The organism is Thermophilibacter provencensis, from assembly GCF_030372065.1.
GTDB lineage: Bacteria > Actinomycetota > Coriobacteriia > Coriobacteriales > Atopobiaceae > Thermophilibacter > Thermophilibacter provencensis_A.
Genome location: NZ_JAUDEA010000010.1, coordinates 1 through 55,416, shown reverse-complemented (window position 1 = coordinate 55,416; position 55,416 = coordinate 1). Strand labels below are relative to the sequence as shown.

The window sequence follows — 55,416 nt, the reverse complement described above, 5'->3', positions numbered from 1 at the left end:
GTAAGATCACGCAGTACACGCGCTATCTTACGATCGGCCTCGCCCTGCTCAACGCCATTGGCTATCTGTTCCTCTTCAGGAGCTACGGCGTGAGCCTCTCCGGTCTTGCCGCTCCCGAGGTCCTTATCGACATCATGGTCGTTTTCACGATGGTCGTGGGCGCCATGGTCATCATGTGGCTCGGCGAGATCATCACGCAGCGCGGCGTGGGCAACGGCATGTCGCTGATCATCTTCTGCAACATCATGTCCGGCCTGCCCACCTCGCTCATCTCCTCGCTCACGGACACCGGCAGCCTGATCATCACCGTGATCACCCTCATCGTGATCATCGCGATCGTGCCGATCATCGTCTTTGTCGAGCGCGGCCAGCGTCGCATCCCCATCCAGTACGCCAAGCGCGTCGTGGGTCGTCGCATGATGGGCGGCCAGACCACCTACCTGCCGATCAAGGTCAACACGGCCGGCGTGGTCCCGATCATCTTTGCGTCCGCGATTCTCTATCTCCCGGCGCAGCTCGCGGTCTTCTTCCCGTCGGTCGACTGGGTCCAGGCTTTTGCCAACGCCCTCTCCACCGGCTGGATCAACTGGGTGCTGTCGGTTGTTCTCATCGTGGCGTTTGCGTACTTCTACTCCTCGATGGTGTTCAACCCCACGGAGACGGCCGATCAGCTTCGCAAGCAGGGCGGCTTCATCCCCGGCGTTCGTCCCGGCTCCGCCACGGCTGCCTACATCAAGAGCGCCATCGACCACATCACGCTTCCGGGCGCGCTCTTCATGGCCGTCCTCGCCGTGGTGCCGTCGATCATCTTCTCGTTCACCCAGAACCCGCTCATCCAGGCTTTTGGCGGAACCTCTGTGCTCATCATGGTGAGCGTTGCCATGGACACGCTCTCCTCCATCGAGAGCCAGCTCAAGATGCACAATTATGACGGGTTCTTCAAGTAGCCCGTCATAGGAAGACATGCGTAGGAGCACGGCAAGAGAAAGGCGGTCGGCATCATGAACATCGTTCTTCTTGGCGCCCCCGGATCCGGCAAGGGCACCCAGGCCCAGAAGCTCGTCGCGGAGTTTGGCTTTGCCCACATCTCCACCGGCGACCTTCTTCGCTCCGCCATCAAGGAGGGCACCAAGCTCGGCAAGAAGGCCAAGGGCTATATGGATGCCGGCCAGCTCGTCCCCGACGACCTCGTCGTGGACCTGGTGAAGGAGCGTCTCGAGGCCGACGATGCCCAGAAGGGCTTCATCCTCGACGGCTTCCCGCGCAACACCGCGCAGGCCGTCACGCTTGACTCCGAGCTCGCCGCCATGGGTCGCACCCTTGACGCCGCGCTGCTCATCGACGTCAAGTCAGAGGTCATCGTCGAGCGCCTGAGCTCCCGTCGCACCTGCCGCGCCTGCGGCTACACTGCCCCGGCAGGCGTGGACACCTGCCCGCGCTGCGGTGGCGAGATGTACCAGCGTGATGACGACAAGCCCGAGACGATTCAGCGCCGCCTTGACGTCTACGAGACGCAGACGTCGCCGCTGATCGAGTACTATCGCGGCCACTCCATTCTCAAGGAGGTCGACGGCGATCGTCCCGTCGATGAGGTCTACGCCGACGTCAAGGAGCGCCTCGCTCTATGATCAATATCAAGTCTCCTATTGATATCGAGCAGATGAAGGCCGCCGGGGCCCTGTCCAAGGCGGCCCTTCGTCGTGCTGGGGCCCTTGTGCGCCCGGGCGTCTCCACCAAGGAGATCGACCAGATCGTCGAGGGCTTCATCCGGCTCCACGGTGCCGTCCCCACCTTCAAGGGCTACGGCGGCTTCCCCGCGAGCATCTGCTCCTCCGTGAACGAGCAGATCGTTCACGGCATCCCCTCCCCGGCCGCCATCCTCCAGGAGGGTGACATCATCTCCATCGACACCGGAGCCACCTACCAGGGCTGGGTGGGCGACAACGCGTGGACGTTCTACGTGGGCGAGCCCTCTGCCGAGTGGAAGGGGCTCTGCGAGTGCACGCGTGACTGCCTCAAGGCCGCCATCGAGCAGGCCGTTCCCGGAAACCACCTCGGCGACATTGGCGCCGCGGTCCAGGAGCTCGCCGAGAAGAACGGCTACGGGGTCGTCCGTGACTACGTCGGCCACGGCGTTGGCCGCGTCATGCACGAGGACCCCGAGGTCAGAAACTACGGCAGGCGCGGTCGTGGCGTGAAGCTCCAGGCCGGCATGGTCATCGCCATCGAGCCGATGATCACGCTCGGCACCTATCGCTGTCACACGCTCGCCAACGGCTGGACCGTGGTCACCGACGACGGCCTGCCCGCCGCCCACTACGAGAACACGGTTGCCGTCACCGAGGACGGCCCCGTCATTCTCACCGAGGACGAGAAGGGCCCGTGGTGCCCGATGTACGGGGGCGCTGAGGAGTAGGCGCCCTGACAGACAAGCTCCAATTGAGTCCATGTTGTGTTGGTCTGATGCAGCATGGACTCAGTTTTGGATTTTCGGTATGATATTTGGTCGCTGTCAGCGTGTTGAGAGGGAAGTATTTTGAGCAAGCAGGACGCCATCGAGCTTGAGGGCAAGGTCATCGAGCCGCTGCCCAACGCCATGTTCAACGTCGAGCTCGAGAACGGTAAGACCATTCTCTGCACCATCTCCGGCAAGATCAGGATGAACTACATCCGCATCCTGCCGGGCGACCGCGTGGTCGTGGAGATCTCTCCCTACGACCTCACGAGGGGGCGTATCACCTACCGCTACAAGTAGGGCCCCATCACAGCCTGGGATATTCACGCCAGCGGCTGGGCGAGGAGATAGTTCGTATCAGCACTACCGGAAGGAAGACGCATGAAGGTACGTCCTTCGGTCAAGAAGATGTGCGACAAGTGCAAGGTCATTCGTCGCCACGGCAAGGTTTACGTTATTTGCGAGAACCCGCGCCACAAGCAGCGTCAGGGCTAAGGAAGGAGCTCCAGTGCCCCGTATTAACGGCGTCGATCTGCCGCGCGAGAAGCGCGTTGAGATCGGACTCACTTACATCTACGGCATCGGTCAGACCCGCGCCACCAAGATCTGCGCGGAGACCGGCGTCAACCCCGATACCCGCGTCAAGGACCTCACCGAGGACGAGGTCACGAAGATCCGTGACTTCATTGACGCCAACTACACCACCGAGGGCGACCTTCGCCGCGAGGTGCGTCAGAACACCGCCCGTCTGATGGAGATCGGCTGCTACCGCGGCCTCCGTCACCGCAAGGGCCTTCCTGTCCACGGTCAGCGCACCCACACCAACGCTCGCACCCGCAAGGGCAAGAAGCGTCAGATCGGTGCCAAGAAGAGGGGCTAGGGAGTAGACAATGCCGCAGAAGAAGAACCAGCGCACCACCCGCGTGCGCCGCTCCGAGCGCAAGAACATCGCCGTGGGCCAGGCCCACATCAAGAGCACGTTCAACAACACGATCGTCTCGATTACCGACCCCCAGGGCAACGTGATCTCCTGGCAGTCCGGTGGCACCGTCGGCTTCAAGGGCTCCCGCAAGTCCACGCCGTTTGCCGCGCAGCTCGCCGCCGAGGCCGCTGCCAAGGCGGCCATGGAGCACGGCCTGCACAAGGTCGCCGTCTTCGTGAAGGGCCCCGGCTCCGGTCGCGAGACCGCCATCCGTTCCCTCCAGGCCGCCGGCCTCGAGGTTTCGGGCATCCAGGACAAGACCCCCATCGCGCACAACGGTTGCCGTCTGAGCAAGCGTCGCCGCGTGTAGCTAGGAGGAATATCAATGGCTATCGATAGGACCCCGGTCCTCAAGAGGTGCCGTCAGCTCGGCATCGACCCCGTCGTGATGGGCATCAACAAGACCTCCAACCGCGAGCCCAGGCGTCGTCGTCGCCAGGAGAGCGAGTACGGCATGCAGCTTCGCGAGAAGCAGAAGGCCAAGTTCATCTACGGCGTTCTCGAGAAGCAGTTCCGTCACTACTACGTCCTCGCCATGAAGCGCGAGGGCATCACCGGCGACAACCTGATGAGCATCCTCGAGTGCCGTCTTGACAACGTCGTCTTCCGTCTCGGCTTTGCCCGCACCCGCAAGGAGGCCCGCCAGACCGTCCGCCACGGCCACATCACCGTGAACGGCAAGCGCGTCGACATCCCCTCCTACCAGGTGAAGTCCGGCGACGTCATTGCCGTGGCCGACAAGGCCAAGGACCTTCTCCCCATCAAGGAGGCCCTCATCTCCTCCGAGCACATGGCCGTTCCCGCCTGGCTCGAGGTGGACATCGAGAAGCTCAAGGGCACCGTCCTCCAGCTCCCCACGCGCGACCAGATTGACCTTGACATTGACGCGCAGCTGATCGTCGAGCTCTACTCCAAGTAAGCCCGACCAGATTTGGAGGTAGCAATGTCCGAATTCATCCGACCCCAGGTGTCGGTCGAGGAGATAAGCGACAACCTCGCCCGCGTGAGCGCCGAGCCGCTCGAGCGTGGCTATGGTGACACGCTGGGCAACTCCCTGCGCCGCGTCCTGCTGTCCTCGCTCTCGGGCGCTGCGGTCGAGGCCATCCAGATCGATGGCGTTCAGCACGAGTTCACCACCGTCGAGGGCGTCTACGAGGACGTCACCGACATCGTGCTCAACGTCAAGGGCCTGGTCTTCCGCTCCATGGGCATCGGCGACGAGGCCGAGGCGTCCATCTCCGTGGACGGCCCCTGCACCGTCACCGGCGGCGACTTCGAGATTCCCGCCGAGTTTGAGCTCGTCAACCCCGAGCACGTCATCTGCACGCTCGGCGCCGGCTCCCACCTCACTATGAGGATGCGCATCGGCGTGGGCCGCGGCTACGTGTCCGGCGAGGACAACGAGCGCGAGAACGACCCCATCGGGATCATTCACGTCGACTCGCTCTACTCGCCCGTGCGCCGCTGCGCCAAGGCCGTCGAGGCCTGCCGCGTTGGCCGTCACACGGACTACGACCGCCTCGTGCTCGAGGTCGAGACCAACGGCTCCATCACCCCGCGTGAGGCCGTCGTCGAGGCCGCCAACATCATCAACCAGCACATGGCTGCGTTCATGAGCCTGACCGACGAGGACGAGCCCGTCGAGGACTCCTCGATTTTTGCCGCGGGCACCGTGGAGGACAACATCGAGCTTGACAAGCAGATCGAGGACCTGGACCTCTCCGTCCGCTCCTACAACTGCCTCAAGCGCGCTGGCATCCACTCCGTGCGCCAGCTCGTCGAGTTCTCCGAGAACGACCTTCTCAACATCAGAAACTTTGGCGTCAAGTCCATCGAGGAAGTCAAGGACAAGCTCGAGTCCATGGGCCTGTCCCTCAAGGCCTAGGCGCGCCGCCGGATTTAGGAGAAGCAAGAAATGCGACACAACAAGAAGAGGGGCATGAAGCTCGGCACCGACGCGAGCCACACCAAGGCCATGAAGAAGAGCCTTGTCCGCGCCCTGTTTGAGAACGACCGCATCAAGACCATCGACGTTCGCGCCAAGGCCATCCGCGGCGACGTTGACAAGGTCATCACCTGGGCCAAGAAGGGCGACATCGCGAGCCGTCGTCTCGCCATCGCCAAGGTTGGCGACAAGGACATCGTCCGCGAGGTCTTTGAGAAGGCCGCTCAGGGCATGTGGGCCGACCGCAACGGCGGTTACACCCGTATCATGAAGCTCGGCCCCCGCAAGGGCGACGCCGCCGAGATCGTGATCATGGAGCTCGTCACCGAGCCCGTGAAGGCCAAGGCCAAGAAGGCCGCCCCCAAGGCCACCGTCACCAAGGTCGAGGAGGCTCCCGTCGAGGAGCCCAAGGCCGAGGAGGAGGCTCCTGCCGAGGAGACCGCCGCTGAGGAGGCCACCGAGGAGAGCGCCGAGTAACATCGGGCCTTTCGTTGACTCTTTGGGCCCCGGCCACGTGCCGGGGCCTTTTTCGTAAGGAGGTGGGACATGATCGAGGTGAGCGACGCGTGCTTCTCGTACGGGGAGGGGGACGTGCTCGACCATGTCTCGCTGAGCGTTGGGGCCGGGGAGCGCGTGGTTCTTCTCGGTGCCAATGGATCGGGCAAGTCCACGCTGTCGCGCCTGCTTAACGGCTCGCTCGAGCCCACCTCGGGCAACGTGCTGGTGGACGGCCGCACCGATGGCCTGGCCCGTCTGGTGGGTTACGTGCGGCAGGACCCGCGCAACCAGATCGTGAGCTCCGTCGTCTTGGACGAGGTGGCCTTTGGCCCGCGCAACCTTGGCCTTTCTCGTGAGGAGGTCCTGCGGCGCGTTGACGAGGCGCTCGACGCCTGTGGCATTGGTGAGCTGCGCAATCGTGCGACCTCAGAGCTCTCCGGCGGTCAGCAGCAGCTTGTGGCGATTGCCGGCGTCCTTGCCATGCGTCCGCGCTACCTTGTGCTCGATGAGGTTGGAGCACATCTGGACGTGGCTGCCCGCGGGCGCGTCAACGAGGTTGTTGAGCGGCTCGTTGGCAGCGGCGTTGGCGTGCTCGAGATAGCGCATGACCCGCTCGCGCTCTTTGGCGCCGCGCGGGCCGTCGTGATGGAGGGCGGCCGCGTTGCGTGGCAGGGCACACCGCGGGAGCTCCTTAAGAGCGACGATGCGCGCGCCCGCGCCGGATTTGGCGAGGATTCCGTTGCGCGCGCCCTCAGCATTGCCGCGCGGCGGGGGCTTTCCCTGGACTTGCGGCCGGAACCGCACGCCGTGGCACGTTATTTGGTCCGTGAGGACGCTTGTGCCTTTGGGCAATCTCACACGAAGGCGCTTTTCCGACCCTTTTTGGCCTCCAAAATGGCCTTCGCGCGAGGTTCGCATTTTAGCCTCAGGGATGTCTCCCTCGATTTGCGTGGCCTTACGCTTGTGCTTGGCCCCTCCGGCTCCGGAAAGACCACGCTTGCGCGCCTGCTGGCGGGTGTGATGAGCCCCGACGCCGGAGACGTCCTGCTCGACGGGCGACCCGTCCGTGCCGGGCGCGTGGGGCTTGCCTTTCAGCGTCCTGGTGACCAGCTCTTCTGCGAGACCGTCTACGACGACATTGCCTACGGCCCCCGCGCGCGGGGTGCCTCCGAGCGCGACGTGGACGCGGCGGTGCGTGCTGCGGCGGCGAGGCTTGGCGTGGGGGAGGAGCTCTTTGACCGCTCCCCGTTTGATCTCTCCGGAGGGCAGATGCGCCGCGTGGCGCTGGCAGGCGTTGTTGCGTGCGAGTCGGGAGCCTACGTCTTTGACGAGCCAACGGCGGGTCTCGATGGCCCCTCGCGCGCTGAGCTTCGCCGCCTGGTGCACGGCCTCGTTGAGGGCGGCGACCCCGTGGTCCTTGTCACCCATGATGCGGGCGAGTGGCTGGAGGAGGCCACGAGCGTCGCGTTTCTGAGAGACGGTGCCGTGGTCCAGCAGGTTGAGGCGCACGTTGCCGCCTCGAGTCCGGAGCTCTTCGTGGCGGTGGGCCTTGAGGCCCCGTTCATGGTGGAGCTTCGCGCGGAGCTCGAGGGGGGAGCGGAGCATGCTTAGGCCGCGCGTCCCGGGCGCCTACGCCCCGGGCAGCACCCCTCTGCACCGCCTTGACCCGCGGGTCAAGCTCATGATGCTCCTCGTGGCCACGGTGGCAACCTTTGCCGCCCCCGCCCCGTTGGGCCTGCTCATGATGACCGTAGGCCTTGCCGCCGCCCTCGTGGCGAGCAGGACCTCCCCGGCAACGGTGCTCATGGGGCTGCGCCCGGCCGCGGTCGTTCTCGCGCTCTCGGTTGCCTCCAACGCGCTCGTGCTCGTGGGCCAGCCGGGCTTCTCGCCCGACGGCCTGGTAAGGGGCGCGCTCGTGGTGTGCCGGATTGCGCTGGTGGTGGGTTTTGCGCTGTCCTTCTCGTCCACGACGCCGCCCCCCGCTATCGCGGACGGCCTGGCGGCCCTCATGGCGCCGCTTCGTCGTGTGGGCGTGCCCGTGGGCGCCATTGCGATGTCCGCCTCCGTGGCGCTGCGGTTCATTCCGCTCACGGTTGAGGAGGTTGACCGGATCCGCTGCGCCCAGCGCGCTCGCGGCGCCCTGCTCGACGAGGGTGGGCCGCTGCGCCGCCTGCGGGGCTGGGGACAGGTCCTGGTGCCGCTTGTGGTGGGCCTCTTCCGCCGGGCGGACGAGCTGGCGAGTGCCATGACGGACCGCTGCTACACCGGCGAGCAGACCGCACTTCTCGGCCCGCTGGCGCGCCGCGAGTTGGTGGTGCTTATCGGCGCGGTGGCATGGGCCGTGGCGGCGGCGCTCCTATAGGGGCGGCTCGCGAACGGTTTGCGCCCCGGAAACGTCCACAACTCGCCCCAACGAGAAGAACGGGCGGCGTGCGGACGGTTTGGAACGGCGAGAAGTGCGGGCGGCGCGCGGACGCGTGTTACCCTAGGGTGCGAAGGAGGAACCCATGTCCGAAAGCGAAGGCGCAACGCTGGTCATACGGCTCGGCTACCGTGGGGCGGACTTTGCCGGCTTTGCGGAGCAGCCGGGCGGCGTGCGCACCGTGGCCGGCGAGCTGCGGCGCGCGCTGGAGACCGCGCTGCGCCGCCCGTGTGAGCTCGCCTGTGCCGGCAGAACGGACGCGGGGGTCCACGCCCTCTCTCAGTACGTGAGCGTGCCCATGGGTGTGGACGAGCTTGAGCTCCCGGGCGCCCGCCTCACGCGCTCGCTCGTGGCGCTCACGCCGGACGACATCTCCATCCGCGGGCTCTACCGCGCCCCCGCGGGCTTCTCGGCGCGCTTTGACGCCCTGAGCCGCAGCTATCGGTATCGAATCGCCACCTCCGAGGCTCGGCCCGTCCTGGCCTGGGACCACGCGTGGTGGTATCGGGGCGCGCTCGACGTTGACGCCATGTCCGCCGCCGCACGCACGCTCGTCGGCGAGCACGACTTCAAGAGCTTCTGCAAGGCCATCTCCGCGGTCGATAAGCCCACCTGCCGCTTTGTGGGAGCGCTCGACGTCCGGCGCGCCGAGGAGGCGGGCGAGGAGCTTGTGGCCATAGACATCACCGGAAACGCCTTCCTCCACAACATGGTGCGCACCATAGCGGGCACGCTCGTGGAGGTGGGCCGCGGCCATCGGGACCCGTCCTGGGTGGCAGAGGTGCTCGCGGCGCGCGACCGCGCCGCCGCCGGCCCCTGCGCGCCCGCGAAAGGACTCACCTTCGTGGGGGTAGAATACCCCGAGAACCTGCTGACGCCCTGGGAGTAGGGCGTCTCACCCTGGAGGCAACAACTTGGACCTTCTGCTGCATGTGCTCGAGCACAGCTTCTTTGACACGCTGGCGCTCGTTCCGTTTCTGTTTCTGACCTACCTCGCCATGGAGGCCATCGAGCACTCCGCCAGCGCCCACGTGCAGGCCGCGGTGGAGCGCTCCGGCAAGGCCGGGCCCGTGGTGGGCTCCCTTCTCGGCGCGCTTCCCCAGTGCGGCTTCTCCGCCATGGCGGCCACCCTCTACGCGGGGCGCGTGGTGACGGCGGGCACGCTCGTGGCGGTGATCCTCTCCACCTCGGACGAGATGGTGCCCGTGTTTCTTGCCCATCAGGAGCCCGTGACGCGCATGCTGGCGATCATGGCCGTCAAGGTGGTCGTGGGCGTTGCGGTCGGCCTGCTCGTTGACGTTGCCCTGCGCGCCTGGCACCGTGCCGGCGACGGCCACCTGCACATCCACGAGCTCTGCGAGCGCGAGCACTGCCACTGTGACGACGACGCCAACGACCACGGCCACGAGCACGGTCACGGCCGCTGGGCCATCGTGCGCTCCGCCCTCGTGCACACCGCCCAGGTGACCTTCTTCATCTTTGTGGTCACCTTCGTCTTTGGCCTGATCATCGAGTACGTGGGTCAGGACGCCCTGGGCGCGCTGCTCGCCAACCACCCCGTGCGCGCAACGTTTCTTGCCGCGCTCATCGGGCTGATTCCCAACTGCGGTGCCAGCGTTGCCGTCACGGAGCTCTACCTCGACGGCGTCCTTGCCACCGGTCCCATGCTCGCGGGGCTTCTCGCCTCGGGCGGGGTGGGCCTGCTCGTGCTGTGGCGCACCAACGCGAGCGCGGGCCAAAACGCGATCATCACCGCCTTTGTCTACGGCGTGGCCGTTGCGGTGGGTCTTTTTGCGGGCGCCTTGGGTATCCTGTTCTAAAGGGCTGCTGAAAGGGGGCGTTCCATGGCAAGGAGGCGCGAGAGGTTCGAGCGGAGCGACGTGCCGCGGCCAAGCGCGCTGAGGAGCGCCGTGGGCGCCGTGGTGTGCGTCGTGGTCCTGGCGGGGGCGGCGGCGATTGGCTACCTTGCCTGGACGCGCGCGACGCTCGAGAGCCACCTGGAGGACTCGTTCCTCGTTGACGCCGTGGCCGACCAGGGCTCCTTCGTGGTCCCCGACGGGGGCTACGCCGCCTCGGCAGACGAGCACGAGTGCGTGCTGCTCCTCACGGCAAGCTCGCTCGACGAGGGCGCGTCGCTCGAGTCCGCCCAGATTCTGGCGATAAACACGACGCAGGGCACGGCGAGTCTCGCAAACGTCCCGCTTGACGCGCGAGTCGGTAGCTCCGAGACGCCCACCACGCTCTCCGAGCTCTTCTCCGCCGAGGGCGCGGCCGCCGTGGTGGAGCCCGTTGCGAGCGCGGCAAACGTGAGCCTCTCGCACGTCATCGTGGCAACGGACAACGTCCTCTCGGAGGTGGCCGCCGCCGCGGGGACAAGCGCGGACGAGCTGCTGAGAAGTGCCGCGGGGCTGCTCTCCGCCATGAGGACGGACTGCAACGCCGAGGATCTTCTCGCCCTTGCCGAGAAGATCGCGTCCGTTGGGGCGGCGGGCCTCTCCGCAACGGACGCGCCCCTCGTTCCCGAGACCACAACCGACGATGAGGGCAACGTCACCGAGACCGGCTACCAGGTGATCGACCGCGCCCAGCTCGGGCTTGCCCTGGGGCTTCTCGCCCCCGCCGCCTAGTGTGCTCATTTTGCCGAGGAGGGCGGCGAGCGCTTTGTGCGCCCCGCGCGCTGATACTCTTGGAACTGTGCTCTGACGCGCGGTTTCTCAAGATGGGATGGTGCGGGCGGTGCCGCATTTCACGCCAACAATGCCGGACGTATCGGTGCTCATGGTTGCCCATGATGCCGAGAAGACCGTGCGGCGCGCCGTCGAGAGCATCCAGAACCAGACCCTCAGAAACCTCGAGCTCATCGTAGTGGACGCCGGGTCCTCGGACTCCACGCTGCGCCAGCTCGAGACCATGTCCGAGCGCGACATCAGGGTCGAGGTGGTCCGCGCCGGCGCGTGCAGCCGCCAGGAGGGGCTCGACCTCGCCCTGGAACGTGCGCGCGGCACGTACCTCGCGGTGATGGACCCCGATGCCGTCATGCGCCCGACGATGCTCTCCGCGATGCTCGCGCTGGCGAGCGACAAGTCCCTCGACCTCGTCATCGGTGGGTTCACCCTCGCCCTCTCGGACCGCGGCACCCCGCTCGGCGAGCGCGCGGTGGCCACGGAGGACGTCTCCTATCCCACCCAGCACGACTTCCGGGCAGACTCCTGGCGGCTGCTCTCCTCGGGGCAGCTCCTCCCCGCAAGCGCCAAGCTCTTCTCGCGCGCGTGGGTGACGTCGTGCGGCGCGCGCTTCTCGGCGGACCCGCAGACCGACCACGCCTTTGTGGCCGGCGTCCTAAGGGACGTGGAGCGCGTCGGCGTGCTCTCGGGGGAGTGCTGCCGCGTTGAGCGGGCGCTCGTTCCCCCGCGCCGCATTGGGGGCGTGCCCAACAGCTACCTGCGCCTGGAGCGCGAGCACAACGTGCTGCTGGGCCTCTACCGGCACTGGGGGCTCGATGGCGACGCCGCGAGCATGGGCACCCTGCAGAACCGCTACGTGGAGCAGCTCGTGGCGTGCGTCGAGGAGGTGTGCGGCTCCCGCGCCGGCTCGAGCGCGGCGGAGCAGAGAAGGGTCGTCTCGGCCATGCTCGGCACCGAGCACGCGCGCCTGGCGGTGAGCGTGGCGCGTCCCATGGGGAGCCACGTGCGCTCGATGCTCGTTCCCATACGCTCGCAAAACGTCGCGCTCGTCTGCGCCCAGGCACGCCTGCTCTCGCTGCTCTGGCACGGTCGCGCCACGGACATGGTGCCGGACCTCTTTGTGTGAGCCGTCCCCCTGCCCTTGCGCCGCCTAGCCGATGCGCCGCTCGCGGCTCCTGGCCGTCTTGAGGGCAAACGAGAGGCCGTTTGTCCTAATGCGATAGAGCGCCTCGCCGGCAAGGTGGAGGAGGTGCCCCGCGCGCCCGCCGCGTGGCTCGGGAAGGCCCCTCACCTGCGCGTAGAGCCGCTTTCCCGCGGGGCTGATGGTGCGGTCCGAGAGGACGAGCTCGGGCTCGAGGCGCTCCATGGAGCTGGTGACGAGCTCGCGCACGCCGGGCGCGTCCATGCCCGCCCCCTCGACGGTGATGAGCGAGTAGTTCACGCCGCGCAGCGCGAGCGCCGCGAGCACCCGACGGTCCTCGACCCCCGCGAGAGCGGCCACGTCCATCATCTCGTTCCAGCGCTCGAGCGGTGTGAGCGGGGAGCGGCCGGCAAAGGACTCCGCCTCGCGCAGGTCGCGCTCCACGTAGTCGTAGACGCACGCGTCCGTGTAGACGATGCGGTCCGTCTGAAAGAGCGAGCTCGCAAGAAACGGGTTGTCCACCCAGCCCGCGCCGGGGACCTCCACAAAGCGGATCTTGCGCTCGTTCAGGTACTCCCTGCGGTAGATGGCGGACCAGATGGCGGGGTGGTGGCGCAGGAGCTCGGCGGCGTCGCCAATGGCGCACGGCTGGCGGCGCGGACGCACGCGCCCACGATACGGGCAGTTCACGCGGCTCGTCTCGGCGCCCGTCTCGTCGAGGAAGATGCGCCAGTACGCGCCCTTTGCCACGTCGACCCCCTCGGCCCCGCCGTACTTCTCGGCGCAGGACAGGAGGTCCGCGTAGGCCGTGGGCTCGAGCGTGTCGTCCGGCTCGACGATGGAGACCCACGTGCCGCGCGCGATGTCTATGCCGCGGTTGCAGGACGCGCCGTAGCCCTCGTTGGGCTTGTCGACAAGGACGATGCGCGTGTCACGGGCGGCATGGTCGCGGATGATCTGGGCGGAGGAGTCGGTGGAGCCGTCGTTGACGCAGATGATCTCGAGGGCGTCGTGCGTCTGGGACTCGATGCTCGCGAGGCAGCGGTCGAGGGTCTTCTCGGCGTTGTAAATGGGTAGTATGACCGAGACCAGGCGTTGCCCGGCGTTTGTAGCGGAAACGTTCATACGCCCTCCCTGCAACGTGGCGCCCGTACGGGCTACCCTATAATACTAGGGGTTGTCCATCTGCCGGTCGCGGAGAGGCTCGAAAGGGGTGAGGCATGCGCCGACCTGCCATCATCATCGTGACGTACAAGCGTCAGCAGCTGCTCGAGCAGGTGCTCGGCTCCATCCTGGAGCTGCGGACCGCCCCGTGGCGCGTCGTGGTGGTGGACAACGAGAACTCCGCGCAGACGCAGGAGATCGTCGCCTCGTTTGGCGAGCGTGCGGACGAGCTCTGGGGGAGGATGGCCCAGGACCCCGACTCCGAGGGCGGGACCTCCCGCGCGGTCTATGATCCCATGCCCGAGAACACCGGCGGCTCCGGTGGCTTCTCCGAGGGCGTGAGGCGCGCCTACGAGCTGGGCGCGGACTGGTTCTGGGTCATGGACGACGACGTCACGGTGCTCCCCGAGGGGCTTGACGTCCTGGAGCGCTGGAGCCACGAGGCCGAGGCCATCATGGGTCAGCGCAGGGACTTTGACGGCGGCCACTTCTACTGGCAGCACCGATTCTCCACGACGCTTGGGATCTATAACCCCTTCTCGCGCGACCGCTGGCGTCCCGGCGAGCGCTTCAAGCTGTGCAACGTGCTGTGCTTTGAGGGCTGCTGCTTCTCAAGGCGCGTGGTCGAGCAGATCGGCCTGCCCGACGCCCGCTTCTTTATCTATCTTGACGACGCGCTCTACGGCTACCTGGCAAGCAAGGTCACCGACGTCATCTACGTGCCCGACTACATCCTCTCGCGCAGCCGCGAGATTCCCAACCAGGGGATCGGCTCGGTGCGTCAGCTCAACTCGACCTCGGACATGACGCGCTACTACATCACGCGCAACCGCGGCTACCTGGCGCGCTACTTCCAGGTGTACGGCGACTACAACCCGGCCGGGTTTGCCCTCGGGACGCTGCTCACGTTTGCCAAGGAGTTCGCGCGGATTCTCATGGTCGACCGTGGCTGCGTGGTCTCCGGGACCAAGCGGCTGTTTGCCGGCTGGCGGGCCGCCCGTCAGATTCAGAGGGACCCCTCCTGGGAGCCGGTTTCCCCACTCGGGTAGGTCTTCTTTCCTGCGCGCTTACGTCGTACAATAAAATATTGTGTTCGCAAGCGGAGAGGACGGTAGACCTGTGGCCGAGAAGAGGGACTTTCTCGATGAGCTCATAGACCTTCAGAGCGACTGGCGCTCGCTCAAGGAGGTTCCCAACTCCATGATGAGCTCGCTCGTTGGCGAGGACGGCGAGCGCAAGGTCTTTAACCCCGCCGACTACAAGGAGAAGCCCTTCGCCAACTCCACGCGCTGCCTGCGCGGGGCGGCGGACCGCGACGACATCTGCTCGCGCTGCCTTGACGTGTGCCCCACGCACGCGATTACCGTCCACAAGAAGTCCGTGACCATCAACGAGGACTGCCGCAGGTGCGGTCTGTGCGTGACGGCGTGCCCCACGGAGGTCTTCTCCACGCGCCGTCACATGCCGCGCCAGGTCTACGATCAGATCGCGCGCGCCGCATCCTCCTACGAGCAGTGCTACGTGACGTGCACCCGCGCGCTCAAGAGGCTCCCCAAGGGCAACGAGGTCGTGCTTGCCTGCGTGGGCGCCATCTCGCGCGACCTGTGGTTCTCGCTGCTCGCTGACTACGACAACATCAACGTCTACCTGCCCGTGGGCATCTGCGACCGCTGTCGAACCACCACCGGTGAGGAGGTCTACGCAGACCAGATTGCCACGGCGGAGGAGTGGGCCGACGCGGGGCTTGGCCTGGTGGCCGACGAGCGGGAGATGACCCACGAGTTCACGCGCGCCTACAAGCGCAGCCAGTTTGTGAGCGGGGCCATCCACTCAGCCGAACGGCTGGTCACGCGCACCAACCCCGCCCTTGCCGGCGCCAAGGCGGTGGCCAAGAAGCTCTCTGACCACACGCAGCGGCTCAACCGCCTCCAGAAGGAGCTTGAGAACGCCGTGGGCGCCAAGACCTCAACCAGCCGCATGCGCACGCTCACGCAGGGCCGCAAGCTCGTGATGGGCGCGCTCCAGCACAACGATGACCTCGCGCGCTTTGTGAAGCTCGAGGTGCCCGTGTGGGACTCCACGCTGTGCACCGCCTGCGGCGACTGCGCGCGGGCCTGCTCGGTCCACGCGCTCGACATCAACAAGGCAGGCGTGGTCACCATCCAGAACCCGTACTGCGTGAACTGCGGCGCATGCGTGATGGTGTGCGAGGAGGGCGCGCTGGTCATGGAGTCGCTCGACGCGAGCGAGCTCGTGATTCCCGACAAGGTGGCCGAGGAGGTGGCGCGCAAGAAGGCCGAGGCCAAGGTGCGCGCCAACGAGTACGTGGAGAAGGGCAAGAAGCAGCTCAACCGCGCGGCGGACGCGCTCGAGAAGCTCGCGGATGACGACGGCGCGGGCGCCCCCAGCTCCCAGAAGAGCGAGAAGTAAGGAGAAGGACGTGCCTCTCTCGATTGGCATCGTGGGCCTGCCCAACGTGGGCAAGTCGACCCTGTTCACCGCGCTTACCAAGAAGGGCGGCCTCGCGGCCAACTACCCCTTTGCCACGATCGACCCCAACGTGGGCATCGTGGACGTGCCGGACGAGCGCCTCGGCAAACTGGCGGAGATCGTGCACCCCGGGCGCATTGTGCCGGCCACGGTTGAGTTTGTGGACATCGCGGGCCTGGTCAAGGGGGCCAACGAGGGCGAGGGCCTGGGCAACCAGTTCCTGGCCAACATCCGCGAGACCGACGCCATCTGCGAGGTGGTGCGCTACTTCACAGACCCCAACGTCATGCGCGAGGTCGGGCGCGTGGGCGAGTTCGTTGACCCCGCGGGTGACGCCGACACCATCATGACCGAGCTTATCCTGGCCGACATCCAGAGCTTGGAGAAGCAGCTCCCGCGCCTGGAGAAGGATGCCAAGCGCGACAAGGAGCTTGCGGTGAAGGCCGACGTAGCGCGCCGCCTGCTCGACTGGCTGAACGAGGGCAACCGCGCCGCCACGATGGAGATGACCGACGAGGAGCGTGCCGAGGCGCGTGGTCTCTTCCTGCTCACGATGAAGCCGATCCTCTACGTGGCCAACGTCGACGAGGACCAGCTGGGGGAGGAGCTTGCCCCCATCGACGGCGTGACGCCGATCCCCATCTGCGCCAAGGTTGAGGCCGAGCTCTCCGAGCTCGAGCCCGAGGAGGCCGCCGAGTACCTGGCGGACCTAGGTCTGGAGAAGAGCGGCCTGGAGACGCTCGCGCAGGCGGCATACAGGCTGCTCGGCCTGCAGAGCTACTTCACCGCGGGCGAGATGGAGGTCAAGGCCTGGACTGTGCGCATTGGTGCCAAGGCCCCCGAGGCCGCCGGCGTCATCCACTCGGACTTTGAGCGCGGCTTCATCAAGGCCGAGGTGGCCAGCTACGGGGACTACGTCGCGCTCGGCGGCGAGGCCGGCTGCAAGAACGCCGGCAAGCTCCGCATCGAGGGCAAGGACTACGTCGTCCAGGACGGCGACGTCATGCACTTTCGCTTCAACGTGTAACCGCACTCCCGCCGCGGGGGCGGCAGCTTGGTGACAAGGGCGACGGGGTAGATTATGACAAAGGTGACAGGGTAGATTGTCACCATGAAGCCCATGGTGACAATCTACCCTGTCACCTTTGTCATAATCTACCCCGTCGCCCTTGTCACCACCCTTGTCACCAAGCGCCTTTGTCGCCTTACCCTGTCGGTGGCTCGTGGCTCGGGTGCTAGTTGGCCTGGTCGGCGCCCAGGACCACGATGACCTCGTAGTCCGAGCTGTAGCCCTCGGTGTTCTCGCTGACGTTGGCCTCGTCGATGCCGAGCGTCTGTGCCACGCCCAGCGCCGCGCCGCGCGCGTCGCCGTTGTAGTAGACCGAGCTTGTGGTGTAGTCGGAGGAGTTGGCGGTCTCGGCGTAGGGGCTAAAGCCGGCGGTCTCAAGAACCGTGGACTTCTCGCCGGCAAGGCCGTTCACGCCCGCGCCGTTGAGCACGAGGACGCTGCCGGAGAACACGGGCTCAGCGGTCTCCTCGCCCGTGCTCGTCTCGCCGCTGTTCTCGCCGCCCTCATCGGAGCTGGAGACGTTCTCGCCAATGACGATGGTCGCGCCGGAGGTGAAGTCCTGGCTGGCGTCGGAGTACGGGGACTCGCCCGCGTCGACGCGCTCCATCATCTCGCGCCAGGCCTCCTCGTCGGGGATCTCGTACCAGAGGTTGTTGATGTACTCCGAGGTGGTGGGGGTCTGGCCCGAGTAGAAGTTGTGGTCAACGTCCAGGTTCTGGAACTGCATCGCCAGGCTCACGATGTCCGTGACGCTCATGGAGGTGGTCACGCTGCCCGCGAGCTCGGAGACCGTGGTCGCCATGGTGAAGGGGTCCTGCTGGAGGATCTTGCGTACGATGGCGGCAATCACGGCGCGCTGGTTGGCGGCGCGGTAGAAGTCGCCGCCACCGTAGGCGTCATAGGCGTGGCGCGAGCGTACGAGAGCGAGCGCCGTGGCGCCGTCGAGCTGGTGGGTTCCCGCGGTGAGGTTGATGCCGGCCCAGGTCTCGTCCACGACGTCGACGGGCAGCGTGACCTCAATGCCGCCGATGGTGTCGACGATGGAGGTGAACTGCTCAAAGTCAATCTCCGCATACTGGGAGATGTCCACGCCGGCAAAGTCGGAGACCACCTCGACCATGTAGGCGGCGCCGCCGTACGAATAGGCGGCGTTGATCTTGTCCTCGCCGTGCTCGCCCATGTCGACCATGGTGTCGCGCGGGATGGAGACGAGCGTGACCTTCTGGGCGGGCGGGTCCACGCGCGCGAGGATGATGGTGTCCGCGCGGAAGTTGGCGGTTGAGCCGCCCCACTCGCCCGAGCGCTCCTCGCTCTTGTCCACGCCCAGGAGCAGCATGTAGAAGGGCTCCTGTGGGTCAACGGCAACGAGCTGCTGGCGAACCTCCTCGGGGAGGTCCTGCGTGAGGCGGTTGTTGATGTTCATGATGTAGGCGGCGCCCGCCACAACAACGCCGACAAACGCCAGGAGCAGCGTGACCGCAACGGCCCTGAGGACGCGGCCACGGGTCTTCTTCCTTCTCTTGGCAGTGTAGGCGTCAATGCCGTCGGAGCGCGAGGCAATGTGGCGCGGCCCGGACGAGCTCGTCCGCAGGGTGGTCCGGGGTTGCTCCGCAGCGCCGCGAGCGTAGGCGCCTGCGGCCTGATCTCGCCTAAAACGGCTGCCCGAGCGATGTGCCTGCTCGGCGCTCGTCATCTGCCTGTGGGTTTTTCTGTCGGCCACAAGGGACCTTTCTGTTCGCTAGAGGCATGATTTTGCCCCGCCGGCTGGATCAGTCAGATTGGTCAATGATACGAGAGTTATATGCAAGCCGCATGAAGGAGGGTAAAAACGCTCCTATTCTTAAGAAAATGCAATAATGGTACGGACTTATGGCGCAAGAGCGCAGGCGAGAAGACCGGAGGATGTATGAGCGAGGCCACCCCCAGGCAGTTTGTTGCGGTTTTGGACTTTGGTGCCCAGTATGGGCAGCTTATCGCGCGTCGCGTGCGCGACCTGCACGTCTACTCGGAGATTGTCCCGTGTGACATCTCGGCGGGTGAGCTGGCCGCCATGGCGCCGTCCGCGCTCATCCTGTCCGGTGGCCCCGCGAGCGTGTACGCCGAGGATGCGCCCAAGATCGACCCGGGCATCCTCGAGCTGGGCGTACCGGTGCTGGGCTTCTGCTACGGCCACCAGATCATGGCCGTGACGCTGGGCGGAGAGGTCGCGCACTCCGAGGTGGGCGAGTACGGCCCGGCCACGATTTCCCGCAGCGGCGAGTCCGAGCTCTTTGCCGGAACGCCCGACGAGCAGACCGTGTGGATGAGCCACCGCGACGCCGTGAGCCGCGTGCCCGAGGGCTTTGTGGTCACCTCCTCCACGGGCGTGTGCCCTGTTGCCTCCATGGAGTGTCCTTCTCGGCGTCTTTACTCGACGCAGTTCCACCCGGAGGTGCGCCACACCGAGCATGGCCGCAAGCTGCTGGAGAACTTCCTCTTTGGCATCTGCGGGCTTGAGGCCACGTGGACCATGGACAACATCATTGACGAGAAGGTCGCGGAGATTCGCGCGCAGGTGGGGGACCGCAAGGTCATCCTGGGCCTCTCCGGCGGCGTGGACTCCTCCGTGGTGGCCGCGCTCGTGCACCGCGCGATTGGCGACCAGCTGACCTGCGTCTTCGTGAACCACGGGATGCTTCGCAAGGGCGAGCCCGAGATGGTCGAGGAGGTCTTCCGCGACCAGTTCCAGATGCCGCTCGTGCACGTGCACGCCGAGCGCCGCTACGAGCGCCTGCTTGCCGACGTGACCGAGCCGGAGGAGAAGCGCCGCCGCATTGGCTCCGAGTTCTGGAAGGTCTTCTTCGACGAGGCGCAGCGTATCGGCGGCGTGGAGATGCTCGCGCAGGGCACCATCTACCCGGACATCATCGAGTCTGGTGCGCGCAAGACCGGCGGCAAGGCGTCCACGATCAAGAGCCACCACAACCTGATTCCGTTCCCCGAGGGCGTGCACTTTGACCTTATCGAGCCGCTCGACCACTTTTTCAAGGATGAGGTGCGCGAGCTGGGCGTGGCGCTCGGCCTGCCGGACCGCATGGTCTACCGTCAGCCGTTCCCGGGCCCGGGCCTGGCCATCCGCATCATCGGCGAGGTAACCTCCGAGAAGCTCGAGATCCTCAAGAACGCCGACGCCATCGTGCGCGAGGAGCTGGACGCCTACAACGAGCGCCTCTTTGAGGAGACGGGCGAGCGCAACTCCGAGCACAGCTGCTGGCAGTACTTTGCCGTGCTGCCGGACATCCGCTCCGTGGGCGTCATGGGCGACGAGCGGACGTATGCGCGCCCGGTGATCGTGCGTGCGGTGGAGAGCTCCGACGCGATGACCGCTGACTGGGCGAAGCTGCCGTACGACGTGCTCGGGCGCATCTCGAGCCGTATTGTGGCCGAGGTGCCGGGCGTGAACCGCGTGGTGTATGACGTGACGCCCAAGCCGCCCGCCACGATCGAGTGGGAGTAAAAACCCAACTAATCGCACTTGTGTTGCTACGGAGCCGCGTGAGTCTCGCGGCTCCGTTTTTTCTTGCCCAGGCCCCTCCCAAATCCACGTTCTTCTCGCCAGAACGTGGTTTTGGGAGGGAGTCGGGTGCCCGTGCCTGCGGATGATCCCCAAGGTGGAATCGATTGCCGTCTACCTCCAGTACTTGGGAGTGTCGCAGGTGAGGGCCTTGTGGAGCCGGTGGTTGGCGGCGAGCCACTGGGGCGTCTTGGACGGCCTGGGCTGGCCGAGCGCGTCGCAGACCTTGTCCATGAACTGCATGCTGCTCACCCAGTTGTCTAGCTCGTCGCAGGTCACCTGCAGGACGCGCACGTCCGGGTGGGCGGCGCGGTCGAAGGGCTGCGCCAGCGAATCGTCAACAATCTCTACGGCAACCTTCTGCTCGGGCCAATACAAGCTCATCGTGGTTCCTCCGTTCGTCGCTTTTGGTGGGCACATGGTAGGACCGAAGAGCTTCCTGTTGTCTTGCGGCTAGCTTTCACGTATCTGACGCCGCAGGTCATCAGGGTTGTTTTTGCCTGTTGGCCGGCGAGCTTCTCGGTGGGCGGACCTCCGTCGCCGGCGAGCGCGGCAATCTGGCGAGAAGGGCGTCGATGCCGCGTCGCAAATCGTCACATTGGGTCCGTTTGCGTGCCGAGGAGGACTCGTGGTGCATCCCGTCGCGCAGGCCGACGCGTTTTGTCCGGTGTGGGGTCTATTGTCTTGCCTGTCCGCCGTATGACGAGGTGGGGAATACGATTGACGTAGAGAGGAACGGAATGTTTAACCTAGATGCTGTTGATGCATACGACATGTGCGCAAACCGGGTCGAGATAATTAGGGAGCTATTGCTTGAGTCGATGAACCGGATAATGCTCCCAAAAGATGAAGAGGGGCGAGAGCAGACGGAGTGGGCAGTTCGCTATCTTGGGGCCTCTCTGGATGTTGCCGAGGCGGCCCTGAGAGAACACGATTCCTTTGTTCAGCAGCGGAGGGCAGCATAGAGACAGTCGGGAGGGGCTACGGCGCCCGCCGCGCCGCGTTGCGCGCCCGGCGGCGCGCGGGTATGCTAGGTGGCTCTTGCACGCACGCAACAATGGGAGCTGCAACCACATGGATCTTATCGCCACGCTCGCAGAAGAGCTCAACCTCAAGCCGGAGGCCGTCGACGCCGCCGTCAAGCTCATCGACGAGGGCAACACCATCCCCTTCATCGCGCGCTACCGCAAGGAGGCCACGGGCGGCATGGACGACGTTGCCCTGCGCGCCCTCGACGAGCGCCTCTCCTACCTGCGCAACCTCGAGCAGCGCAAGGAGGACGTCCTTCTCCTCATCAACGCCCAGGGCAAGCTCACGCCCGAGCTCGAGGCAGAGATCCGCGCCGCCACGCAGCTCCAGCGCGTGGAGGACCTCTACAAGCCCTACCGCAAGAAGCGCATGACCCGCGCCCAGAAGGCGCGCGAGGCCGGCCTGGAGCCGCTTGCCAACATGATCTTCATGCAGGTGGCCGCCAAGGGCTCCGCGCTTGACGAGGCGGCGCGCTTTGTGACGCCGGAGGCGGCTGATGCCGGTTTTGACACGGCCGAGAAGGTCCTCGCCGGTGCGGCGGACATCGTGGCCGAGGTTGTGGCGGAGGATCCCGAGAACGTGGCCGACCTGCGCGCCTTCACGGAGGCAACGGCGGACATCGTCTCCGTGGCGACAAACGCCAACGAGAAGACCCCCTATGAGCCCTACTACGACTTCTCCGAGCCCGCCTCCAAGATCCCCAACCACCGCGTGCTGGCCATCGACCGCGGCGAGCGCGAGGAGAAGCTCCGCGTGCGCGTCCGCGTGGACGAGGCGGCCGCCGTGGCTCGTCTCGCCGCGCGCTGGCCCCGCCGCCAGGGCGTCTTTGCGCCCGTCTTTGACGCCGCCATCGCGGACGGCTACAAGCGCCTGATGGCGCCCTCGCTCGAGCGCGAGGTCCGCGCCAAGCTCACCGTGCGCGCCCAGACGGACGCCATCAAGGTCTTTGCCAAGAACGTTGAGAGCTTGCTCTCGGCCCGCCCGGTGCGCGGCGCGCGCATCATCTCGCTCGACCCGGGCTATCGCACCGGCTGCAAGGTGGCCGTGCTGGACGAGACGGGCAAGCTGCTCGACCACGGCGTGGTCTATCCCACGGTGCCGCGACGCGACGTCGCAGGCACCAAGGGCGAGCTCGCGCGCCTGGTGAGCCGCTATAACATCAACACCATCGTCATCGGCAACGGCACGGCCAGCCGCGAGACCGAGGAGGTGGTCTCCGAGTTCATCGCCGAGTCCGCGCCGGACCTGCGCTACACCATCGTCAACGAGGCGGGCGCCTCGGTCTACTCGGCCTCCGAGCTCGCGAGCCAGGAGTACCCGGACCTCGACGTCACCACGCGCGGCGCCATGAGCCTGGGCCGCCGCCTGCAGGACCCGCTTGCCGAGCTGGTGAAGATTCCGCCCCAGTCCATCGGCGTTGGGCAGTACCAGCATGACCTTGACCAGACGGAGCTCGCGCGCACCCTGGGCTACGTGGTGGAGGACGTGGTCAACCGCGTGGGCGTGGACGCAAACACCGCAAGTGCGAGCCTTCTGGGCTACGTCTCTGGCATCACGTCCGCCGTGGCGCGCAATATCGTGGCGTACCGAGAAGAGCATGGCGCCTTCACCGACCGCCGGCAGCTCATGGACGTCCCCAAGCTCGGGCCCAAGGCCTTTGAGCAGTGCGCGGGGTTCCTCCGCATTGCGGGTGGCGCAAACCCGCTCGACGCCACGGCCGTGCACCCCGAGAGCTACGCGGTGGCCACGGCGCTGCTCGAGCGCGCGGGCGTGGGTGCAGACGAGCTCACGCGCGGCGGCGTGCCCGACATCGAGAAGCGCCTGGGCAGCGTGGCCTCGCTCGCGGGCGAGCTGGACTGCGGCTACCTCACGCTCTTCGACATCATCGCCGAGCTCAAGAAGCCCGGGCGCGACCCGCGCGACGACGCCCCGGAGCCCGTCTTCAGCCGTGCGGCCCTCTCGATCGACGACCTCCAGCCCGGCATGGAGCTCACGGGCACCGTGCGCAACGTGGTGGACTTCGGCGCCTTCGTGGACATTGGCGTGCACCAGGACGGCCTCGTGCACATCTCAAAGATGGCCAAGCGCTTTGTCAAGCATCCGAGCGACGTGGTGGCTGCCGGCGACACGGTAAAGGTCTGGGTTGAGCGCGTTGACCGAGACCGCGGAAAGATTTCCCTCACCATGGTGGAAGACAGCTAGCCGCTTGTTGACAATGGTGATGACAATGGTGTCAGGGTAAATTGTCATCATGAAAGGCCGAGAAATGCGGACTTCTCGCGTGAGAGCACTCCTTGCTGCGCTGCTCCTGTCGGTGGCGCTCGTGGTTGGCTGCGCTTCGGAGCCGCGGGAGGCGGCCTCGCCGACGGGGGACGCCCCGAGCGTCGTCCAGAGCGCTGAGCCGGAGGAGGAGTCGGAACCGGAGGAGGAGCCTGCGCCAGAGCCGGCGGCAGAGCCTGCGCCAGAGCCCGAGCCCGCCGCAGACCCCGTCCCCGCCCCGGAGCCCTTCGATCCCTCCCAGGTCCCCGTGTACTCCGGCAGCCCCTACGTGATTCTCGCCGACGACGCCCCGGAGCTCAGCGCGGCAGACGCCCCCGAGGCCCTGGAGTCGTACTCGGCGCTCGACTCGCTGGGGCGCTGCGGCACCGCCATTGCCCTTGTTGGCCCAGAGACCATGCCCACCGAGGAGCGCGGCTCCATTGGCATGATCAAGCCCTCGGGCTGGCACACCGTCCGCTACGACGACCTCATTGACGGCCGCTACCTCTACAATCGCTGCCATCTCATTGGCTACCAGCTCACGGGCGAGAACGCCAACGAGCTCAACCTCATAACCGGGACGCGCTACCTCAACGTGGAGGGCATGCTGTCCTTTGAGAACGAGGTGGCGGACTACGTTGAGCGCACGGGAAACCACGTGCTGTACCGCGCCACGCCCGTGTTCGTTGGCAACGACCTGGTGGCGCGCGGCGTGCACCTTGAGGCGCTCTCCATGGAGGACAACGGCGCGGGCGTTAAGTTCAACGTCTTCTGCTACAACGTGCAGCCGGGGATAGAGATCGACTACGCAACGGGGGAGAGCGAGCGCATAGAGGAGGCTCCGTCGGCCGAGCAGGAGACCTCGGAGGAGCCGGCCGCTCCGGAGGCGCCCGTTGTCGTGCCGCCCGAGGCCTCTCCGGGGACCACCTACATCCTCAACCTCAACACAAGGAAGTTCCACTATCCCGAGTGCTCGTCCGTCGACCAGATGAGCGAGAAAAACAAGCTGGAGTTCACGGGCACGCGCGACGAGGTCATCGCGCAGGGCTACGACCCCTGCAAGCGCTGCGACCCGTGATGCCTGACGCTAGTGTCAAGTGCCAGGTTAGGAGGCCTGCGGGTCTGAGATGAAGAGCAGCGAGAGCAGGAACAGCGCGCTTATCGCCAGGCAGGCGTACTGACCCACGAGGCCGATGAGGAACTTGCACGCCACGGCGCCCACGCAAAACGAGATGACCAACGCCGCGTAGCGGGCGGAGCGATGCAGCTCGTGACGGTCCTTCTCGAAGATGCCGTCGTAGAGGGTCTCTCCAAAGGAGCGCAGGTTGCCGGTGCAAAAGACGCTCGCGTAGGCGGACTTGGTGCCAAACTGGCGGAAGTTCTCGTAGGAGACGGCAGCGCAAAACGAGATGGCGCTGTTCACCAGGAGGTCGGGCGCGCTCAACGGAATCAGCGCAATGCCCGCAAACGCCACCGCCTCAAAGACGGCCACCCAGCGCTGCATGCGGTGCGTGGCGTGCCCGTGAACGCGCACGAGCACGTGGCGCGAGAGCATGATGCCCAGGACAAAGGCAAGGATCGAGGCGAGGTAGTGCAGGACGCCCAGCCACGCTCCCTCGGCAAGGTTCATGCACAGGAGCACGATGTTGCCCGTCTGCCCCGTGGCAAAGACCTTGCCGTGCAGCAGGTACGAGTACGCGTCCATAAAGCCGCCCGCGCAGATCACGGTGAGGCCCAGCCGAACGGGGACCTTGGTCTTTCTCGCCGTCTGTACCTGTTCCATGCGTCCTCCTGCTCGACTCGCCGTGGGTTGCGTGTCATGCTAGAACAAAGTGGCGACGCCGTGCGAGAGGGGGTGGTGACTTTGACGGAAGCGACTCAAGACGGCGGCGTCGAGCTGCGGCGCGACGACGAGGGCCTCGCCCTTGTGGGGGACGGCATGGTGCTGCGCGCGGACTTCACGCGGCTCTTGCCTCGCCTGCGCCCGGACCGTCTGGGCCGCGAGCTGCTCGTGCGCGCGGCGCGGGTGCGCGGCGTGGAGGCGCCGGTGGCGGTTGACGCAACGGCCGGGCTGGGGGAGGACTCGCTGCTCCTGGCGGCCGCGGGATTCTCGGTAGTCATGTACGAGAAGGACCCGGTGATTGCGGCGCTGCTGCAAGATGCGCTCGGGCGGGCGACGGCCGTGCCGGAGCTGGCGCCGATCGTGGCGCGCATGGAGCTTGTGCAGGGCGATTCCATCGCCGGCCTGCGTGGGCTGGCCGCGAGCGGGCCCGCGCCCGACGTGGTCTTTCTCGACCCCATGTTTCCCGAGCGCACCAAGAGCGCGGCGGTGAAGAAGAAGTTTCAGCTGCTACATCGCCTGGAGCGGCCGTGCGATGACGAGGCGGAGCTTCTGGGGGCGGCGCTGGCCGCGCGCCCGCGCAAGGTGGTGATCAAGCGACCGCCCAAGGGCCCGCTGCTCGCGGGCGCGAGGCCGAGCCACCAGCTTTCCGGCAAGGCCGTTCGCTACGACGTCATCGTTGTGCCGCCGCGCACACGGTAGAATTGTGGGTGGCTGAAAGTCCCCGAACAAAGGAGCTGGCATGGACCTTCCCAACAAGCGCCCAGACAACATGGAGCGCATCACCACCCCCGAGCTCGCGCAGGCCTTCATCGACGAGCAGGTTGATGCTGTCCGCGCGCAGGTTGGCGACAAGAAGGTCCTTCTTGCCCTTTCCGGCGGCGTTGACTCCTCTGTGGTTGCCGCGCTTCTCATCAAGGCCATCGGCAAGCAGCTCATCTGCGTGCACGTGAACCACGGCCTCATGCGCAAGGGCGAGTCCGAGCAGGTCGTTGACGTTTTCAAGAACCAGATGGACGCCAACCTCGTCTACGTTGACGCCACCGACCGCTTCCTCGACCTGCTTGCCGGCGTGGCCGAGCCCGAGCGCAAGCGCAAGATCATCGGCGCCGAGTTCATCCGCGTCTTTGAGGAGGAGGCCCGTAAGGTGGCCGACGACGTGGACTTCCTGGCTCAGGGCACCATCTACCCGGACATCGTTGAGTCCGACGGCGTGAAGGCACACCACAACGTGGGCGGCCTGCCCGACGACCTGCAGTTTGAGCTCGTGGAGCCCGTGCGCCTGCTCTTCAAGGACGAGGTTCGCGTGGTGGGCCGCGCGCTCGGGCTGCCCGAGGGCATGGTCGAGCGGCAGCCGTTCCCGGGCCCGGGCCTGGGCGTGCGCTGCCTCGGCGCCATCACCCGCGACCGCCTGGAGGCGCTGCGCGAGGCCGACGCCATCCTGCGCGAGGAGTTTGCCGAGGCGGGCCTTGCCGGCAAGGTCTGGCAGTACTTCGTCGTGGTGCCCGACATGCGCGCCACCGGCGTTCGCGACGGCAAGCGCGCCTACGACTGGCCTGCCATCATCCGCGCCGTCAACACCGTCGACGCCATGACCGCCACGGTGCCCGAGCTCGACTGGGCGCTGCTCAAGAAGATCACCGACCGCATCCTCGCCGAGGTGCCGGGCATCTGCCGCGTGACGTACGACCTCACTCCAAAGCCCGTCGGAACGATCGAGTGGGAATAAAAAATTTAATCAATTACTTGTGAGCTGGAGCGGAGTCGCGGGGATCCTGCGGCTCCGCTTTTCTCGCGTTCCTCTTTGATCTGTGCTCCAGCGAAAAGCCGTCCAGTTAAGGAGCTCGAACACTATGCTTGACGTTGATGCCCTTCGGGACCTTGCCATTGCTGGTCGTCCGCTCGGGCGAGCCGAGAAGACCCGTCACGCCGCAAAGGGCGCGCACGACCCAACGGCGACGCCGTATTCCGTGCTCGAGGACCTTCTCGGCGGGCTGGATTTTGACGCGGGATCGCACCTGCTTGACGTGGGCTGTGGGGCTGGTCGTGTGCTCGCGTACTTTGTGGGCTCGGGCCTGCCGGGATTCGTCACGGGCGTTGAGCTGGACGCCGACCTCGCTGCGGAGGCGGTCGCGTGGTCCATGCGCTACAAGCAAGCGAACGTGATCTCAGGCAGCGTGCTCGACCTGCCGCTTACCGGATACACGCACATCTACCTCTTCAACCCCTTTGACACACCGGTGCTCGTGGCTTTTCTCGACAAATTGGAGCGCGAGGCCACGGGGCCCACGACGCTCGTGCACATGTCCGACAACGGCGAGTGGGTTGCCTACGCTGGGCGCACGCGCTGGGTCACGCTACGAGAGGGCTTCCTTGAGCTGCCGGGCGAGGAGGGAGACTGCCCGCAGCACTTCACCATCCGCCGATTCCAGCCTTGAGTGGCGAGAATGTAGCGTTGGGCCAGCTTCTTTTACCCTTGCTCCGGAAATTAACGCGGTTTGGGTTCCTGAAGAAATAGCATCAACTGGGCTTTTGTTGATAAGATGACCATTTTCAGGAACCCAAACCGCGTTAATTTCCGGGGGGCTACGTAGGCGGCCGCTTGCGGCGCGAGCCCATGCGTCACGCCTTCAGCTCCAAACCTAGCAGGTAGTGGAAGTTTGACAAAGTAATGAATAAATCAAATTACGCACAAATTTGTCAAACAACCACTACCTGCTAGGTTTCCAATGGAGTGATGGTAAGAAGGATGCGCCTCAAAACCTCCCATTCCTCCCACCTCTCCTACCAATTAATGACTTCTGTAACTGAACCGCCGCGTAAGGAGATAGCGCATATGAGAAGAAGGGGCAATAAACTCGCTGCGTCCGTATTTGCGTGACGCTGCTCTCGCCCGCACCGGTGCCTGCTGAGGGCGCAGTCACGCTGAGCGTCCTTGGCACGGACCCGCTTGTCACGTCTTCTGTGGCCTGAGGCGAGGGAGCTGCCAGCTACGATGCACAGACCAACACACTGACCCTTCAGAACGCTACGATTGACGGCGAAGGCGTAAGCGGCATCCGCTTTCTCATGCGAGCGCGACCCCATGCACACGCCTTGACGCATTACGGCCGCGGCGCAGAGTGCGCTTCTCGCGCTCCCGTCACTGCCGCTGGGCACCATTTCGGCTCTGGCAGAGGATACGGATGATGACAATCTACCCTGTCACTTTTGTCACCCCTGCCGGAAGTTGTCCTCAAAGCCCCCCTCCCGTAAATAAAGTGTTCGAAATCCCGAACGCTTTCCCATTGCATGAGGTTATGCTATGAGAGCTGAGGAGGAGGGCGGGGGTGCAGTTTGGAATTCATGACCGTACGGGATGCGGCCCGTCGCTGGGGCATCTCCGAGCGTCTTGTTCAGAAGCTGTGTGCCCAGAGTCGCATTAGTGGTGCCGAGAAGTTCGGCGGTTCGTGGCGAATTCCGGTCTCTGCCCTCAAGCCGTCTGACCCGCGTCGTGCCTGTCTGACGCAGCATCCCGCACTGCGCCCGCGCCGCATCTCGGGCGACCACGCCAACCTTATGCCTCTCATGAACACCGCCTTTGCGCCTGGCCACTGCCGCGAGTTTGTGGAGTCCCTTGAGGAAGGTCCGCGCCGAGACATCGCGCGTGCCGAGCTTGCCTACTTTGGCGGCCATCCCGAGGAGGCGCTTGCGCTTGCCGAGCAACATCTCGGAAGCGATGACCTTGACACGCGCCTCTCCGCCTGCCTCATCTGTGCCTATGCGAACCTGCCCCTGGGCCGCATTGACCTGGCAAGAAGTTCCCTCGAGGGAGCGCGCGGCGTTCTTGCCGCCGCTTCCGAGGAGAACCCGCAGCTCCGCGTCGCCGAGGCGTTCATCGCCCAAGCGGCAAGCGTGCTCCTGCACCTCCCTGCGCCTGATAACCTGCCTGACGCGCATGAGATGCTCCCGCTCCTTCCGCCGGGGCTGCGTGCCTTTGCGTGCTATGTTCGTGCCCACGCCGTCTACCTCAAGGGTGACTACTCCCTGAGTCTGGGCATTGCCGAGACGTCCCTTATGGTGCAGGATGAGGTCTATCCCATTCCCAGCATCTACCTGCACCTTATTGCCGTGATGGATCTCATGAGCCTGCGCCGCACGGATGACGCCCGCCGTCACCTGCTCGCCGCGTGGGAGCTCGCCCTCCCAGATGACCTCATCGAGGCCTTTGGCGAGCATCACGGCCTTTTGGGCGGCATGCTCGAGGCGGCGATCAAGCCCACCTGGCCCGAGGACTTCAAGCGCATCATCGCGATCACGTATCGCTTCTCCGCGGGCTGGCGGCGCATCCACAACCCCGCAACCGGTGCCGCCGTGGCGGACGACCTCACCACCACGGAGTTTGCCGCGTCCATGTTGGCCGTGCGCGGCTGGACCAACCAGGAGATCGCACAGCATATGGGCGTCTCGGTGAACACCGTGAAGAGCTACATCTCCAGCTCGCTGCAAAAGCTCGGCATCGCGCGCCGTCAGGACCTGAGCCGATTCATGCTTTCATAGGCGGCCCACGCACGCAGCACAATACCCATTTTCCCCACTCAGACGGGTGATGGCAGCGCCTCTCGCTCAAGTGAAAATTGAGGAGACGCTGTCTCATGCCGCACGGGCATTCCAGAAAAGGAGAGTGGGGCGTATGAAGAAGAGATTTGTGGCGTTCGTTGCGTCTGCATGTGTGTTGGCGCTGATGCCTTCCGTGGCATCGGCGGAGAGCGTGACGGAGCTGCGGATACTCGGCACCGACATGCTCTCCGCCCAGGGCTCTCTGACGTGCGGCGAGGGCGCGGCGAGCTACGACGCCACCACTAACACCCTCACGCTCGACAACGCCACCATCGATGCTGGAAGCGGCGACGGAATCCGGTTCACGGGCCCGCTGAACATCGAGCTGACAGGCACCAACAAGATCACCTCCTCGCAGCGCGGCATCTACGGCAACGGCGTGGAGAAGGGCTCCGTGGCCATTGCCGGAGACGAGGGCGCAAGCCTTGTTGTCGAGTCCGGCTCGGACGCCCTGCAGGTGGATGACACCACCGCTCCTGCCGTGCTCTCCATTGACGACGTTGTGCTCAGCCTGACGTCTACCGAGCACTCGGGCATCGTGCTCGAGGGCCTTTCGCTTGAGGTGGGCGGGGGAGCGCAGGTCAGCCTGACCTCCGCGGGCACCTCCGTCAAAACTGACCAGAGCATCTCCCTTTTCGAGGAAAGCTCTCTCACCGCAGACGGATCGGGAGCCTATGGTCTGGTTGCCGAGAAGGACCTCTCGGTGACGGACGCCACGCTCAGTGCCAGCAGCATGTCCGTTGCGGTGAACGTGGACGGCGACATTGACTTCTCGGACGCTACGGTGACCACGGAGTCCAAGCCCAACAGCCTGCGCTCCGGGGGCGGAACCATCTCGGTCACCGGTGACTCCGTCGTCACGGCCCGGGGCGGCGTCTTTGGCGAGAGGGGTGTCTCCATCGAGCCCGTTGCCGGCGAGAAGGTCGACCTGTGGACCGGCGCCTCCGAGGCCGAGGCCACCCACTACGCGAGCGCGGACGGCACCCAGAGGTCCCCGTTTGCCAGCGCCGTCACGCTCAACAGCTACCACGGTCTGAGCAATGCCGCCTACGTGCGCATTCTTCGCCACGTCCACTCCGGTGACCCCGCCACCTGCACCGCACGTGCCGTCTGCGAGTACTGCGGCGAGGAGTATGGCGAGCTCGACCTCTCCAATCACGTGTGGGGAGAGCCCACCTGGCAGTGGTACGAGGGCGGGGGCGTCTGTGCGGCTGCCTTCTCCTGCAAGAACGACGGCACCCACCTCAAGGTCATGTACACCGAGGTGAGCTCAGCCGCCGGCAAGGCGCCCACCTGCACCGAGAAGGGCACGACCGTCTACACCGCCGAGCTGACCTTTGAGGGCACCTCCTACACAACCACCACGGAGCTCGCGGACGTCGACGTGCTCCCGCACACGCCCGAGGTCAAGGGCGCACGTGACGCCACCTGCACCTCCGAGGGCTTTACCGGCGACGAGGTCTGCTCCGTCTGCGGTGCGCTTGTCGAGGAGGGCACGGCCACGCCCAAGCTCGCCCACACTCCCAAGACCATGGGCGCCAAGGATGCCACGTGCAGCTCCGAGGGCTACACGGGCGACGAGGTCTGCTCCGTCTGCGATGCCCTTGTGGAGAAGGGCAAGGCCACGCCCAAGCTCGCCCACACTCCCAAGCTCGTGGGCGCCGAGGAGGCAACCACCAGCTCCGTGGGCTACACCGGAGACGTCGTCTGCTCCGTCTGCGACGAGCTCATCCAGAGGGGCGAGGTCATCCCCGCTCTCCCGGTGGGCGTTGAGGCAATGTATCGACTCTACAACCGCTGGACCGGCGAGCACTTCTACACGGGCAGCGCCGAGGAGCGTGACGTCCTGGTGACCGTCGGCTGGACCCCGGAGGGCATCGGCTGGTATGCGCCGACCGAGGGCGCCGAGGTCTACCGCCTCTACAACCCCTACTCCGAGACGGGCGACCACCACTACACCATGAGCGCGGAGGAGTACGACGCGCTCGGCGGGCTCGGCTGGGAGAAGGAGGGCGTCTGCTGGCGCTCTGCCGACGAGCTCGACGACAACGTCGTTGCCATCCTGCGCCAGTTCAACCCGTACGCGCAGACCGGCACCCACAACTACACCACCAGTCGCGAGGAGAACGACGCCCTGGTCGACCTCGGCTGGCGCCACGAGGGCATCGCCTGGTATGGCGTTGAGGCGCCCGAGGGCAAGTAACCGTTCGACCCAAGACGAGAGAGAAACAAGACAAAGGAGGAAGCAATGCGCAAACGAATCGTGTCCGCTGCGCTGAGCGCGACCCTCGCGCTCTCCTCGCTTCCGTTTGCGGCGGTTCCTGCCCTGGCGGCTGATGGGGGCAATCAGTTTGACACCATCCTTGAGATGGACTCGGTGAAGCCCGCCGGCTTTGACGAGAACAGCGAGGAGAACCCGTACGGACAGCCCAAAGACCAGCCGTTCCTGCTGAACACCGAGAGCGAGCTCATGGTGTACCGCAACAAGGACAACGGCAACGACGTTGACCTCGGCTGGTACGACACGCGGCTGGACAGCGGCCTTTATCTCGAGGTCAATGGCGACACGAACGGTTTTGAGAGCGCGGGGCTCTACGGCAGCAGTGCGCCGAACGTGCTCAAGGAGCTGTTCCACGTCGAGTCGGTGGCCTTTGACCCCACGGGCAGCGGACGCAAAGACCACGTTGCCTACATCGGCCATGACGCAAACGGCGAGGACGATATCGTCATCGTGGTTGTCGATACCACGCGGGACAACGAGAGTGCCACGTACCGCTTTGAGGACAACGCCGGCTGGCTGAGCGGGGTCGAAGCATGGACCGGTGGAAACTACCTTGCCATCACCGCTGGCGACTACGATGGCTCGGGACACGAGACGCTCGTGGCGCACGTGCTGACCAACGACGACACGTATGGTCTGGCGCAGCTCTCCTACGATGCGGGCTCGAACACGATCTCTTGCATGAGCGAGCGGGACAAGTCCCTCCTGCACTGGAAGTACGTGGAGGAGAACCACGGTCAGGATCTCGATGACAACAATGGCTATGAGCAAGACAAGATGTCCGCCGACCTCGCCACCGGAGACTTCAACGGTGACGGCATCGACGACCTCGCCGTCGTGTCCTACCTGAACGGCGGAGCGAGGGGCGTAAGCTGGGACTGCGCCTATTACTTCCCGATGCTGAACGTTGCCTATGGCGCAAGCGATGGCGGCGTGGTCTTCGACAACCAAAAGAGCGGCTTCTGCCAGCTCAGGCGCGAGGATCGTGACGGGCTGAAGTACAAGCTAACCGCACCCGCCGCCCCGGGCATCGCCGCCGGTGACGTTGACGGGGACGGCGTGGACGAGATCGTGGTCGCGGGGACCAAGAATATCATCACGTCCAAGTCGAACTCCTACGACGTGGACGTGGAACACCAATGGGATCTTGATGGCGAGAGCTGGGTCATCATCACGCTGAACGCCCGCGAGGACGGCACGTTCGCAGACCCGGGAGGGGAGGCGGGCACGACCACCCTCTCTGAGGTGGGCTCCAACGCGTGGTTCGCCGGCGGAACGGGAGGCGAGAAGCGCCGTTCCCCGATGGACGTTGAGTGCGTGGCCATGAACGGCGCAGCCGCCGCGGAGTACGTCTTCATGGGCGGTGCGCTCTTCGACCTGAGCACGTCGACGCCGGAGCGCCTGCACACCCCCGGCGTGTTCAACAAGGACGATGACGGGGTGGGCAGTCAGATAGTCGACGAGCACTACGTGCAGTCCGTCGTGGCCGGGAACTTCGACGGCAACGAGTGGGGCTACGAGCAGGTCATGTACGTGATCGTCATGAAGGACCGGAGCAAGAACGACTACTACTACCGCCTCGGCATGATCGGCGGCGCCAACTACGACGGCGAGGGCGGACCCGTGGGAAGCCAGGGCGGCACGGATCAGACGCGCTTCTTCGACGTCACGAGCGATTTCATCATCTCCAACACGGGCGGCGGTCACCGCACCAACCTCGTCATCACGCCCATGGACCGCGACAAGGACGGCGCGATGGCGCGCTACGCGGGCAAGTCCTACGTCTACGCCGACCCGCAGGTGCTCACGGTGCTCCAGATGGCGCCCTACTTCGACGAGATCGACATTGGCAACGACGCCGGCGCCACCACCTACGCCTTCACGCGCACCTACGAGTACACGGAGGGCACCTCCGAGAGCAAGTCCTACAGCATCGGCGGCGCCTTTGGCGTGGAGACCCCCGCCGTCAACGTGGAGGTCGAGGCGGGTTACGCCAACAGCTGGACCCGGAGCTTCGAGAACACGCTCACGCGCTCCGTCACGGACAGCTTCACCGCCAAGGCCTATGACAGCGTGGTGCTCTACCGCACGCCCGTCTTCAACTACAACTATCAGCTCATGAGCGAGGACGGCACGCAGTGGGTCGACCTCGAGGAGGCGGGTCTCACCATCTCGGTGCCCAAGACACCCACCTATGTGCAGATGTCCGTGGACGACTACAACAACTTCGTTGACGTCTACAACGCCATGATGGCGGAGGAGACGGCGGATACGGACGACACGTTCACCGCCATGAAGAAGCTCGACCTCGGCTACCTGGGCCAGGAGGGCAACCCCTGGGGCTACGGGACCCCGCTCGACCAGGTGAGCAACAACACCTACCAGCTCGGCTACAACGGTGGCGAGACGTCGAGCGCGAGCTCGACCGGCCAGGCAACGACCGAGACCATCGAGCAGGAGACGGGCTTCTCGTTTGAGATCTCCGCGACGACGGGCTTCAACATGGGGATGTTCTCCGTGATGGCCGGCGTCAACTACAGCCTCGAGGAGATGAAGGGAAACAGCACCTCAAAGACCACCTCGAGCGAGACCGAGACGAGCGGCACGGTCCAGGACCTCGACTGGAAGTACCTGCTTGAGGAGTACGGCATCCCCGAGAGCGTCACGCGCTCCTACGGCTTTACCTGGAACCTGGGCAAGAAGGAGGTTGATCTGGGCGTTGCGGGCATAAAAGCCCTGGTCATTGGCTACAACGTCTCAAACATCTCAGCGCCCCCGCCAGCGGTGAGCGAGCTCGAGGCGCGCCAGGCGGACGAGACGAGCGTCGATCTCAGCTGGGTCGACCCCTCGGTTGACGGCCGCTCCACCGTTGACGGATACAATGTGTACATGCGCAATGAGGACGGGACGTACCGGAAGCTCAACGGCGATCCGCTGTCCAAGGAGACGTGCGAGTACCGCGTTGAGAACCTGAAGTCCAACACCGACTACGTCTTTGTGGTCACCACGCTGAGCGGAGACAAGGAGAGCGTCTGGTCCAACGAGGCCGCGATTAAGACACCCAAGGGCATGAAGGCGCTCACCCTTGCCTATGATGACGACGAGGTCGAGCTCACGGCCTCTCACCTGGGCAACGTTGACATCCAGAGCGGCGAGAAGGTCCCTGAGGAGACCATCGTCTACGTGAGCGTTGTTCCCAAGGACGGGTACACCATCACGGGCGTGACGCTCACCCAGGAGGGCGAGGAGCCGGAGTCCGTCAACATGACCGACGGACAGTTCAACTTCGTCATGTACGAGGACACGTCCATTGAGGTCACGAGCGAGAAGGTGGTCGACAAGAGCGTCGTGAGCTACGAGGACGAGGTCAAGGACGCAAACGGCAACGTCACCGGAACCGTTGAGGCGCACACCACCTCCGGCAACAAGATCGATGCCTCCGGGGCAGAGGTCTCCGGGGCGGTCGAGTTTGTCGCCACGCCCGCCGACGGGTACGCCCTCAAGGAGTGGCACGTCTCCTCGTCCTTGGGCACGAGCGTGATTGACGCCGTTGGCAACGAGCTCACCTTCTATCCGTATGAGAACGAGCACAAGGTCACGCCAGTCTTTGTGCCGATCACCGACCCGGCGGTCTCGCGCACGGTGACGCTCAGCGTGGGAGACGGCGGCCAGATCGAGGTCAAGAGCGGCGACAGCGTACTTGCCCCCGATGACAGCGGCACCATCACCGTTGCGCGCGGCACCGAGCTGACCTTCACGGCGGTGCCTGACGACTTCTACAACTTCATCGGCTGGACCGAAAGCTTTGAGGACTATGGGGACGACGCAGACAGCGTCACGCTGCGGGTCCTTGACAGTCTCACCGTGGGCGCCACGTTTGAGGCCGATCTGCTCTACACGCTTGAGTTTGACGCAGTGTCCGAGGACGCTGCCGGCAGCGGTACGCTGACCGCAGCGGCCAACGGGGCGCAGCTCACAAGCGGCGATAAGCTCGTGCCCAACACGCAGGTGGACTTTGCCGCCGCTGCCGGCGACGGCAGCCGCCTTACCAAGTGGGGCGTGACCAAGGGCACCGTCACCACGTTTGTTGCGGCGGACGAGGGCCTGGTCACCGAAGACAGCTACGAGCTCACGCTTGTAGCCAACAGCTCCGTTGACGCGTACTTTGGGAAGATCGAGCAGTACGACCTGAGCGTCCCGGCGACCGTGACTAACGGGCGCGTCATCGTCGAGCGCGGCGGGAGCGCTGTCATCCCGGGCAGCGGCGCCCTGAGCTACGGCGACGTCATCACGATCAACGCCGTGCCGAACGAGGGCTACATCCTGGTTGGCCTTACGGTGAACGGCGAGGAGTTTACGCCGGGCGAGACGTACCTGGTGACGGGACCCGTGAGTATTGGGGCCACGATCGTTGAGAACGTGGTTCACTCGCATGAGTGGGGCACGCCCAGCTGGACCTGGGAGACGGACAACTCCGCCGTCACCGCGCACTTTGCATGCGCCTGCGGCGAGAAGAGGGACGTGGAGGCTACGGTCACCACGGCTCCCGAGCCTGATGCCACCTGCACCGACGACGGCCGCATGGTCGTCACGGCTGCCGTGAGCTTTGAGGGCGCGCGCTTTACCGACAAGCGCGACGGGGACGTCATCCCCGCCATTGATCACGAGTGGGGCGAGCCCACGTGGGAGTGGTCCGAGGACGGCTCCTCCGCCACGGCAACGTTTGCGTGCGCGCACGACGCGAGCCACGTCCAGACCGTTGACGCCACGGTGACGTCCAGGACGAGCGAGGACCCCACATGCACCGGCGAGGGCGTTGCCACCTATACGGCGACGGTCGAGCTTGGAGGGAAGTCCTTCTCGGACACCCTTGAGCTTGGCGACATTGCGCCGACGGGTCACACGCCCAAGATGGAGGGAGCACGCAAGGCCACCTGCGCTTCCGAGGGCTATACCGGCGACAAGGTCTGCTCCGTGTGCGGCGCGCTTCTTGGCCGCGGAGAGACCATCGAGAGGGTCGAGCACACACCCGTGACCGTGGGCGCGCGCGAGGCCACCTGCTCCGCTGAGGGCTACACGGGTGACGTGGTCTGCTCCGAGTGCGACGCCCTTCTGGAGAAGGGTGAGACCATCGTCAAGGCTGACCACAGAATCGAGCTCGTGGGCGCCAAGGAGGCAACGACCACATCCAAGGGATACACCGGCGACCAGGTCTGCTCCGTGTGCGAGGAGGTCGTGAAGGAGGGTGAGGTCATTCCCGCGCTGCCCAGGGACTCCGAGGTGATGTACCGGCTCTACAACCGCTGGAGCGGCGAGCACTTCTACACGAGCGACCCCGCCGAGCGAGCCTCTCTCGTGGGCATCGGCTGGACCGACGAGGGCGTGGGCTGGATTGCGCCCAGGGAGGGGGCCGAGGTCTATCGCCTCTACAACCCCTACGCCGAGGGTGGCGACCACCACTACACTATGGATGCCGAGGAGTACGAGGCCCTGGCAAAGCTGGGCTGGGAGCAGGAGGGCGTTGCCTGGCACTCCGCGGGCGAGAAGGACGAGGGCGCGCGACCGCTCTACCGTCTCTTCAACCCCTACGAGCAGACCACGACCCACCACTACACGTCCGACGCTGACGAGCGCGATGCGCTGATGAAGATCGGCTGGCGCGACGAGGGCGTTGCCTGGTACGGGCTCTCCGCGACGTAACCCAACGGGGGCCGCCGGGTGGTAGACCCGGCGGCCCCGTTGTTGGCGGCAGAGGCGATGGCAAGGGCGGCAGGGTAGGTTGACAAAGGTGATGACAAAGGTGACAGGGTAGATTGTCACCATCTTACTGATGGTGACAATCTACCCTGTCACCTTTGTCATCACCTTTGTCAACCTACCCTGCCGCCCTTGCCATCGCCTCTGCCGGGGACCTGTCCCAAAAACTCTGAGAGAAATAACCCGTCCCCTTTTTGCTGCTAGCGGGTCATGAAGAAGAGGAGGATGTTGCTGATCAGCGAGAGAACCGGAGCAATGAAGCACAGCAGCGTGCCCGTGATGGAGCAGAGCATGCCGATGGCCGTGGTGAGGCTCTTGCGATAGTCTGCCTTCTTGGCGCGCTGTGCGAGCACGATGCCCGCGATGCCCGCGCATCCTCCGATGAGCTGCAGCCAGATAAACGGCGCAAATGCCGTGGCGAGCGCGAGCACCCCAAGCACGATGGACACGATGTCCATGGGAACCTCCCGGTAAGTGAGAACGATATCATCAAGTATACGCCGCAGATGTTGCGCCAAGATAGGCGGCTCCTATATGTTTCGGCCGACGAGGCTTGCCAGAAGCTCGGCAAAGAGGGTCGAGGACACAAAGGAGTCGAGATAGCCGCCGCCAGCTGCGGCGTTGTGGGGCAGCACGATGTTTTGGTCCACTAGGTCCCTGAGCGGGTGGCGGTCGGTGAGGCTCACGAGGGTGATATGCGGGCGCATCTCGGGCTTAAGACCGCTCGCGGTGGCAAGAAACCCCCTAAACGAGGGGTTCTTTGCCGAGAAAACCACATACGTGTCCTCGTTGTCCACGCAGTGGAGCGACTCCTCCTCCCAGCCCGTCTCAACAAACGTTGACGGAACGGACCTGAGCGTCAGGCCAAGGGCGAGCGCCCGGGCAGAGATGCTGCTCGCACCCATTCCCAGCAGGTACGTGCGCCTGGATGAGCAGATCCTCCGCACAAGGCGGTCGACCTCCCCGTGGTCCACCGTCTCTTCCAAGAGCGAGCAGAGCCGAAAGATATCGCTCGAGAAGTTGCCCTCGCGCTCCGATGACTGGTCGAGCCCGCGCTGGTAGACGGCTTGGTGCATGGCCATCCTAAAGTCTCCGTACCCCTCAAAGCCCGCGCGCTTGCAAAAGCGGCTCACCGCGCTCTGAGAAAAGCCGTAAGCCTCCGAGAACTGCGTGGCATTGCTGCCCAAAACGGACTCGGGGTTGGCCTTGACGGCCTCGTACACCTCGAGCTCTCGTGCCGTGTAGCTGTCCTTGTGCAGCTCGATGAGGGACAGGGCATCCATGGGGGACCTCGTTCTTCTCGGTTGGTGAATGAATGAGCCGTTCACCGATAACACCAAAATCTGAAAATTCCATTCAGAAACTCTGCTCACACCGCACACCATACAGCAAAACCCACGTTAAAGCATGGTGTTGTACAGACGTTGAGCCAAAGCGTCGGCAGGCGGTTGAATGAATGAAATTACCGTTTACCGATGAATGGATGGATGCTCCATTCATACTTCGTACTATGGCGATGAGGAAAGCTCCACAGCCAAGAGACGTTGGGAGAAGCCATGGTCCACTTTTACACCGAGGCGATTTCGGGACACGTTCGCCGCATCTGCGGAAACGGTGACGTCTGCATGTACCTCGTGGAGGGCTCCGGGCGAGCCCTGCTCATCGACACAGGCTACGGCGTGGGCGACCTGCGCGGCTACGTTGAGGGCCTACTGGGCGAGAAGCCCTATGACGTGGCGCTCACACACGGCCACATCGACCACGCCGCCGGCGCGTCCGAGTTTGAGAGCTGCTTCATGAGCCCGCTCGACAACGACATCTACGAGGAGTTCTGCTCGCTCGAGCGCCGCCACGCAAAGATCGATGCGAGCGCCCACTCGGACTTCAGGGACGTGGTGCCCGAGGACTACGCCCCGGTTGACGTGAGCGTCATGCGCCCCCTGGCGGAGGGCGACGTCTTTGACCTGGGCGACGTTCACGTTGAGATGATCGCGGTCCCGGGTCACACCCCGGGAACGATGGTGCCGCTCGTGGTGGAGGAGGGCATCGCCCTCTTTGGCGACGCCTGCGGCGTGGGCACGCTCATCATGCTGCCGCACTCCACGACCGTCGAGCGCTACCGCGAGAGCCTCCTGCACCTCAAGGGGTACGAGGACCGCTACGCCATCGTGCTGCGCCAGCACGGGACCTGCGTCTCCACCAAGCGCGTCCTCGAGGACAACCTGGAGCTCTGCGACCTCGTGCTCGCCGGCAAGGACGCCGCGGAGCCGACCGAGCACAACGGCGCCCCCTGTCTGCGCGCCGGCAAGACGGACCCCGCAACGGGCCGCCGTGTGGACGGCCGCGAGGGCAACCTGCTCTATCTTCCGGACCGCATTCGCTAGCGGGCATCAGACGGGTACGACGGGTACAAGTGCGTGGCCGGGCGGCCACAAAACAGATAGGAGAGGACATGGGAACCGGAATCATTCACTTTAGGGTCGACGACCGCATGCTCCACGGCATCGTGGCAACTCAATGGGTGCCCACCTCCAAGGCAACGCGTGCCATGGTGGTTGACGGCCCCGCTTCCACCAACGACGTCGTGCGCTCCTCGCTCAAGATGGCGTGCCCTCCGGGCGTTGCGCTCTCCGTCATCGACTGCGAGAAGGCCATCACCAACATCCTCGCGGGCAAGTACGCAAACCAGCGCGTCTTCTGCGTGTTCCGCTACATCCACAGTGCCTACGAGCTCTTCCGGGCGGGCGTTCCCATGCCCCAGCTCAACCTTGGCAACGTGACCCAGAACACCGGTGACGTGACGGTGCTCGACAAGACCGTTCGCGTCTCCGACGAGGAGAGGGAGATGCTGCGCGAGATGAGGGATGGGGGTGTGAAGATCACGGTTCGGTTCCTGCCGGGCGACGCGGAGCAGGACGTGTCGGCGCTGCTCGGCTAGACGGCAGGCGTCGCGCGCAAGGGTAACAAATCCGGAGTGACTACGAATCAAGAAGGGGGTCTGTGATGTTCAACGTGTTCCAGATAGTTGTCATCACGCTGTTCACGGCGCTGATGACGTGGCACAAGTACAACTTGCAGATTCTGTACTACGCGCAGGTCGTGGGCATCGGCGCGTTCTGTGGCCTGGTGATGGGCGACCTCAACACCGGCCTTCTGGTTGGCGGCACGATGTGCCTCATGAGCCTCGGCCTCGCCGGCTACGGCGGGTCCTCGGTTCCCAACTACCAGCTCGGCTGCATCGCCGGCACCGTCTTTGCCATCGGCATGGGCCAGGCTGGCGACGAGGCGCTCTCCACGGCGCTCGCCGTTGGCGTTCCCGTTGCCGCGCTCGGCGTCCAGCTCGACGTCCTCGGCAAGATGAGCGGCTCGTTCTTCATCCACCGCGCCATGGCCTGCTCCGACAACTGCGACTGGAAGGGCATGGCCACCTGGACCTGGGCCTCCCAGATCGCGATGCTCGGCCTCAACGCCCTGCCCATCGCCATCCTCATGACCGCGGGCTCCGGTGCCGTCGAGATGCTCGTCAACAACTTCCCGGCCTGGCTCTCCACCGGCCTCAACGTTGCCGCCGGCATGCTCCCCGCCATGGGCTTTGCCATCCTCCTGCACTACCTGCCCATCAAGAAGTACGGCTACTTCCTGATCCTGGGCTACGTCCTGGCCTCCTACGCGGGGCTCAGCGTTCTCGCGATCGCCCTCATCGGCGCCGTGATCTGCGTCTACGTGTTCCAGGACCTCGAGAAGGATTCCGCGATGCCGGCCGTTGCCGTTGCTGGGGGTGACATGGAAGATGAGTAACGAGACCACGGGCACCCAGACGGTGCAGCAGGGGGTCGAGCGCCTCTCCAAGAAGGACCTCACCCAGGTACTTCTCCGCTATGTGATGAGCGCCCAGATCTGCTTCAACTACGAGACCATGCAGTCCGCGGGCTGGGTCTGGTCGATGCACCCCGCCATGAAGAAGCTCTACCCGGACGATCAGGTCCTGAGCGAGAAGTACAAGTCCTATTACAAGTTCTTCAACTCGCATCCGTGGTTTGGCCGCCTGATTCTCATGGCCGCCCTTGCCATCGAGACCACGCGCGACCCGGACGCCACGCAGACCGCGGTTGACGTTCGTACCGGCCTCATGGGCCCGCTCGCCGGCCTGGGCGACTCCATCGTGTGGGTCCTTCTCCCCACGGTCGTGGGCGCCATCGCGTCCTACTCGGCGCTCGAGGGCTCCCTCGTTGGCTGGGTGATGGCCATTGCCGTGAACATCCTGCTCTGGCTCGTGTTCTGGCGCCTCTCCTACACGGTCTACGACAAGGGCATCTCGTTCATCACCGAGAAGAGCCAGTCGCTGGCCCACCTCACGGACGCCTGCGCCATCCTGGGCATCATCGTCATCGGCGCGCTCACCGTCTCCACGGTTGACGTGCACCTGGCAATCTCCTGGACCGTTGGCGACCTCACCCAGAACCTCGATGAGCTTCTGAACGGGATCCTCCCGAGCTTCATGAACCTCATCACCATGCTGGCCATCTACCTTGGCCTGGACATCAAGGGCATGAGCCCCGGAAAGATGGTCTGGATCGTCATGATCGTCGCCATCGCCCTCGGCGCCTTTGGAATCTGCGCCTAGCGCTTTTGAACCTCGGGCGGGCCGTCTTTGGGCGGCCCGCCCCCGCATTGAGAGGACTGAAGATGAAGCTGCTGCTCGTGAGCCACGGAGACCTCGCCGCCGGAATGGCCAGCGTGCTCTCCAACTTCTTTGGAATGAGCGAGGTCTCCTCCGCCTGCGTCTCCATCGAGCGCGGGGCGCAGGGCCTCGCCGAGGACGTCACGGCGTTCCTTGACGCCTGCGGTGACGAGCAGGTCGTGATCTGCTCGGACCTCATGGGCGGCAGCGCCAACCAGACGGTGATGCCCTGGCTCGGGCGCGAGAACACCATCATCGTGGCCGGCATGAACCTCCCGCTGCTCCTGCAGCTTGCCATGGTGACGGGAGACGTCACCCTCGAGGAGGTCAGGGACATGGTGGAGGAGTCCCGGCAGGGAATCGTCGTCATGAACGACCTCACCTTCGAGATGGGTGATGACGACGAGTAAGTTGGCGGACATGCGAGAGGACGTTCGCGCCCTGCTGGCGGCGGACGGCGTGCATCCGGGAAGGGCCGCGCGGGCCAACATCGCCGGCGCGTGCGAGCTCATCGCCGAGGACGATGCGGTTAAGCTGGTTCTTCTCGGCGAGCTTTCCGTCTTTCACGAGTTTGTGCCCGTTCCCGAGCGGGCAACGGGCGCGCTCGTGGTCGCGGACGGGGGCGTTGCGGCGTTTGGCTCCACATGGGGGACCACGCTCTCGTGCGCGGGTCGCTGGGAGGACGTCGCGGCGCTCAGGGCGCGCGGCGGCTTGGGAGGCCTGAGCGTGGAGGCGGTGGTCTCCGGGACCAAGATCGCGTTTCTTGAGGTGTACGCTGGCAAGCGCACGGACGCGCATCGGCGCCTGCTTGCCGCGATCTGCTCTGAGAAGCTCGGGGGAGATGGCGAGAAGTGAGCTACGGCCTTGTCATCTTTGCCCAGATTGCGCAGATGTTCGTCCTCATGGCGGTGGGCGTGCTGCTGTTCAGGACGGGTCGCATGGGCACCGCCGGCGCCAAGGACCTGGGGTCGCTGCTGCTCTATGTGGTGATTCCCGTGGTCATTGTGCGGAGCCTCTGGACCGAGCGTTCCGAGGAGACCACCGCGGTCATCGTGGAGACGTTCTTCCTCTCGCTCGCGCTGCTCGTGTTGGCCATCGTGGTGTCTCGGCTCGTCTTTAGGCGAGACGGGCTCCTGGCCTTCTCGGCCGCCTTCTCAAACGCGGGGTTTGTGGGGATTCCCCTGGTGCAGGCCGCGCTGGGGGAGGGCGCCGTCATCTACATCGTCTGCATGATCGGGTGGCTGAACGCCCTGCAGGCCAGCGTGGGCGTGCTCATGATCACGGGAGACGGCGCGAGCGTGCGGCCGCGCGCCATTGCCACCAACCCCATCATCATCTCGTTTGCGCTGGGGCTCGCGCTGTATGCCGTTGGGGCGCCGGAGCCCGCCTTTGTGGGCGACGTGCTGGCCACGATTGCGGGGCTCAACACGCCGGCGGCCATGATCGTGTGCGGGTCGTACCTGGCGCAGGCCCGGCTGCGCGACTTTTCCGAGTCCCGCGGGGTGTGGGCGGTCTGCGGCGTGCGCCTGGTGGTTGTGCCGCTGCTGACGCTGCTGCTGCTCGCGGTGCTGCCGTGGGGCCATGGCGTGGTGGGGCTTGCGCTGCTCATTGCCGCGGCGGCGCCCACGGGTGCCAACGTGGCAATCTACGCGGCCCAGTACGATGGCGACTACAAGACCGCCGTGCTCACCGTTTGCACCACGACGATCCTCTCAATCATATCGCTGCCCCTGCTCATCTCCCTGGGCGCTGCTGCCCTGTAATTTGGGGACGCGTTTTTTCTCTCAGAGTTTTTGGGACAGGCCTGCCGAGGCCTTGGAATAACACTCGGCAGGCCTGTCCCAAAAACTCTGAGAGAAAAAACGCGTCCCCAAATTACCACTCGCGGAGCAGGGTGCGCCAGCGCGCACCGTAGCGGCTGCCGCGCTGCCAGATAAGGCTGAGGTCGTGCTCGATGACAAAGTCCGCGGGCGTGACGTCGGCGAGTTCGCCCGCGCTCAGCTCGCCCTCCACTGCAACGCGGTAGAGGAAGCTCACACCCGCCCCGGCAGCCACGCAGGCCTTGATGGCAGGGATGCTCGCGAGCTCGATGACGCCGGCAAAGTTGTCCACGGCAAGGTCGCGCGCCGCAAGGTGGCGCTCGAGGATCTCGCGCGTGCCGGACCCCTTCTCGCGCAGCACCAGGCGCATCCCCAGCAGGTCGGTGATGCGGGCGGGCCGCGCGCCCGTTGCCGCCACCGCCACGAACCGCTCGCGCGAGAACGTTTCGCTCTCAAACAGCGCGCGGTCAAACGACCCCTCCACCAGCGCAAGGTCAATCTCGCCACGGTCGAGAAGGTCCACGAGCTCGGTCGTGTTGCCGGTGCGCAAGAGCAGCCGCTCGTCCGGGTGCCGGCGCAGGTGCCCTGCCAGCACGCGTGGGGCAACGAAGTCGGCCACAGTGCGCGTGCAGCCAAGGCGCAGCGGCGGGCGCGCGCCCCTGTTTCCACTGAGCGCGGCAAGCTCCGAGCGCAGGCGCGCCTCGTCGTTCTCCATCACGCTCAGCTGGCGGTAGAGGAGCTGACCCGCGGGCGTGGGCTCCACCCCGCGGCCCGTCTTGGAAAAGAGCGGAGCGCCGTAGTGGCGCTCGAGCTGCCGTATGTGCTGCGAGACTGCCGGCTGGGTCACGTGGAGCTCCACCGCGGCGCGTGTGAGGCTGCCCGTGCGGCAGACGGTCAGGAACGTGTGCGTGCGATAGTCGAGCATGCGCGTCCTTGTCGACAAATACTTATGGGTCTATAAGCAACTGTGTGCATTTGATTATAACGTCTGGCGGTAGCCTCTTCTGGAACAGAGGGAAGCGAGAAGGGCGGGGCGCATGGAGCTCATCAAGGACTTTGGCAGGCTGTGGAAGGGTGTGCTGTTTGCGCTGGTCATCGCCGTGCCGGCGTGGCTTCTGGGCAAGCAGTTTGAGGTCGTGGGCGGCCCGGTCTTTGCCATCCTCATGGGCATGGCGCTGGCGCTTGCGATCCCTGCCGAGAAGGGCCAACCGCTCGCGGACGGTGTCAGGTTCACGTCCAAGAAGGTGCTCCAGTGGGCCGTCATCCTGCTTGGCTTTGGCCTCAACCTGGCACAGATCGCACAGGTGGGTGCCACGTCGCTGCCCATTATCGTCTCCACGATTGCTACGTCGCTCGTCGTGTCCTTCCTGCTGTGCCGCGCGCTCAAGATCCCCGGCAAGATCTCCACCCTCATCGGCGTGGGGTCCTCCATCTGCGGCGGCTCGGCCATCGCGGCGACGGCGCCCGTCATCGAAGCGGACGACGAGGAGATTGCTCAGGCCATCAGCGTGATCTTCCTCTTCAACGTGGTTGCGGCCCTGGTGTTTCCCACGCTCGGCGGCATGCTCGGCCTCACGAACGAGGGCTTTGGGCTCTTTGCCGGCACTGCGGTGAACGACACCTCCTCCGTCACTGCCGCCGCGGCGGCGTGGGACGGCATGCACCCCGGTGCCAACACGCTCGACTCCGCCACCATCGTGAAGCTCACGCGCACGCTGGCGATCATCCCGATTACGCTGGCGCTCGCGTTCTGGCAGATGCGTCAGGCGCACCGTGCGGGCGGAGAGGCCCAGAGCACCTTCAGCCTCAGGCGCGCATTCCCGACCTTCATCGTGTTCTTCGTGCTGGCGAGCGTTACGACCACGGTCTTCTCGCTGCCCGCGGGCGTGACCGCCCCCATCAAGGAGCTCTCCAAGTTCCTCATCGTCATGGCGATGGCGGCGATCGGCCTTAACACCAACATCGTGCGGCTCGTTCGCACGGGCGGCAAGCCGATCCTCATGGGACTCTGCTGCTGGGTTGCCATTGCCGCGGTCTCGCTTGGCATGCAGCACGTCCTGGGCATCTGGTAGACGTGAATTTGGTGAATTTGGGGACGGGTTTTTCCTCTCAGAGAATTTGGGACAGGCTGCGTAGCACGGCCTGTCCCTTTTTCTCTGAGAGAAAAACCACGTCCCTAATTTCGGTCCCTAATTTCGGTCAGGTCTCCCAGGGCTTGGGGAGGGCGCTCGGGCGCTCGGGGTCCTTGGCGTGCTGGTAGCCGCAGACCCAGTCCCACATTGCGCTCAGGACCGGCCTCAGGCTCAGCCCCAGCGGCGTGAGCGCGTACTCCACGCGCGGGGGCACCTCGGCGTAGACGGTGCGCGACACCAGGCCGCACTCCTCCATCTCGCGCAGGCGAGCAGTCAGCACTTTCTACGAGACGCTCCCGAGCGAGCGCTTGAGCTCCCCGAAGCGCTTGGTGCCGCCGAGAAGGTCGCGCAGGACGAGCACGGTCCACTTGTCGCGGATGAAAGGGTGAGCGTGGTCTCCAACGTCTTCAAGGACGATGACCTTGCCATCTACCGAGACCTGCTGGGCTGACGCGGGCCGCCAGTCCTTGTCGGAGAGAAGCCCGGGCTCGCCATGCGCTGCGCGCATGGTGGCATGTCGAGTCCGTTTGCGCCGTCGCGCCCCCATGGGGCCAGACTGGGGAAGGACACCCAGGACACCCGAGGAACGGAGGCGGGCATGGCAGAGGGACGCGTGCTCGGCAAGAGCGGCATCGAGGTTTCGGCGCTGGGGCTGGGCTGCATGGGCCTCACCCATGCGAGCGGCGACGCAATGGACACGGCGGACGCGGCGCGCGTGATTCGCGCGGCGCTTGAGATGGGCTACACCTTCTTCGACACGGCCGAGTGCTATGTGGGCAAGAGCGCTGCTGGCCAGACCCTCCACAACGAGGATGCGGTGGGCGAGGCGCTGCGCCCCGTGCGCGACCAGGCTGTCATTGCCACCAAGTTTGGCGTGCGCCACAACGCGGACAAGACGCTCACGGTGGACTCGAGCCCCGAGACCATCCGCGCCTCGGTCGACGGCAGCCTGCGCCGCCTGCGCACAGACCACATTGACCCCTACTACCAGCACCGCATTGACTCCAAGGTGGCCCCCGAGGAGGTCGCGGGCGTGATGGCCGAGCTCATCAAGGCCGGCAAGGTCCGCGCCTGGGGCATCTCGGAGGCAACCGAGGGCTACCTGCGGCGCGCAGACGCGGTGCGCCCCGTTGCCGCGGTGCAGAACCGCTACTCCATGCTCGCCCGCTGGCACGAGCCGCTCTTCCCCGTGCTCGAGAAGCTGAACGTGGCGCTCGTGGCGTTCAGCCCGATGGCCAACGGCTTTCTCACGGGCGCGTACTCGCCCTCCACGAAGTTCGAGGGCACCCAGGACTATCGCGACAGCATGCCGCAGTACACCAAGGAGGGCTACGAGAGGAACCGCGCTGTCCTCGGCCTTCTCGGCGACATCGCCCGCGAGAAGGGCGCGACGATGGCGCAGGTCTCGCTCGCGTGGATGCTGTGCAAGAGGCCGTGGATCGTGCCGATCCCCGGCAGCCGCAAGCCGGAGCGCCTGCGCGAGAACCTGGGCGCGGCGGACGTCGCGCTGAGCGCCGAGGAGGTCGCGCGCATCGACCGCGCCCTCGACGGGATGGACCTCGCCGTCTTTGGCGGGCACTCTGTCCAGGGGTAGCTCCCGAGACGTCGGCCTGCTGGCGCCTCTCCGACGAGCGCCTTGACCCCTTCGCCTCCGATTCGCAAGTGCTGGGGCTCGGTATGCGCTGTGTGCATACTGAGCTGCGGAGCCGACATTGTACTTCTCGCCCGAGCGACGCGACCATGAGGTTGTGAAAGCATTCCCAAAGCGAGGAGGAGACCATGGAGTACCTGGAGCTCAACAATGGCGTCAAGATGCCCGTGGAGGGTCTTGGAACCTTCCTGATGAGCCCGGCCGAGGCCGAGACCGCGTCGCTCGCGGCGCTCGAGGCCGGCTACGAGCACATCGACACGGCCAACGCCTACATGACCGAGAAGGCCGTGGGCCGCGCCATCGCCAAGAGCGGCGTGGAGCGCAACAAGCTCTTCGTTTCCACCAAGCTCTGGCCGTCCGTCTACGAGGCAGGTGACGCCGCCGTTGACGGCACGTTGGCGCGCCTCGGCCTCGACTACGTTGACATGCTGATCCTGCACCAGCCGGTGGGCAACTACCTGGCCGCCTGGAGGACCATGGAGAAGGCCTACAAGGAGGGCAAGGTCCGCGCGCTTGGCCTCTCCAACTTCCCACAGGACAAGATCGCCGAGGTCATCGAGCACGCGGAGATCAAGCCGCAGCTCGTGACCGTGGAGTGCCACCCCTACTTCGCCCAGGCAGGGCTGCGCGAGTACCTGAGCACGTACGGCATCGTGATCGAAGCGTGGTACCCGCTCGGCCACGGCGACGCCGCCCTCCAGGCCGAGCCGGTCTTTGTCAAAATCGGCGAGAAGTACGACAAGACGCCCGCCCAGGTCATCCTGCGCTGGCACACCCAGATGGGCACGTCCATCATCCCGGGCTCCAAGAACCCCGCGCACATCGCCGACAACGCCGACATCTTTGACTTCCGCCTGACCGACGAGGAGATGTCCAAGATCGCCAAGCTTGACGGCACCAAGAAGTACTACGAGGCCACTGAGGAGGCCCTCGCCGGCTATGCGGCGATGAAGCCCGACTTCGACGCTCAGGAGTAGCGCCGCCGGGCGCAGGGCCCCGTCAGCCGCGCACGAGCTCCACGATGTCGAGCACGGCGCGCGGGGCGTCGACAAGGGCCACCACGTAGAACGTCGCGTGCGCGTCCGCGTCCCGGATGGGGACGCGCACGCGACGCTCGTCCTCGTGCTGCGCGCCGGTGACGTCCGTGACGAAGCCGAGCAGGTCGGACGAGCGAATCATCTGCGAGAGCACGGTGGAGTCCGTCTGCTCGATGATGCGGGCGCTCGGCATCGCGGCGCGAACGACGTCACCCCAGAAGCCGATCTCGGCGTTCATGAGGAACGTGCGGCCGTCCAGCTCGGCAAAGCTCACGCTCGTGCGCCCCGCGAGCTCGTCGTCGGCAGGGGCGAAGACAGAGAGGTTTTCCACCATCAGCGGCGCGCACACGACGTTCGGCAGCCCCATCGGGCGCCGCGTGATCGCCAGGTCGGCGGAGCGGTCGAAGAGGCGGCGCTCGACCTCGCGCTCGTCGTCGACGAGCTCCGAGGTGAGGATCGTCCCCGGGAGGCGCTCGGTCACGCGCTCGGTCAGGCGCCAGACCGGCGCCGGCGCAACCGAGGCAATCGCGATGGTGCGACTCGTGCGCGTGAGCTCGTCGAAGGCGTCGCGCATGCGCCGCTCCTCCGCGAGGATCGCACGGGCGTGGCGCAGGGCGACGCGTCCGGCCTCGTTGAGCTCCACGTGGTTGCGGGTCCGCTCAAAGAGCTCGCAGCCCAGCTCGCGCTCGAGCGCGCGCATCGAGCGGCTCACGCTCGGCTGCGAGGTGTGCAGGCTCTCGGCGGCGGCAGAGATGGTCCCTGCGCGCGCGATGGCGTCCAGCTGCCTGAGCTGCTCGAGTTCCATGGGCACCTCCGCGTCCGAGCTGGTTGTAACCCCTGGGTTATCACTATACCCCTGTCGCATGCTGGCATCACAAGCCGGCATTGTACGTGCCCCCACCCGCGCGCGACTGGGGGATAATGGGCGGGCGGGGCCGTGCCGTCCCTCCCGCCAGACTCCCGAAGGAGCGCCCATGACCGCCGACCAGCTTGCGCAAGACGTCAACGATCTCGCCGAGTTTCTCGGGCCGCGCGACGTGCCCGCGTTGATGCCCGACGCGCTCGAGGGCGCGGTCGGCACGCGGCGGGCGGACGTGATGGCGCTCTTCGGCGGCAGCATCCTCGCCGGGGGAGATGTGCTCGCCGAGGCCATCCGCGCCCGCGCGGCGCGCACGTACGTGATCGTGGGCGGCACCGGCCACACCACCGAGGCCCTGCGCGCCCGCGTGCGCGAGCTCTGCCCGGACGTCGCCTTCGCCGACGACGCGCCCGAGGCCGACGTCTTTGCCGCCTACCTCGCGCGGCGTCACGGCCTGGAGGCCGACCTGCTTGAGCACGCGTCCACCAACTGCGGCAACAACGTCACCTACCTGCTGGGGCTTCTCGGAGAACGGGGCGTGGCGTGCGAGAGCCTCATCCTCGCGCAGGACGCCACGATGCAGCGGCGCATGGAGGCCGGCGTTCGCCGGGAGGCGCCGGACGTGCGCGTGGTCAACTTCGCCACGTACGTCGCGCGCGTGGCGCCGCGGCCGGGTGCGGCCGCACGTGCCGAGGCGAGCCTCGACGATCTGTGGGTCGTCGACCCGCCCCTCGGCATGTGGGACGTGCCGCGCTACGTGACCCTGCTCATGGGAGAGGTCCCGCGCCTCACCGACGACGAGTGCGGCTACGGCCCGCGCGGCCGCGGCTACATCGCCCACGTCGACGTGCCCGCTCGCGTCCGTGCCGCCTGGGAGCGTCTGCATGAGGCCCTGCCCGGTCTCGTCCGCGAGGCGAACCCCGCGTTTGCGACGCGCGGGTGACCCCCGTGGGGCCCTTGCCAGCGGGCGCTCATTTGCTGGGTACTATTTTGGGGTCGCCTCAAGTACGAGCCCTGCGTCCGTCAGAGAAAGCGCAGCTCAGAGGCCTGTCAAAAGAAGCGATACTTTGTACCTTCTCGAAAAACCACCCAACAAATGAACCGTGCGCTACGCCAGGCGCTTGCCGCTCTCCCAGGCCTGCCCGACCTTCTCGCCCATTGCGTAGTAGCCGCTGCGGAACTGGTCGAAGGCAAAGGCGCCCAGCTTGGCGGGGTCGACCTTGCCGTCCTCGCCGGGCACCGACTCCTCCGCCAGCACGTTCTCGATGCGCCCGAGCACGCGCAGGCCGTAGGGCTGGTTCTGCAGCTCCGCCACGGAGCACTCGAGCGTGAGCGTTCCGCGCACTCGGCGAGAAGCCCCTCGAGCTCGCCCCGCGCGGCGCCCCTCCTCACATCCCCGGGAAGCCGGTCTGGCGCAGCGCCTCGTAGAGCACGACCGCGGCGGCGTTCGAGAGGTTGAGGGCGCTGATGCGCCAGTCCTCCGGGTCGACGAAGTTCCCGCACACATCCTGCTGGCGCAGGGGAGCGTGACTGAGCGGCGCGCCCCTGCGCCATTGCCGTGCGTTGGCGAGCGAGACGGCGTCGGGCAGCATGGGAATGCGCTCGCAGCTCCCCGGACGCTCGGCAAGGAGCCGCTCCGGGAGGCCCACGCTCTCGCAGCCCAGGACAAGGAAGTCGCCGTCTGCGTAGCGCGCCTCCGCGTAGGTGCGCCGCGCCTTCTTGGTGAGGAGGTGCACGCGGCGGTCGCTGGGGTCGGCGAGCCCGTTCTCCTCAACGAAGTCGGCCCAGGTCTCGTAGGTCGTCACGTCGAGGCTCTCCCAGTAGCCAAGACCCGCGCGATGGAGGGACTTCTCGTCCAGCGAGAAGCCGAGCGGCCCCACAAGGTGCAGGCGCGAGCCCGTGACCACGCACGTGCGCCCGATGTTTCCGGTGTTGGCCGGAATCTCCGGTGCCACGAGAACAACGTTGAACATCGGCGTCACCCGCTACTGCACGGGGTAGTTGCCGACGAGGTCGTCGCCAACGGCAACGCGGTCGGTGAGCGAGCAGATCACGATCTCATGCCCGCCAAACCCCACCGAGCCGACGGTGCCCTCGGTGAAGCACGCCACAATGGCGTCGTCGGTGCGGTAGATGAAGGTGCGGTTCTCGAGAAAGAGGTCGTCCACCGCGCGGTCGTAATCGATGTCTGCCCCAAGGTCGCTCGGGGTCACGGCAAAGAACGCCTGGAGCCCCTCCTTGGCGGCGAGCTTGAGCTCGTTCTCGCTCATCCCAAGCGCCTCGGTGGCAGGAACCTCCTCGCCGGAGTCCAGGTTGTAGAAGCGGCCGCTCACATAGCGCGTCCCGTGGGCGCCTCCGTAGTAGGAGTAGCGGTCCAGGCGCACGCTTGCGATCGCGCCGTCAATCGAGGTCGTTGTGTCGTGGCACCAGAGGGTCTGCTCGGGAACGCCCTGGCTGTCTCCGGCGGCCGCCTCCTCGGTCATGGACTCCTGCGTGGCAAGGCGCTCCTCAAAGTCTGCCTTGATGGACTCGTTGAGCGTCTCCAGCTGATTGGGTACGTCTCCGTTAGAGGTCTCAAACTGTGGGTATGACCAGGTGTTTGTTTCTTCCCATGAGCCAGATCCGGCTTGGTAGGCGTTGACGGTGACCTCCTGGCTCACGTCGTGTGCGGCGTAGGTTGTCTCGCCGGTGGCCTCGTCGGTTGCCCCGCCATCGACAGCCTCCTCGAGCAGCGCAATCACGCGCTGCGCCTCCGCGACGGTCTCGGGAACGGTGTGCAGCGTCACGCCCTCGCCCGGCGTTGCGGCGCCGTAGCCCATGAGCGACCAGTAGTCGCTCACCACGGGGCGCTGCATGGCGGCAAGAAAACCGTCGGCGTCGCTCTTCTCGCCGTCAACCGTGAAGTTGTTCACGGATCCGTCGAAGCTGTAGTCCTGAAGGTAGGAGAGGGTCTGGACAAACGAGCCGTCCCTGAGCGCGTACGCGCCGCCGCCGGACTGCTCGCCCAGCTCCGAGGGCCCATAGATGGTGGTGAGCACCACGGGCTCGCCGTCAAGCGTGGCGTCCTCAAAACCGGTGAGCACGTCCTGGCCGTGAGAGAAGGCGTCCGGGTCATCGAGCGCGAGCACGAGCTCACCGTCGCGCACCGCCCAGACCTCGATCACATAGGGGTGCATGTAGTCCGCATCGTCCGCGTTGCGGTGGCCGAGCACGAGCTCCTCAACGCCGTCTTTGTTGTAATCGCGGAGAAGCACCAGGTTGAGGCCGGTGCCGGTCTGCGTCTCATAGTCCGAGCTCGCCGGCCCCTCGTATGAGGGCTCGCCGTAGGCGTCAACGTACTCGCGAACCTTTTCCGCATAGAGGGCGTATGCCTCTGCCTTGGGATCTTTCTGAGGCTCTGGTGCGGCCTCCTGCTGCGACGTGCCCTCGGGAGAATCGGGCGACTGTGGGGGCGTCCCGGTGCAACCAGCCAGGGAGAGTGCTCCCAGAAGTGCGACGGTCACAAACGTCAGGCCAGCTTGATGGCGCATCTCGCATCACCCCTTGTTGGTTGCCCATGCTCCTGAAAGTGTAACCTCTCCGAGCGGAATGTGGCGCGGGCCACTCTCGCTATAATTGCGTGAGCAACACACCCGATCGAAAGGGAACCATATGATCAAGGACCTGGTTCAGGACGAGGCCGTCCTCTCCGTTCCGTGCGAGCCCGCAACCGCCGACGACGCTCCGGTTGCGCAGGACCTCATCGACACGCTCTCCTCCATCGAGGACGCCACCTGCCTTGCCGCCAACCAGATCGGCGTGACCAAGAACCTCTTTGTCTACCGTGACGACAACGGCCAGGACCACGTCATGTACAACGCCAAGATCCTCATGGGCCTCAACGCCGCCAAGACCTACGAGAGCTGCCTCACGCACGACGATCCCGTGATGGTGACGCGCTTTGCCAAGATCAAGGTTGCCTACGACGAGCTCGTTGACGGCCAGCTCAAGAGCCGCCGCCGCGACTTCACCGGCTGGGTTGCCCAGATGATCCAGCACATGGTGGACCACAGCAAGGGCAAGCTGGTCTAGTTGATCTAGCTGGTCTGGCGGCGCCGGTCTCCGGCGCCCCTAGCACCGGTGCGCGCTCGGGCAGATGTCCTCGAGGACGCAACCGTCGCACTTTGGGCCGCGCGCCGTGCAGGTGTCGCGGCCGTGCTTTATCCATTGGTGGTTGACCGGCCCCCAGAGCTCGCGCGGGAGCAGGCGCAGCAGGTCCTGCTCCGTCTTGAGCGGCTCCTTCGCGTGTGTCTTGGGCGAGAGTGCCAGGCGGTGCGCAATGCGGTTGACGTGCGTGTCCACCGCGATGCCCTCCACGATGCCAAACCCCACGTTCATCACGATGTTTGCCGTCTTGCGGCCAACGCCGGGCAGGCGCGTGAGCTCGTCCATCGTGTGCGGCACCTCGCCGCCAAACTCCGAGACGATCATCTGCGCGCACTCCACGCAGTGGCGCGCCTTTGACTTGTAGAAGCCCAGGCTGCGGATGTACTCGGAGACCTCCTCGGGCGTGGCGGCCGCCATGGCCTCCGGAGTGGGAAAGCGCTCAAAGAGCGCGGGCGTGACCTTGTTGACCTGCGCGTCTGTGGTCTGGGCAGAGAGCAGCACGGCGATGGTCAAGCGGAAGGGGTTGGCGTGGTCCAAAAAGCACTCAACGGGACCGTACTTCTCGTCCAGGCGGCGGCACACCTCAACGGCGCGATCAATCTTTGCCTGCTTGGTCTCACGTGGCATGGCTGCTCCTTTGCTGTTCGCACAAGGAGATGATAGGCGAGAAGGACGTTGGGGCGCGTGGTGTTTTTGGTGCGCTGCGGCGCGGCCGCCGGGCGTGTCCTGAAAATCGGGACCGTGGCACAACGAGGCGCTAAAAAGTCCTGAAATTTGGGGGTAGGGCACGGATTGATCGCCTTCGGCGTGCCATACCCCAAAATTTCAGGACTCTGAAAAACAGCGCGCGGCGAAAAGGGGCGCGGGCCGAAAAGGGGCGCGGGCCGAAAAGGGGCGCGGGGGGGGGGGGGGGGGGCGGGGG

The 55,416-nt window shown here is 65.6% G+C and carries 53 protein-coding genes and 1 pseudogene (1 of these 54 only partly in view); 41 read left to right on the top strand and 13 right to left on the bottom strand.

Annotation, left to right across the window (positions count from 1 at the left end; genetic code table 11):
- From secY to QUW25_RS07205, 16 genes are all read left to right on the top strand, one after another.
- Window positions 1-947, top strand: the 3' portion of a protein-coding gene (secY, locus tag QUW25_RS07280; RefSeq protein WP_289511550.1) for a preprotein translocase subunit SecY. 331 nt of this gene lie to the left of the window's left edge; only the last 947 of its 1,278 coding nucleotides appear in the window; its start codon lies off the left edge, out of view; it ends in the stop codon at window positions 945-947.
- A gap of 54 nt (window positions 948-1,001) precedes the next feature.
- Window positions 1,002-1,628: an adenylate kinase gene (locus QUW25_RS07275; protein WP_289511549.1), complete on the top strand. Its 627-nt coding sequence runs from the start codon at window positions 1,002-1,004 to the stop codon at window positions 1,626-1,628.
- On the top strand, window positions 1,625-2,416 hold the full coding sequence (gene map / locus QUW25_RS07270) for a type I methionyl aminopeptidase (protein ID WP_289511548.1): 792 nt from the start codon (window positions 1,625-1,627) through the stop codon (window positions 2,414-2,416). Before QUW25_RS07275 ends, map begins: the two co-directional genes overlap by 4 nt.
- A gap of 120 nt (window positions 2,417-2,536) precedes the next feature.
- Window positions 2,537-2,755: a translation initiation factor IF-1 gene (infA, locus tag QUW25_RS07265; protein WP_127816908.1), complete on the top strand. Its 219-nt coding sequence runs from the start codon at window positions 2,537-2,539 to the stop codon at window positions 2,753-2,755.
- 81 nt (window positions 2,756-2,836) lie between these two features.
- Window positions 2,837-2,950: a 50S ribosomal protein L36 gene (gene rpmJ, locus QUW25_RS07260; protein WP_002563183.1), complete on the top strand. Its 114-nt coding sequence runs from the start codon at window positions 2,837-2,839 to the stop codon at window positions 2,948-2,950.
- A gap of 13 nt (window positions 2,951-2,963) precedes the next feature.
- Window positions 2,964-3,335 carry a 30S ribosomal protein S13 gene (rpsM, locus tag QUW25_RS07255; RefSeq protein WP_289511547.1) on the top strand — a complete coding sequence of 124 codons (372 nt, stop codon included), beginning with the start codon at window positions 2,964-2,966 and terminating at the stop codon, window positions 3,333-3,335.
- A 10-nt stretch (window positions 3,336-3,345) separates the two neighbouring features.
- Window positions 3,346-3,747 carry a 30S ribosomal protein S11 gene (gene rpsK / locus QUW25_RS07250; RefSeq protein WP_075279274.1) on the top strand — a complete coding sequence of 134 codons (402 nt, stop codon included), beginning with the start codon at window positions 3,346-3,348 and terminating at the stop codon, window positions 3,745-3,747.
- 15 nt (window positions 3,748-3,762) lie between these two features.
- Window positions 3,763-4,356: a 30S ribosomal protein S4 gene (rpsD, locus tag QUW25_RS07245; protein ID WP_289511546.1), complete on the top strand. Its 594-nt coding sequence runs from the start codon at window positions 3,763-3,765 to the stop codon at window positions 4,354-4,356.
- Window positions 4,357-4,380: 24 nt separating this feature from the next.
- Window positions 4,381-5,322, top strand: a complete 942-nt coding sequence (locus QUW25_RS07240; protein WP_289511545.1) for a DNA-directed RNA polymerase subunit alpha — start codon at window positions 4,381-4,383, stop codon at window positions 5,320-5,322.
- A gap of 30 nt (window positions 5,323-5,352) precedes the next feature.
- On the top strand, window positions 5,353-5,859 hold the full coding sequence (gene rplQ, locus QUW25_RS07235; protein WP_289511544.1) for a 50S ribosomal protein L17: 507 nt from the start codon (window positions 5,353-5,355) through the stop codon (window positions 5,857-5,859).
- A 69-nt stretch (window positions 5,860-5,928) separates the two neighbouring features.
- Window positions 5,929-7,491, top strand: coding sequence for an ABC transporter ATP-binding protein (locus tag QUW25_RS07230; RefSeq protein ID WP_289511543.1), 1,563 nt, complete (start codon window positions 5,929-5,931; stop codon window positions 7,489-7,491).
- A complete protein-coding gene (locus QUW25_RS07225; protein ID WP_289511542.1) occupies window positions 7,484-8,242 on the top strand; it encodes an energy-coupling factor transporter transmembrane component T family protein in 759 nt (252 codons plus the stop codon). Before QUW25_RS07230 ends, QUW25_RS07225 begins: the two co-directional genes overlap by 8 nt.
- A gap of 145 nt (window positions 8,243-8,387) precedes the next feature.
- Window positions 8,388-9,191 carry a tRNA pseudouridine(38-40) synthase TruA gene (gene truA / locus QUW25_RS07220; protein WP_289511541.1) on the top strand — a complete coding sequence of 268 codons (804 nt, stop codon included), beginning with the start codon at window positions 8,388-8,390 and terminating at the stop codon, window positions 9,189-9,191.
- A gap of 25 nt (window positions 9,192-9,216) precedes the next feature.
- Window positions 9,217-10,122, top strand: a complete 906-nt coding sequence (locus tag QUW25_RS07215; protein ID WP_289511540.1) for a putative manganese transporter — start codon at window positions 9,217-9,219, stop codon at window positions 10,120-10,122.
- A gap of 24 nt (window positions 10,123-10,146) precedes the next feature.
- Complete coding sequence (locus tag QUW25_RS07210) at window positions 10,147-10,929, top strand: hypothetical protein (RefSeq protein ID WP_289511539.1); 783 nt, start codon at window positions 10,147-10,149, stop codon at window positions 10,927-10,929.
- 109 nt (window positions 10,930-11,038) lie between these two features.
- Complete coding sequence (locus QUW25_RS07205) at window positions 11,039-12,112, top strand: glycosyltransferase family 2 protein (RefSeq protein WP_289511538.1); 1,074 nt, start codon at window positions 11,039-11,041, stop codon at window positions 12,110-12,112.
- 24 nt (window positions 12,113-12,136) lie between these two features.
- On the opposite strand, the gene QUW25_RS07200 is transcribed toward QUW25_RS07205, so the two are convergent.
- Window positions 12,137-13,252: a glycosyltransferase gene (locus QUW25_RS07200; protein ID WP_289511537.1), complete on the bottom strand. Its 1,116-nt coding sequence runs from the start codon at window positions 13,250-13,252 to the stop codon at window positions 12,137-12,139.
- A 95-nt stretch (window positions 13,253-13,347) separates the two neighbouring features.
- Between QUW25_RS07200 and QUW25_RS07195 the strand changes: the two genes are divergently transcribed.
- The 3 genes from QUW25_RS07195 to ychF all read left to right on the top strand — a co-directional run bounded on the left by QUW25_RS07195 (window position 13,348) and on the right by ychF (window position 16,808).
- Window positions 13,348-14,340, top strand: a complete 993-nt coding sequence (locus QUW25_RS07195) for a glycosyltransferase (protein WP_289511536.1) — start codon at window positions 13,348-13,350, stop codon at window positions 14,338-14,340.
- Window positions 14,341-14,410: 70 nt separating this feature from the next.
- A complete protein-coding gene (locus QUW25_RS07190; protein WP_289511535.1) occupies window positions 14,411-15,721 on the top strand; it encodes a 4Fe-4S binding protein in 1,311 nt (436 codons plus the stop codon).
- Window positions 15,722-15,731: 10 nt separating this feature from the next.
- The gene (gene ychF, locus QUW25_RS07185; protein ID WP_289511534.1) at window positions 15,732-16,808 is read left to right on the top strand and encodes a redox-regulated ATPase YchF; all 1,077 of its coding nucleotides are present in this window, start codon (window positions 15,732-15,734) and stop codon (window positions 16,806-16,808) included.
- A gap of 208 nt (window positions 16,809-17,016) precedes the next feature.
- Here the strand turns inward: ychF and QUW25_RS07180 are convergent, their stop codons facing one another.
- Window positions 17,017-18,570 (bottom strand): LCP family protein, encoded by a 1,554-nt coding sequence (locus tag QUW25_RS07180; RefSeq protein WP_289511533.1) that lies wholly within the window; start codon window positions 18,568-18,570, stop codon window positions 17,017-17,019.
- A 186-nt stretch (window positions 18,571-18,756) separates the two neighbouring features.
- On the opposite strand from QUW25_RS07180, the gene guaA (QUW25_RS07175) reads away from it, so the two are divergent.
- Entirely contained in the window at window positions 18,757-20,346 is a 1,590-nt protein-coding gene (gene guaA, locus QUW25_RS07175; RefSeq protein WP_289511532.1) for a glutamine-hydrolyzing GMP synthase, read from the top strand.
- 171 nt (window positions 20,347-20,517) lie between these two features.
- Here the strand turns inward: guaA (QUW25_RS07175) and QUW25_RS07170 are convergent, their stop codons facing one another.
- Window positions 20,518-20,787: a hypothetical protein gene (locus QUW25_RS07170; protein WP_289511531.1), complete on the bottom strand. Its 270-nt coding sequence runs from the start codon at window positions 20,785-20,787 to the stop codon at window positions 20,518-20,520.
- 356 nt (window positions 20,788-21,143) lie between these two features.
- Here QUW25_RS07170 and QUW25_RS07165 point away from each other — a divergent pair, with 356 nt between their 5' ends.
- The 3 genes from QUW25_RS07165 to QUW25_RS07155 all read left to right on the top strand — a co-directional run bounded on the left by QUW25_RS07165 (window position 21,144) and on the right by QUW25_RS07155 (window position 24,769).
- On the top strand, window positions 21,144-21,368 hold the full coding sequence (locus tag QUW25_RS07165; RefSeq protein WP_289511530.1) for a hypothetical protein: 225 nt from the start codon (window positions 21,144-21,146) through the stop codon (window positions 21,366-21,368).
- A gap of 109 nt (window positions 21,369-21,477) precedes the next feature.
- Window positions 21,478-23,634: a Tex family protein gene (locus tag QUW25_RS07160; RefSeq protein ID WP_289511529.1), complete on the top strand. Its 2,157-nt coding sequence runs from the start codon at window positions 21,478-21,480 to the stop codon at window positions 23,632-23,634.
- Window positions 23,635-23,713: 79 nt separating this feature from the next.
- On the top strand, window positions 23,714-24,769 hold the full coding sequence (locus QUW25_RS07155) for a DNA/RNA non-specific endonuclease (RefSeq protein WP_289511528.1): 1,056 nt from the start codon (window positions 23,714-23,716) through the stop codon (window positions 24,767-24,769).
- Between the two features lie 27 nt (window positions 24,770-24,796).
- Here the strand turns inward: QUW25_RS07155 and QUW25_RS07150 are convergent, their stop codons facing one another.
- A complete protein-coding gene (locus QUW25_RS07150) occupies window positions 24,797-25,474 on the bottom strand; it encodes a YoaK family protein (protein ID WP_289511527.1) in 678 nt (225 codons plus the stop codon).
- A gap of 81 nt (window positions 25,475-25,555) precedes the next feature.
- Between QUW25_RS07150 and QUW25_RS07145 the strand changes: the two genes are divergently transcribed.
- The 6 genes from QUW25_RS07145 (at window position 25,556) to QUW25_RS07120 (ending at window position 38,111) form a co-directional block, all read left to right on the top strand.
- Window positions 25,556-26,233 (top strand): class I SAM-dependent methyltransferase, encoded by a 678-nt coding sequence (locus QUW25_RS07145; protein ID WP_289511526.1) that lies wholly within the window; start codon window positions 25,556-25,558, stop codon window positions 26,231-26,233.
- Window positions 26,234-26,273: 40 nt separating this feature from the next.
- Window positions 26,274-27,260 (top strand): glutamine-hydrolyzing GMP synthase, encoded by a 987-nt coding sequence (guaA, locus tag QUW25_RS07140; protein WP_289511525.1) that lies wholly within the window; start codon window positions 26,274-26,276, stop codon window positions 27,258-27,260.
- A gap of 124 nt (window positions 27,261-27,384) precedes the next feature.
- A complete protein-coding gene (locus tag QUW25_RS07135; protein ID WP_289511524.1) occupies window positions 27,385-27,969 on the top strand; it encodes a class I SAM-dependent methyltransferase in 585 nt (194 codons plus the stop codon).
- Window positions 27,970-28,876: 907 nt separating this feature from the next.
- A complete protein-coding gene (locus QUW25_RS07130) occupies window positions 28,877-30,070 on the top strand; it encodes a helix-turn-helix domain-containing protein (RefSeq protein ID WP_289511523.1) in 1,194 nt (397 codons plus the stop codon).
- Between the two features lie 133 nt (window positions 30,071-30,203).
- The gene (locus tag QUW25_RS07125; protein ID WP_289511522.1) at window positions 30,204-32,333 is read left to right on the top strand and encodes a hypothetical protein; all 2,130 of its coding nucleotides are present in this window, start codon (window positions 30,204-30,206) and stop codon (window positions 32,331-32,333) included.
- 45 nt (window positions 32,334-32,378) lie between these two features.
- The gene (locus QUW25_RS07120) at window positions 32,379-38,111 is read left to right on the top strand and encodes an InlB B-repeat-containing protein (protein WP_289511521.1); all 5,733 of its coding nucleotides are present in this window, start codon (window positions 32,379-32,381) and stop codon (window positions 38,109-38,111) included.
- Window positions 38,112-38,368: 257 nt separating this feature from the next.
- Here QUW25_RS07120 and QUW25_RS07115 read toward each other — a convergent pair whose 3' ends face one another.
- Both QUW25_RS07115 and QUW25_RS07110 read right to left on the bottom strand, forming a co-directional pair.
- A complete protein-coding gene (locus QUW25_RS07115) occupies window positions 38,369-38,626 on the bottom strand; it encodes a hypothetical protein (protein ID WP_289511520.1) in 258 nt (85 codons plus the stop codon).
- A 72-nt stretch (window positions 38,627-38,698) separates the two neighbouring features.
- Complete coding sequence (locus QUW25_RS07110) at window positions 38,699-39,451, bottom strand: MurR/RpiR family transcriptional regulator (RefSeq protein WP_289511519.1); 753 nt, start codon at window positions 39,449-39,451, stop codon at window positions 38,699-38,701.
- A 273-nt stretch (window positions 39,452-39,724) separates the two neighbouring features.
- Between QUW25_RS07110 and QUW25_RS07105 the strand changes: the two genes are divergently transcribed.
- The 7 genes from QUW25_RS07105 (at window position 39,725) to QUW25_RS07075 (ending at window position 44,612) form a co-directional block, all read left to right on the top strand.
- Window positions 39,725-40,552 (top strand): MBL fold metallo-hydrolase, encoded by an 828-nt coding sequence (locus tag QUW25_RS07105; protein ID WP_289511518.1) that lies wholly within the window; start codon window positions 39,725-39,727, stop codon window positions 40,550-40,552.
- A gap of 68 nt (window positions 40,553-40,620) precedes the next feature.
- Window positions 40,621-41,106 (top strand): PTS system mannose/fructose/N-acetylgalactosamine-transporter subunit IIB, encoded by a 486-nt coding sequence (locus QUW25_RS07100; protein WP_289511517.1) that lies wholly within the window; start codon window positions 40,621-40,623, stop codon window positions 41,104-41,106.
- A gap of 65 nt (window positions 41,107-41,171) precedes the next feature.
- Window positions 41,172-41,966, top strand: a complete 795-nt coding sequence (locus QUW25_RS07095; RefSeq protein ID WP_289511516.1) for a PTS mannose/fructose/sorbose/N-acetylgalactosamine transporter subunit IIC — start codon at window positions 41,172-41,174, stop codon at window positions 41,964-41,966.
- Window positions 41,959-42,792: a PTS system mannose/fructose/sorbose family transporter subunit IID gene (locus QUW25_RS07090; protein WP_289511515.1), complete on the top strand. Its 834-nt coding sequence runs from the start codon at window positions 41,959-41,961 to the stop codon at window positions 42,790-42,792. The genes QUW25_RS07095 and QUW25_RS07090 overlap by 8 nt, the downstream gene beginning before the upstream one ends.
- A 62-nt stretch (window positions 42,793-42,854) precedes the next feature.
- Window positions 42,855-43,259, top strand: a complete 405-nt coding sequence (locus QUW25_RS07085; RefSeq protein WP_289511514.1) for a PTS sugar transporter subunit IIA — start codon at window positions 42,855-42,857, stop codon at window positions 43,257-43,259.
- 1 nt (window position 43,260) lies between these two features.
- Window positions 43,261-43,704: a hypothetical protein gene (locus QUW25_RS07080; RefSeq protein ID WP_289511513.1), complete on the top strand. Its 444-nt coding sequence runs from the start codon at window positions 43,261-43,263 to the stop codon at window positions 43,702-43,704.
- Window positions 43,701-44,612 carry an AEC family transporter gene (locus QUW25_RS07075; protein ID WP_289511512.1) on the top strand — a complete coding sequence of 304 codons (912 nt, stop codon included), beginning with the start codon at window positions 43,701-43,703 and terminating at the stop codon, window positions 44,610-44,612. The genes QUW25_RS07080 and QUW25_RS07075 overlap by 4 nt, the downstream gene beginning before the upstream one ends.
- 112 nt (window positions 44,613-44,724) lie before the next feature.
- On the opposite strand, the gene QUW25_RS07070 is transcribed toward QUW25_RS07075, so the two are convergent.
- Window positions 44,725-45,594, bottom strand: coding sequence for a LysR family transcriptional regulator (locus QUW25_RS07070; protein ID WP_289511511.1), 870 nt, complete (start codon window positions 45,592-45,594; stop codon window positions 44,725-44,727).
- 112 nt (window positions 45,595-45,706) lie between these two features.
- On the opposite strand from QUW25_RS07070, the gene QUW25_RS07065 reads away from it, so the two are divergent.
- Window positions 45,707-46,741 (top strand): YeiH family protein, encoded by a 1,035-nt coding sequence (locus QUW25_RS07065; protein ID WP_289511510.1) that lies wholly within the window; start codon window positions 45,707-45,709, stop codon window positions 46,739-46,741.
- A 127-nt stretch (window positions 46,742-46,868) separates the two neighbouring features.
- Here QUW25_RS07065 and QUW25_RS07060 read toward each other — a convergent pair.
- Window positions 46,869-47,309 (bottom strand): annotated as a pseudogene (locus QUW25_RS07060) (winged helix-turn-helix transcriptional regulator).
- Window positions 47,310-47,399: 90 nt separating this feature from the next.
- Between QUW25_RS07060 and QUW25_RS07055 the strand changes: the two are divergent.
- Window positions 47,400-48,395 (top strand): aldo/keto reductase, encoded by a 996-nt coding sequence (locus tag QUW25_RS07055; protein WP_289511509.1) that lies wholly within the window; start codon window positions 47,400-47,402, stop codon window positions 48,393-48,395.
- A 185-nt stretch (window positions 48,396-48,580) separates the two neighbouring features.
- A complete protein-coding gene (locus QUW25_RS07050; protein ID WP_289511508.1) occupies window positions 48,581-49,429 on the top strand; it encodes an aldo/keto reductase in 849 nt (282 codons plus the stop codon).
- A 22-nt stretch (window positions 49,430-49,451) separates the two neighbouring features.
- Here QUW25_RS07050 and QUW25_RS07045 read toward each other — a convergent pair whose 3' ends face one another.
- Window positions 49,452-50,294 carry a LysR family transcriptional regulator gene (locus QUW25_RS07045; RefSeq protein ID WP_289511507.1) on the bottom strand — a complete coding sequence of 281 codons (843 nt, stop codon included), beginning with the start codon at window positions 50,292-50,294 and terminating at the stop codon, window positions 49,452-49,454.
- A 169-nt stretch (window positions 50,295-50,463) separates the two neighbouring features.
- Here QUW25_RS07045 and QUW25_RS07040 point away from each other — a divergent pair, with 169 nt between their 5' ends.
- A complete protein-coding gene (locus QUW25_RS07040) occupies window positions 50,464-51,291 on the top strand; it encodes an ElyC/SanA/YdcF family protein (protein WP_289511506.1) in 828 nt (275 codons plus the stop codon).
- A gap of 165 nt (window positions 51,292-51,456) precedes the next feature.
- Here the strand turns inward: QUW25_RS07040 and QUW25_RS07035 are convergent, their stop codons facing one another.
- From QUW25_RS07035 to QUW25_RS07025, 3 genes are read right to left on the bottom strand one after another with little or no spacing between them, the layout of a single operon-like run.
- Window positions 51,457-51,693, bottom strand: a complete 237-nt coding sequence (locus QUW25_RS07035) for a hypothetical protein (protein ID WP_289511505.1) — start codon at window positions 51,691-51,693, stop codon at window positions 51,457-51,459.
- A gap of 43 nt (window positions 51,694-51,736) precedes the next feature.
- Window positions 51,737-52,321, bottom strand: a complete 585-nt coding sequence (locus tag QUW25_RS07030; RefSeq protein ID WP_289511504.1) for a tRNA (cytidine(34)-2'-O)-methyltransferase — start codon at window positions 52,319-52,321, stop codon at window positions 51,737-51,739.
- Between the two features lie 12 nt (window positions 52,322-52,333).
- On the bottom strand, window positions 52,334-53,878 hold the full coding sequence (locus tag QUW25_RS07025) for a DUF4163 domain-containing protein (RefSeq protein WP_289511503.1): 1,545 nt from the start codon (window positions 53,876-53,878) through the stop codon (window positions 52,334-52,336).
- Between the two features lie 121 nt (window positions 53,879-53,999).
- Here QUW25_RS07025 and QUW25_RS07020 point away from each other — a divergent pair, with 121 nt between their 5' ends.
- Window positions 54,000-54,419, top strand: coding sequence for a peptide deformylase (locus QUW25_RS07020; RefSeq protein ID WP_289511502.1), 420 nt, complete (start codon window positions 54,000-54,002; stop codon window positions 54,417-54,419).
- A gap of 39 nt (window positions 54,420-54,458) precedes the next feature.
- Here QUW25_RS07020 and nth read toward each other — a convergent pair whose 3' ends face one another.
- A complete protein-coding gene (gene nth / locus QUW25_RS07015; RefSeq protein WP_289511501.1) occupies window positions 54,459-55,121 on the bottom strand; it encodes an endonuclease III in 663 nt (220 codons plus the stop codon).
- Window positions 55,122-55,416 lie beyond the last annotated feature (295 nt).

What these genes read in the sequence shown, in the direction of transcription:
- guaA (WP_289511532.1), top strand. Translation starts at nt 18,757, where the DNA reads ATGAGCGAGGCCACCCCCAGGCAGTTTGTTGCGGTTTTGGACTTTGGT.
- guaA (WP_289511525.1), top strand. Translation starts at nt 26,274, where the DNA reads ATGGACCTTCCCAACAAGCGCCCAGACAACATGGAGCGCATCACCACC.
- QUW25_RS07105 (WP_289511518.1), top strand. Translation starts at nt 39,725, where the DNA reads ATGGTCCACTTTTACACCGAGGCGATTTCGGGACACGTTCGCCGCATC.
- QUW25_RS07275 (WP_289511549.1), top strand. Translation starts at nt 1,002, where the DNA reads ATGAACATCGTTCTTCTTGGCGCCCCCGGATCCGGCAAGGGCACCCAG.
- rpsD (WP_289511546.1), top strand. Translation starts at nt 3,763, where the DNA reads ATGGCTATCGATAGGACCCCGGTCCTCAAGAGGTGCCGTCAGCTCGGC.
- QUW25_RS07095 (WP_289511516.1), top strand. Translation starts at nt 41,172, where the DNA reads ATGTTCAACGTGTTCCAGATAGTTGTCATCACGCTGTTCACGGCGCTG.
- nth (WP_289511501.1), bottom strand. Translation starts at nt 55,121, where the DNA reads ATGCCACGTGAGACCAAGCAGGCAAAGATTGATCGCGCCGTTGAGGTG.
- QUW25_RS07130 (WP_289511523.1), top strand. Translation starts at nt 28,877, where the DNA reads ATGACCGTACGGGATGCGGCCCGTCGCTGGGGCATCTCCGAGCGTCTT.
- QUW25_RS07115 (WP_289511520.1), bottom strand. Translation starts at nt 38,626, where the DNA reads ATGGACATCGTGTCCATCGTGCTTGGGGTGCTCGCGCTCGCCACGGCA.
- rpsK (WP_075279274.1), top strand. Translation starts at nt 3,346, where the DNA reads ATGCCGCAGAAGAAGAACCAGCGCACCACCCGCGTGCGCCGCTCCGAG.
- QUW25_RS07170 (WP_289511531.1), bottom strand. Translation starts at nt 20,787, where the DNA reads ATGAGCTTGTATTGGCCCGAGCAGAAGGTTGCCGTAGAGATTGTTGAC.
- QUW25_RS07135 (WP_289511524.1), top strand. Translation starts at nt 27,385, where the DNA reads ATGCTTGACGTTGATGCCCTTCGGGACCTTGCCATTGCTGGTCGTCCG.
- map (WP_289511548.1), top strand. Translation starts at nt 1,625, where the DNA reads ATGATCAATATCAAGTCTCCTATTGATATCGAGCAGATGAAGGCCGCC.
- QUW25_RS07225 (WP_289511542.1), top strand. Translation starts at nt 7,484, where the DNA reads ATGCTTAGGCCGCGCGTCCCGGGCGCCTACGCCCCGGGCAGCACCCCT.
- QUW25_RS07210 (WP_289511539.1), top strand. Translation starts at nt 10,147, where the DNA reads ATGGCAAGGAGGCGCGAGAGGTTCGAGCGGAGCGACGTGCCGCGGCCA.
- QUW25_RS07025 (WP_289511503.1), bottom strand. Translation starts at nt 53,878, where the DNA reads ATGCGCCATCAAGCTGGCCTGACGTTTGTGACCGTCGCACTTCTGGGA.
- QUW25_RS07125 (WP_289511522.1), top strand. Translation starts at nt 30,204, where the DNA reads ATGAAGAAGAGATTTGTGGCGTTCGTTGCGTCTGCATGTGTGTTGGCG.
- truA (WP_289511541.1), top strand. Translation starts at nt 8,388, where the DNA reads ATGTCCGAAAGCGAAGGCGCAACGCTGGTCATACGGCTCGGCTACCGT.
- QUW25_RS07070 (WP_289511511.1), bottom strand. Translation starts at nt 45,594, where the DNA reads ATGCTCGACTATCGCACGCACACGTTCCTGACCGTCTGCCGCACGGGC.
- QUW25_RS07200 (WP_289511537.1), bottom strand. Translation starts at nt 13,252, where the DNA reads ATGAACGTTTCCGCTACAAACGCCGGGCAACGCCTGGTCTCGGTCATA.
- QUW25_RS07055 (WP_289511509.1), top strand. Translation starts at nt 47,400, where the DNA reads ATGGCAGAGGGACGCGTGCTCGGCAAGAGCGGCATCGAGGTTTCGGCG.
- QUW25_RS07100 (WP_289511517.1), top strand. Translation starts at nt 40,621, where the DNA reads ATGGGAACCGGAATCATTCACTTTAGGGTCGACGACCGCATGCTCCAC.
- QUW25_RS07165 (WP_289511530.1), top strand. Translation starts at nt 21,144, where the DNA reads ATGTTTAACCTAGATGCTGTTGATGCATACGACATGTGCGCAAACCGG.
- QUW25_RS07090 (WP_289511515.1), top strand. Translation starts at nt 41,959, where the DNA reads ATGAGTAACGAGACCACGGGCACCCAGACGGTGCAGCAGGGGGTCGAG.
- QUW25_RS07020 (WP_289511502.1), top strand. Translation starts at nt 54,000, where the DNA reads ATGATCAAGGACCTGGTTCAGGACGAGGCCGTCCTCTCCGTTCCGTGC.
- QUW25_RS07110 (WP_289511519.1), bottom strand. Translation starts at nt 39,451, where the DNA reads ATGGATGCCCTGTCCCTCATCGAGCTGCACAAGGACAGCTACACGGCA.
- QUW25_RS07120 (WP_289511521.1), top strand. Translation starts at nt 32,379, where the DNA reads ATGCGCAAACGAATCGTGTCCGCTGCGCTGAGCGCGACCCTCGCGCTC.
- QUW25_RS07160 (WP_289511529.1), top strand. Translation starts at nt 21,478, where the DNA reads ATGGATCTTATCGCCACGCTCGCAGAAGAGCTCAACCTCAAGCCGGAG.
- QUW25_RS07085 (WP_289511514.1), top strand. Translation starts at nt 42,855, where the DNA reads ATGAAGCTGCTGCTCGTGAGCCACGGAGACCTCGCCGCCGGAATGGCC.
- QUW25_RS07240 (WP_289511545.1), top strand. Translation starts at nt 4,381, where the DNA reads ATGTCCGAATTCATCCGACCCCAGGTGTCGGTCGAGGAGATAAGCGAC.
- QUW25_RS07150 (WP_289511527.1), bottom strand. Translation starts at nt 25,474, where the DNA reads ATGGAACAGGTACAGACGGCGAGAAAGACCAAGGTCCCCGTTCGGCTG.
- QUW25_RS07230 (WP_289511543.1), top strand. Translation starts at nt 5,929, where the DNA reads ATGATCGAGGTGAGCGACGCGTGCTTCTCGTACGGGGAGGGGGACGTG.
- QUW25_RS07040 (WP_289511506.1), top strand. Translation starts at nt 50,464, where the DNA reads ATGACCGCCGACCAGCTTGCGCAAGACGTCAACGATCTCGCCGAGTTT.
- QUW25_RS07065 (WP_289511510.1), top strand. Translation starts at nt 45,707, where the DNA reads ATGGAGCTCATCAAGGACTTTGGCAGGCTGTGGAAGGGTGTGCTGTTT.
- QUW25_RS07030 (WP_289511504.1), bottom strand. Translation starts at nt 52,321, where the DNA reads ATGTTCAACGTTGTTCTCGTGGCACCGGAGATTCCGGCCAACACCGGA.
- QUW25_RS07050 (WP_289511508.1), top strand. Translation starts at nt 48,581, where the DNA reads ATGGAGTACCTGGAGCTCAACAATGGCGTCAAGATGCCCGTGGAGGGT.
- QUW25_RS07195 (WP_289511536.1), top strand. Translation starts at nt 13,348, where the DNA reads ATGCGCCGACCTGCCATCATCATCGTGACGTACAAGCGTCAGCAGCTG.
- QUW25_RS07045 (WP_289511507.1), bottom strand. Translation starts at nt 50,294, where the DNA reads ATGGAACTCGAGCAGCTCAGGCAGCTGGACGCCATCGCGCGCGCAGGG.
- rplQ (WP_289511544.1), top strand. Translation starts at nt 5,353, where the DNA reads ATGCGACACAACAAGAAGAGGGGCATGAAGCTCGGCACCGACGCGAGC.
- rpmJ (WP_002563183.1), top strand. Translation starts at nt 2,837, where the DNA reads ATGAAGGTACGTCCTTCGGTCAAGAAGATGTGCGACAAGTGCAAGGTC.